The sequence below is a fragment of the Nocardioides coralli genome, assembly GCF_019880385.1.
Lineage (GTDB): Bacteria > Actinomycetota > Actinomycetes > Propionibacteriales > Nocardioidaceae > Nocardioides > Nocardioides coralli.
The window spans coordinates 390,688-445,240 of sequence record NZ_CP082273.1 but is presented as its reverse complement, the minus strand read 5'-3'; the positions used below and the strand labels follow the sequence as shown (position 1 = coordinate 445,240).

General features: G+C 71.3%; 57 protein-coding genes and 4 tRNA genes (2 of these 61 running past the window's edge). 21 read left to right on the top strand and 40 right to left on the bottom strand.

Annotated features, from left to right (window positions below; genetic code table 11):
* The 10 genes from K6T13_RS02235 to K6T13_RS02190 all read right to left on the bottom strand — a co-directional run.
* A protein-coding gene (locus K6T13_RS02235; RefSeq protein ID WP_222896557.1) for an MlaE family ABC transporter permease crosses the window boundary here: on the bottom strand, window positions 1-680 show its 5' portion. 148 nt of this gene lie to the left of the window's left edge; the window shows 680 of its 828 coding nt (coding positions 1-680); it begins with the start codon at window positions 678-680; its stop codon lies beyond the left edge, outside the window.
* Between the two features lie 4 nt (window positions 681-684).
* Window positions 685-1,470: an MlaE family ABC transporter permease gene (locus K6T13_RS02230; protein ID WP_222896556.1), complete on the bottom strand. Its 786-nt coding sequence runs from the start codon at window positions 1,468-1,470 to the stop codon at window positions 685-687.
* Between the two features lie 3 nt (window positions 1,471-1,473).
* Entirely contained in the window at window positions 1,474-2,427 is a 954-nt protein-coding gene (locus K6T13_RS02225) for an ABC transporter ATP-binding protein (protein ID WP_222896555.1), read from the bottom strand.
* Window positions 2,428-2,681: 254 nt separating this feature from the next.
* Complete coding sequence (rplL, locus tag K6T13_RS02220; protein ID WP_222896554.1) at window positions 2,682-3,080, bottom strand: 50S ribosomal protein L7/L12; 399 nt, start codon at window positions 3,078-3,080, stop codon at window positions 2,682-2,684.
* A 55-nt stretch (window positions 3,081-3,135) separates the two neighbouring features.
* Window positions 3,136-3,786 carry a 50S ribosomal protein L10 gene (gene rplJ, locus K6T13_RS02215; protein ID WP_222896553.1) on the bottom strand — a complete coding sequence of 217 codons (651 nt, stop codon included), beginning with the start codon at window positions 3,784-3,786 and terminating at the stop codon, window positions 3,136-3,138.
* Window positions 3,787-4,066: 280 nt separating this feature from the next.
* Window positions 4,067-4,795 carry a 50S ribosomal protein L1 gene (gene rplA / locus K6T13_RS02210; protein WP_222896552.1) on the bottom strand — a complete coding sequence of 243 codons (729 nt, stop codon included), beginning with the start codon at window positions 4,793-4,795 and terminating at the stop codon, window positions 4,067-4,069.
* Between the two features lie 74 nt (window positions 4,796-4,869).
* Complete coding sequence (rplK, locus tag K6T13_RS02205; RefSeq protein WP_222896551.1) at window positions 4,870-5,298, bottom strand: 50S ribosomal protein L11; 429 nt, start codon at window positions 5,296-5,298, stop codon at window positions 4,870-4,872.
* A gap of 140 nt (window positions 5,299-5,438) precedes the next feature.
* On the bottom strand, window positions 5,439-6,314 hold the full coding sequence (nusG, locus tag K6T13_RS02200) for a transcription termination/antitermination protein NusG (RefSeq protein ID WP_222896550.1): 876 nt from the start codon (window positions 6,312-6,314) through the stop codon (window positions 5,439-5,441).
* A 14-nt stretch (window positions 6,315-6,328) separates the two neighbouring features.
* Complete coding sequence (secE, locus tag K6T13_RS02195; RefSeq protein ID WP_222896549.1) at window positions 6,329-6,565, bottom strand: preprotein translocase subunit SecE; 237 nt, start codon at window positions 6,563-6,565, stop codon at window positions 6,329-6,331.
* Window positions 6,566-6,619: 54 nt separating this feature from the next.
* Window positions 6,620-6,692 (bottom strand) — tRNA-Trp (locus tag K6T13_RS02190).
* A gap of 133 nt (window positions 6,693-6,825) precedes the next feature.
* Between K6T13_RS02190 and K6T13_RS02185 the strand changes: the two genes are divergently transcribed.
* Together K6T13_RS02185 and K6T13_RS02180 are read left to right on the top strand one after the other, a co-directional pair.
* A complete protein-coding gene (locus K6T13_RS02185; protein WP_222896548.1) occupies window positions 6,826-8,043 on the top strand; it encodes a pyridoxal phosphate-dependent aminotransferase in 1,218 nt (405 codons plus the stop codon).
* A gap of 27 nt (window positions 8,044-8,070) precedes the next feature.
* Window positions 8,071-9,114, top strand: a complete 1,044-nt coding sequence (locus K6T13_RS02180) for an adenosine deaminase (RefSeq protein ID WP_222896547.1) — start codon at window positions 8,071-8,073, stop codon at window positions 9,112-9,114.
* An 18-nt stretch (window positions 9,115-9,132) separates the two neighbouring features.
* On the opposite strand, the gene K6T13_RS02175 is transcribed toward K6T13_RS02180, so the two are convergent.
* The 6 genes from K6T13_RS02175 to K6T13_RS02150 form a co-directional block, all read right to left on the bottom strand.
* Window positions 9,133-10,173 (bottom strand): UDP-N-acetylmuramate dehydrogenase, encoded by a 1,041-nt coding sequence (locus K6T13_RS02175; RefSeq protein WP_222896546.1) that lies wholly within the window; start codon window positions 10,171-10,173, stop codon window positions 9,133-9,135.
* Window positions 10,166-10,555, bottom strand: coding sequence for a MaoC/PaaZ C-terminal domain-containing protein (locus K6T13_RS02170; protein ID WP_222896545.1), 390 nt, complete (start codon window positions 10,553-10,555; stop codon window positions 10,166-10,168). The genes K6T13_RS02175 and K6T13_RS02170 overlap by 8 nt, the downstream gene beginning before the upstream one ends.
* Window positions 10,552-10,953, bottom strand: coding sequence for an FAS1-like dehydratase domain-containing protein (locus tag K6T13_RS02165; RefSeq protein ID WP_222896544.1), 402 nt, complete (start codon window positions 10,951-10,953; stop codon window positions 10,552-10,554). The genes K6T13_RS02170 and K6T13_RS02165 overlap by 4 nt, the downstream gene beginning before the upstream one ends.
* Before the next feature lie 74 nt (window positions 10,954-11,027).
* Window positions 11,028-11,198, bottom strand: a complete 171-nt coding sequence (gene rpmG, locus K6T13_RS02160; protein ID WP_222896543.1) for a 50S ribosomal protein L33 — start codon at window positions 11,196-11,198, stop codon at window positions 11,028-11,030.
* A gap of 54 nt (window positions 11,199-11,252) precedes the next feature.
* Window positions 11,253-11,326: transfer RNA gene (locus K6T13_RS02155), tRNA-Met, on the bottom strand.
* 49 nt (window positions 11,327-11,375) lie between these two features.
* A tRNA-Thr gene (locus K6T13_RS02150) sits at window positions 11,376-11,448 on the bottom strand.
* 102 nt (window positions 11,449-11,550) lie between these two features.
* Here K6T13_RS02150 and K6T13_RS02145 point away from each other — a divergent pair.
* Window positions 11,551-12,282 carry a thioesterase family protein gene (locus tag K6T13_RS02145; protein WP_222896542.1) on the top strand — a complete coding sequence of 244 codons (732 nt, stop codon included), beginning with the start codon at window positions 11,551-11,553 and terminating at the stop codon, window positions 12,280-12,282.
* Between the two features lie 27 nt (window positions 12,283-12,309).
* Here K6T13_RS02145 and K6T13_RS02140 read toward each other — a convergent pair whose 3' ends face one another.
* Window positions 12,310-13,713 (bottom strand): amidase, encoded by a 1,404-nt coding sequence (locus K6T13_RS02140; RefSeq protein WP_222896541.1) that lies wholly within the window; start codon window positions 13,711-13,713, stop codon window positions 12,310-12,312.
* A gap of 112 nt (window positions 13,714-13,825) precedes the next feature.
* On the opposite strand from K6T13_RS02140, the gene K6T13_RS02135 reads away from it, so the two are divergent.
* Window positions 13,826-14,410 carry a hypothetical protein gene (locus K6T13_RS02135; RefSeq protein ID WP_222896540.1) on the top strand — a complete coding sequence of 195 codons (585 nt, stop codon included), beginning with the start codon at window positions 13,826-13,828 and terminating at the stop codon, window positions 14,408-14,410.
* Here the strand turns inward: K6T13_RS02135 and K6T13_RS02130 are convergent.
* The 5 genes from K6T13_RS02130 to K6T13_RS02110 all read right to left on the bottom strand — a co-directional run bounded on the left by K6T13_RS02130 (window position 14,381) and on the right by K6T13_RS02110 (window position 20,888).
* Window positions 14,381-14,986: a DNA-3-methyladenine glycosylase I gene (locus tag K6T13_RS02130; RefSeq protein ID WP_222896539.1), complete on the bottom strand. Its 606-nt coding sequence runs from the start codon at window positions 14,984-14,986 to the stop codon at window positions 14,381-14,383. The genes K6T13_RS02135 and K6T13_RS02130 overlap by 30 nt on opposite strands.
* A complete protein-coding gene (locus K6T13_RS02125) occupies window positions 14,983-15,978 on the bottom strand; it encodes a pirin family protein (RefSeq protein WP_222896538.1) in 996 nt (331 codons plus the stop codon). The genes K6T13_RS02130 and K6T13_RS02125 overlap by 4 nt, the downstream gene beginning before the upstream one ends.
* Window positions 15,975-18,254, bottom strand: a complete 2,280-nt coding sequence (locus K6T13_RS02120) for an FdhF/YdeP family oxidoreductase (RefSeq protein ID WP_222896537.1) — start codon at window positions 18,252-18,254, stop codon at window positions 15,975-15,977. The genes K6T13_RS02125 and K6T13_RS02120 overlap by 4 nt, the downstream gene beginning before the upstream one ends.
* Before the next feature lie 52 nt (window positions 18,255-18,306).
* Complete coding sequence (locus K6T13_RS02115; protein WP_222898112.1) at window positions 18,307-19,539, bottom strand: homogentisate 1,2-dioxygenase; 1,233 nt, start codon at window positions 19,537-19,539, stop codon at window positions 18,307-18,309.
* A gap of 62 nt (window positions 19,540-19,601) precedes the next feature.
* The gene (locus tag K6T13_RS02110; RefSeq protein WP_222896536.1) at window positions 19,602-20,888 is read right to left on the bottom strand and encodes an HNH endonuclease signature motif containing protein; all 1,287 of its coding nucleotides are present in this window, start codon (window positions 20,886-20,888) and stop codon (window positions 19,602-19,604) included.
* 243 nt (window positions 20,889-21,131) lie between these two features.
* On the opposite strand from K6T13_RS02110, the gene K6T13_RS02105 reads away from it, so the two are divergent.
* The 6 genes from K6T13_RS02105 to fahA all read left to right on the top strand — a co-directional run bounded on the left by K6T13_RS02105 (window position 21,132) and on the right by fahA (window position 27,984).
* Entirely contained in the window at window positions 21,132-23,012 is a 1,881-nt protein-coding gene (locus tag K6T13_RS02105) for an ABC transporter ATP-binding protein (protein ID WP_222896535.1), read from the top strand.
* The gene (locus K6T13_RS02100; RefSeq protein WP_249423895.1) at window positions 23,009-24,931 is read left to right on the top strand and encodes an ABC transporter ATP-binding protein; all 1,923 of its coding nucleotides are present in this window, start codon (window positions 23,009-23,011) and stop codon (window positions 24,929-24,931) included. Before K6T13_RS02105 ends, K6T13_RS02100 begins: the two co-directional genes overlap by 4 nt.
* Window positions 24,932-25,036: 105 nt before the next feature.
* Entirely contained in the window at window positions 25,037-25,387 is a 351-nt protein-coding gene (locus K6T13_RS02095; protein ID WP_222896534.1) for an ArsR/SmtB family transcription factor, read from the top strand.
* A complete protein-coding gene (locus K6T13_RS02090) occupies window positions 25,384-25,875 on the top strand; it encodes an SRPBCC family protein (protein WP_222896533.1) in 492 nt (163 codons plus the stop codon). The genes K6T13_RS02095 and K6T13_RS02090 overlap by 4 nt, the downstream gene beginning before the upstream one ends.
* Before the next feature lie 73 nt (window positions 25,876-25,948).
* The gene (locus tag K6T13_RS02085; RefSeq protein WP_222896532.1) at window positions 25,949-26,788 is read left to right on the top strand and encodes a hypothetical protein; all 840 of its coding nucleotides are present in this window, start codon (window positions 25,949-25,951) and stop codon (window positions 26,786-26,788) included.
* On the top strand, window positions 26,785-27,984 hold the full coding sequence (gene fahA, locus K6T13_RS02080; protein ID WP_222896531.1) for a fumarylacetoacetase: 1,200 nt from the start codon (window positions 26,785-26,787) through the stop codon (window positions 27,982-27,984). The genes K6T13_RS02085 and fahA overlap by 4 nt, the downstream gene beginning before the upstream one ends.
* Window positions 27,985-27,994: 10 nt before the next feature.
* Here fahA and K6T13_RS02075 read toward each other — a convergent pair whose 3' ends face one another.
* Window positions 27,995-29,335 carry an MFS transporter gene (locus K6T13_RS02075; protein WP_249423894.1) on the bottom strand — a complete coding sequence of 447 codons (1,341 nt, stop codon included), beginning with the start codon at window positions 29,333-29,335 and terminating at the stop codon, window positions 27,995-27,997.
* 32 nt (window positions 29,336-29,367) lie between these two features.
* Here K6T13_RS02075 and K6T13_RS02070 point away from each other — a divergent pair, with 32 nt between their 5' ends.
* Both K6T13_RS02070 and K6T13_RS02065 read left to right on the top strand, forming a co-directional pair.
* Window positions 29,368-30,288: a metallophosphoesterase gene (locus K6T13_RS02070; protein ID WP_222896530.1), complete on the top strand. Its 921-nt coding sequence runs from the start codon at window positions 29,368-29,370 to the stop codon at window positions 30,286-30,288.
* A gap of 53 nt (window positions 30,289-30,341) precedes the next feature.
* Window positions 30,342-31,007, top strand: coding sequence for a DUF2470 domain-containing protein (locus K6T13_RS02065; RefSeq protein WP_222896529.1), 666 nt, complete (start codon window positions 30,342-30,344; stop codon window positions 31,005-31,007).
* Window position 31,008: 1 nt separating this feature from the next.
* Here K6T13_RS02065 and K6T13_RS02060 read toward each other — a convergent pair whose 3' ends face one another.
* The 4 genes from K6T13_RS02060 to K6T13_RS02045 form a co-directional block, all read right to left on the bottom strand.
* Complete coding sequence (locus K6T13_RS02060; protein ID WP_222896528.1) at window positions 31,009-31,530, bottom strand: Dps family protein; 522 nt, start codon at window positions 31,528-31,530, stop codon at window positions 31,009-31,011.
* Between the two features lie 212 nt (window positions 31,531-31,742).
* Window positions 31,743-32,186 carry a Rieske (2Fe-2S) protein gene (locus K6T13_RS02055; protein WP_222896527.1) on the bottom strand — a complete coding sequence of 148 codons (444 nt, stop codon included), beginning with the start codon at window positions 32,184-32,186 and terminating at the stop codon, window positions 31,743-31,745.
* A gap of 12 nt (window positions 32,187-32,198) precedes the next feature.
* The gene (locus K6T13_RS02050) at window positions 32,199-32,759 is read right to left on the bottom strand and encodes a DUF6529 family protein (RefSeq protein ID WP_222896526.1); all 561 of its coding nucleotides are present in this window, start codon (window positions 32,757-32,759) and stop codon (window positions 32,199-32,201) included.
* Window positions 32,760-32,844: 85 nt separating this feature from the next.
* Window positions 32,845-32,927: transfer RNA gene (locus tag K6T13_RS02045), tRNA-Tyr, on the bottom strand.
* 85 nt (window positions 32,928-33,012) lie between these two features.
* On the opposite strand from K6T13_RS02045, the gene K6T13_RS02040 reads away from it, so the two are divergent.
* Together K6T13_RS02040 and K6T13_RS02035 are read left to right on the top strand one after the other, a co-directional pair.
* Window positions 33,013-33,504: a YajQ family cyclic di-GMP-binding protein gene (locus tag K6T13_RS02040; protein WP_222896525.1), complete on the top strand. Its 492-nt coding sequence runs from the start codon at window positions 33,013-33,015 to the stop codon at window positions 33,502-33,504.
* 40 nt (window positions 33,505-33,544) lie between these two features.
* On the top strand, window positions 33,545-33,970 hold the full coding sequence (locus K6T13_RS02035) for an SRPBCC family protein (RefSeq protein WP_222896524.1): 426 nt from the start codon (window positions 33,545-33,547) through the stop codon (window positions 33,968-33,970).
* Here K6T13_RS02035 and K6T13_RS02030 read toward each other — a convergent pair.
* Genes K6T13_RS02030 through K6T13_RS02020 form a run of 3 tightly spaced genes read right to left on the bottom strand, consistent with a single transcriptional unit; the run spans window position 33,967 to window position 36,934 of the window.
* Complete coding sequence (locus K6T13_RS02030) at window positions 33,967-34,605, bottom strand: antibiotic biosynthesis monooxygenase (protein ID WP_222896523.1); 639 nt, start codon at window positions 34,603-34,605, stop codon at window positions 33,967-33,969. The two genes, K6T13_RS02035 and K6T13_RS02030, sit on opposite strands and share 4 nt — an antisense overlap.
* A gap of 59 nt (window positions 34,606-34,664) precedes the next feature.
* Window positions 34,665-35,363, bottom strand: coding sequence for a response regulator (locus K6T13_RS17550; protein WP_222896522.1), 699 nt, complete (start codon window positions 35,361-35,363; stop codon window positions 34,665-34,667).
* Window positions 35,360-36,934, bottom strand: coding sequence for a sensor histidine kinase (locus K6T13_RS02020; protein WP_222896521.1), 1,575 nt, complete (start codon window positions 36,932-36,934; stop codon window positions 35,360-35,362). Before K6T13_RS02020 ends, K6T13_RS17550 begins: the two co-directional genes overlap by 4 nt.
* A 160-nt stretch (window positions 36,935-37,094) precedes the next feature.
* Here K6T13_RS02020 and K6T13_RS02015 point away from each other — a divergent pair, with 160 nt between their 5' ends.
* From K6T13_RS02015 to K6T13_RS02000, 4 genes are read left to right on the top strand one after another with little or no spacing between them, the layout of a single operon-like run.
* Entirely contained in the window at window positions 37,095-38,102 is a 1,008-nt protein-coding gene (locus K6T13_RS02015; RefSeq protein ID WP_222896520.1) for a Bug family tripartite tricarboxylate transporter substrate binding protein, read from the top strand.
* A 2-nt stretch (window positions 38,103-38,104) separates the two neighbouring features.
* On the top strand, window positions 38,105-38,650 hold the full coding sequence (locus tag K6T13_RS02010; RefSeq protein ID WP_222896519.1) for a tripartite tricarboxylate transporter TctB family protein: 546 nt from the start codon (window positions 38,105-38,107) through the stop codon (window positions 38,648-38,650).
* A complete protein-coding gene (locus K6T13_RS02005) occupies window positions 38,643-40,187 on the top strand; it encodes a tripartite tricarboxylate transporter permease (protein WP_222896518.1) in 1,545 nt (514 codons plus the stop codon). Before K6T13_RS02010 ends, K6T13_RS02005 begins: the two co-directional genes overlap by 8 nt.
* Window positions 40,184-40,579, top strand: coding sequence for a universal stress protein (locus tag K6T13_RS02000; RefSeq protein ID WP_222896517.1), 396 nt, complete (start codon window positions 40,184-40,186; stop codon window positions 40,577-40,579). The genes K6T13_RS02005 and K6T13_RS02000 overlap by 4 nt, the downstream gene beginning before the upstream one ends.
* Before the next feature lie 22 nt (window positions 40,580-40,601).
* Here K6T13_RS02000 and K6T13_RS01995 read toward each other — a convergent pair whose 3' ends face one another.
* The gene (locus K6T13_RS01995) at window positions 40,602-41,234 is read right to left on the bottom strand and encodes a hemerythrin domain-containing protein (RefSeq protein ID WP_222896516.1); all 633 of its coding nucleotides are present in this window, start codon (window positions 41,232-41,234) and stop codon (window positions 40,602-40,604) included.
* Window positions 41,235-41,417: 183 nt separating this feature from the next.
* Between K6T13_RS01995 and K6T13_RS01990 the strand changes: the two genes are divergently transcribed.
* From K6T13_RS01990 to rarD, 3 genes are read left to right on the top strand one after another with little or no spacing between them, the layout of a single operon-like run.
* Window positions 41,418-43,340: a 2-oxoacid:acceptor oxidoreductase subunit alpha gene (locus K6T13_RS01990; protein WP_222896515.1), complete on the top strand. Its 1,923-nt coding sequence runs from the start codon at window positions 41,418-41,420 to the stop codon at window positions 43,338-43,340.
* Entirely contained in the window at window positions 43,337-44,431 is a 1,095-nt protein-coding gene (locus K6T13_RS01985) for a 2-oxoacid:ferredoxin oxidoreductase subunit beta (RefSeq protein WP_222896514.1), read from the top strand. Before K6T13_RS01990 ends, K6T13_RS01985 begins: the two co-directional genes overlap by 4 nt.
* 54 nt (window positions 44,432-44,485) lie before the next feature.
* Window positions 44,486-45,394, top strand: coding sequence for an EamA family transporter RarD (gene rarD, locus K6T13_RS01980; protein ID WP_222896513.1), 909 nt, complete (start codon window positions 44,486-44,488; stop codon window positions 45,392-45,394).
* A gap of 16 nt (window positions 45,395-45,410) precedes the next feature.
* Here rarD and K6T13_RS01975 read toward each other — a convergent pair whose 3' ends face one another.
* The 9 genes from K6T13_RS01975 to K6T13_RS01935 form a co-directional block, all read right to left on the bottom strand.
* On the bottom strand, window positions 45,411-46,421 hold the full coding sequence (locus tag K6T13_RS01975; protein WP_430227844.1) for a polyprenyl synthetase family protein: 1,011 nt from the start codon (window positions 46,419-46,421) through the stop codon (window positions 45,411-45,413).
* Window positions 46,418-48,010 carry an NADH-quinone oxidoreductase subunit NuoN gene (gene nuoN, locus K6T13_RS01970; RefSeq protein ID WP_222896512.1) on the bottom strand — a complete coding sequence of 531 codons (1,593 nt, stop codon included), beginning with the start codon at window positions 48,008-48,010 and terminating at the stop codon, window positions 46,418-46,420. Before nuoN ends, K6T13_RS01975 begins: the two co-directional genes overlap by 4 nt.
* Window positions 48,007-49,539 (bottom strand): NADH-quinone oxidoreductase subunit M, encoded by a 1,533-nt coding sequence (locus tag K6T13_RS01965; protein ID WP_222896511.1) that lies wholly within the window; start codon window positions 49,537-49,539, stop codon window positions 48,007-48,009. The genes nuoN and K6T13_RS01965 overlap by 4 nt, the downstream gene beginning before the upstream one ends.
* On the bottom strand, window positions 49,536-51,395 hold the full coding sequence (gene nuoL / locus K6T13_RS01960) for an NADH-quinone oxidoreductase subunit L (protein WP_222898108.1): 1,860 nt from the start codon (window positions 51,393-51,395) through the stop codon (window positions 49,536-49,538). The genes K6T13_RS01965 and nuoL overlap by 4 nt, the downstream gene beginning before the upstream one ends.
* A gap of 97 nt (window positions 51,396-51,492) precedes the next feature.
* Window positions 51,493-51,786, bottom strand: a complete 294-nt coding sequence (nuoK, locus tag K6T13_RS01955) for an NADH-quinone oxidoreductase subunit NuoK (RefSeq protein ID WP_222896510.1) — start codon at window positions 51,784-51,786, stop codon at window positions 51,493-51,495.
* Entirely contained in the window at window positions 51,783-52,658 is an 876-nt protein-coding gene (locus tag K6T13_RS01950) for an NADH-quinone oxidoreductase subunit J (protein ID WP_222898107.1), read from the bottom strand. Before K6T13_RS01950 ends, nuoK begins: the two co-directional genes overlap by 4 nt.
* Complete coding sequence (gene nuoI, locus K6T13_RS01945; protein WP_222896509.1) at window positions 52,658-53,206, bottom strand: NADH-quinone oxidoreductase subunit NuoI; 549 nt, start codon at window positions 53,204-53,206, stop codon at window positions 52,658-52,660. Before nuoI ends, K6T13_RS01950 begins: the two co-directional genes overlap by 1 nt.
* Window positions 53,206-54,501 (bottom strand): NADH-quinone oxidoreductase subunit NuoH, encoded by a 1,296-nt coding sequence (gene nuoH, locus K6T13_RS01940; protein ID WP_222898106.1) that lies wholly within the window; start codon window positions 54,499-54,501, stop codon window positions 53,206-53,208. Before nuoH ends, nuoI begins: the two co-directional genes overlap by 1 nt.
* 20 nt (window positions 54,502-54,521) lie before the next feature.
* Window positions 54,522-54,553 carry the end of an NADH-quinone oxidoreductase subunit G gene (locus K6T13_RS01935; protein WP_222896508.1) on the bottom strand. 2,350 nt of this gene lie beyond the right edge of the window, so the window shows 32 of its 2,382 coding nt (coding positions 2,351-2,382); the start codon falls outside the window, past its right edge — the gene reads right to left on this strand; its stop codon occupies window positions 54,522-54,524.

Here is a 54,553-nt window from a genome sequence, read left to right as displayed (position 1 = left end):
TGGTAGCAGTGGATGAGGATCACGGTGACGGCGAAGACCAGAACCTTGCCGAAGGACCACAGCACGTCTCCTGGAGGCAGGAAGGTGTTGAAGTAGTGGTCATAGGTCCCGGCCGACTGACCGTAGAACTGCGTGACCACCACGCGACTGGCGAAGTACGACGAGAGCAGGCCCACGACGTAGAGGGGGATGATCGCGATCAGGCCGCCCACGACCCGGGTCGCGACGAGGAAGGGCATCGACGGGATCGCCATCACCTCGAGCGCGTCGACCTCCTCGGAGATCCGCATCGCACCCAGCTGCGCGGTGAAGCCGCACCCCACCGTGGCGGCCAGGGCGATGCCGGCCACGAGGGGTGCGATCTCGCGGGTGTTGAAGTAGGCGGACACGAAGCCGGAGAAGGCCGCCGTGCCGAGCTGGTTGAGGGCGGCGTACCCGGAGAGCCCGACCTGGGCCCCGGTGAAGAACGTCATCCCGAGGATGACGCCGACGGTGCCGCCGATGACGGCCAGCGCCCCGCGGCCCAGCGTCACCTCGGCGAGGATCCGGAGGATCTCCCGGGGGTAGTGGGACACCGCGCGCGGCGTGGCCGCGACGACGCCGATGTAGAACGACAGCTGCTCGCCGAGGTCGTCGAGCGAGTTCAGCGGCTTCTGGGCCGTGCTCTTGAGGTTCGCCATCGACTCAGCCCGTCTTCGGGGGCACGACCTGCAGGTAGATCGTGCTCAGGACGAAGTTGACGATGAACAGGAGCAGGAACGTGATGACCACGGACTCGTTGACCGCGTCACCCACGCCCTTGGGTCCGCCGGCGGCGTTCATGCCCTTGTAGGAGGCGACGATGGCGGCGATCAGGCCGAAGATCAGCGCCTTGATGAGGCCGATCCAGAGATCGGGCAGCTGCGCGAGCGCGGTGAAGCTGGCGAGGTAGGCACCAGGGGTGCCGTCCTGGAGGACGACGTTGAAGACGTAGCCACCGGCGACTCCGACCACGCTCACCATGCCGTTGAGGAAGAAGGCGACCAGCATGCAGGCCAGCACCCGCGGGACGACGAGGCGCTGGATGGGGTCGATGCCCAGCACCATCATCGCGTCCAGCTCCTCGCGGATCTTGCGGGCACCGAGGTCGGCGGCGATCGCCGATCCGCCGGCGCCGGCGATCAGCAGCGCGGTCCCGATGGGGGCCGCCTGCTGGACCACGGCGAGGACCGACGCGGAGCCCGTGAACGACTGGGCACCGAACTGCTTGATCAGCCCGCCGACCTGCAGCGCGATGACGGCACCGAAGGGGATGGCGACGAGGGCGGTGGGGATGATCGTCACCGAGGCGATGAACCACGCCTGCTGCAGGAACTCCCGGAGCTGGAAGGGCCGGCGGAACAGGTTGCGGCCGACGTCGAGGCCGAAGGCGAAGAGCTTGCCGGCGGTCCCGATGGGCGCCAGCGCCCGCGAGGCGGTCAGGGAGGCCATCGATCAGCCACCCGTGGCCATGGACATGTTCTCCTCGAAGGACCCCGGGGGCGGGGTCACGCCGTTCTCACGGCACCACGAGCCCGGCTCGCGCTGGCTACGTCGCGGGATGCCGTTGGAGGGCTCGAGCTGGTGCGGGATCGGCGGCAGCGGCGGGAGGTCCTGGTCCTTCTCGGCCTCGAGCTCGTCGGCGTCCTTCTCCTCCGACATGCCGATCGGGCCCACCTTCTGGGCGTTGAGGAACTGCCGGACCACCGGCTCCTCGGATGACAGCAGCATCTCGCGCGGACCGAACATCGCCAGGTGGCGGTGGTAGAGGAGGCCGATGTTGTCCGGGACGGTCCGGGCGGTGTTGATGTCGTGGGTGACGATGAGGAACGTCGCGTCGATCTGGGCGTTGAGGTCGACGATCAGCTGGTTGAGGAAGGCCGTGCGGACGGGGTCGAGACCGGAGTCGGGCTCGTCGAAGAGCACGATCTCGGGGTCGAGGACCAGCGCCCTGGCCAGACCCGCTCGCTTCCGCATGCCGCCGGAGATCTCGCCGGGCAGCTTGTCCTCGGCGCCGAGGAGGCCGACGAGGTCCATCTTCTCCATGACGATGTCGCGGATCTCGGACTCGGACTTCTTGGTGTGCTCCCGCAGCGGGAAGGCGACGTTGTCGTAGAGGTTCATCGAGCCGAACATCGCGCCGTCCTGGAACAGCACACCGAACAGCTTGCGGATCTCGTAGAGCTCCTTCTCGGAGCAGGTGGCGATGTCGGTGCCCTCGATGACGATCGAGCCACGGTCGGGCTTGAGCAGACCGATGAGGGTCTTGAGGAAGACCGACTTGCCGGTGCCGGAGGGACCGAGCATGACGCAGATCTCGCCGGCCGGGATGGTGAGGGTGACGTCGCCCCAGATCAGCTGCTTGCCGAAGGACTTCGTCAGGTCGTCGACCTGGATCTCCACGCCCACCTGTCGTCTCCCTCCATCGCCGTCGGGGTCGTGCCGCTGCCAGCACCGGATGTGGTCGCGACATCCCCCCTGCGCGTCCCACTCGTCGGTAACAACGTCGACCGAGACGCGAGGTTACGCATGAATCCCCCGCGCGTCACGTGTGGCCTGCGGCGAATGCTTCCCCGCGGGAAGAGGGTTCAAACACACGGTTCACACACAGGGGCGGACATCCCCGGAGGGATGCCCGCCCCTGGCGTGCGATCAGCAGGTCGTCACTTGAGGGTGACGGTGGCGCCGGCGCCCTCGAGGGCCTCCTTCGCCTTCTCGGCCGCCTCCTTGGTGGCGTTCTCGAGAACCGTCTTGGGGGCGGACTCGACGAGGTCCTTGGCCTCCTTCAGGCCGAGGGACGTGAGCGCGCGCACCTCCTTGATGACGTTGATCTTCTTGTCGCCGGCGGACTCCAGGACGACCTCGAACTCGTCCTTGTCCTCACCGGCGGCGGCACCGGCGTCGCCGCCGGCAGCAGCGGCGCCCGGGGCAGCCGCGACGGCGACCGGGGCGGCGGCGGTGACGCCGAAGGTGTCCTCGAACTGCTTCACGAACTCGCTCAGCTCAATGAGGGTCATCTCCTTGAACGCGTCGAGCAGCTCGTCGGTGGTGAGCTTCGCCATGATGGCTGTTCCTTCCAGTAGTGCTGTGAATCAGGTGGTGTACGTCGGCCTGGGCTCAGGCCTCGGTGGTGTCGGCCTCGGCCTCGGCGGTCGCCTCGGAGTCGTCCTCCGTGGCGGCCTCCTCGGTGGCCGGGGCCTCCTCGGCAGCGTCAGCGACGGGCGTGCCCGCACCACCTGCGAGGATCGAGGGGTCCTGCTCCGCCGCGCTCTGCAGGGCGCCGGCGAGCCGGGCAGCCTGCGAGATCGGGGCGTTGAGCAGCTGCACGGCCTGGGTCAGCGAGGCCAGCATCGCGCCGGCCAGCTTGCCCATGAGCACCTCGCGCGACTCGAGGTCCGCCAGCTTGGCGATCTCGGCCGGGTCGAGGGGCTTGCCGTCCAGGACGCCACCCTTGATGACCAGGGTGGGGTTCGCCTTGGCAAAGTCACGCAGACCCTTCGCCGCCTCGACGATGTCGCCGTTGATGAAGGCGATGGCCGTCGGGCCGGTCAGCAGGTCGTCGAAGCCGTCGATGCCGGCCTCGGTGGCGGCGATCTTGGCGAGCGTGTTCTTGACCACGGCGTAGTTGGCGTTCGCACCGAGAGAGCGCCGCAGGTCCTGCAGCTCCTTCACGGTGAGACCGCGGTACTCGGTCAGCACGGCGCCGGTCGCCTCGTTGAAGGACTCAACGATCTCAGCGACGGCCGCTTGCTTGTCTGCCCGCGCCATGGGTCTCCTTCCGGACTGGTGAGACCACCTGACCCCGGAGACGACGAACGCCCTGAGCACAGGCTCAGGGCGTCACGATCCCCAGGGGGATCCGGCTCTGTCACCTGCGCTGGCCGTCCGCGTCCGCGGAACCTTCGATCCCTGGAGGGATCACCGGCGGTCTCTGGTTACGGGCGGCACTCTACGGGCGGCCGGGAGGCCGGACCAAATCCGCGGGGCCGGGACGACGACGGCCCGGCACCGCACAGGGCGGGCCGGGCCGTCGTGGAGGACGTCGGGGTCACTCGGCGGCGGTGTCCCCGCCGTCGTCCGAGGCGACGTTCTTGGTGCGGTTCGGGTCGACCTGGACGCCGGGGCCCATGGTCGTCGAGACGGTCACCTTCTTGATGTAGCGGCCCTTGGAGCTGGCAGGCTTGAGCCTCAGCACCTCCTCGAGGGCGGCCGCGTAGTTCTCGGCCAGCTGGACCTCGGAGAAGGAGGCCTTGCCGATGATGAAGTGCAGGTTGGCGTGCCGGTCCACCCGGAACTCGATCTTGCCGCCCTTGATGTCGGAGACGGCCTTGGCCGGGTCGGGGGTCACCGTCCCGGTCTTCGGGTTGGGCATGAGGCCGCGCGGGCCGAGCACCCGACCGAGGCGACCGACCTTGCCCATCATGTCGGGCGTGGCGACGACGGCGTCGAAGTCGAGCCAGCCACCGGCCACCTTCTCGATCAGCTCGTCGCCACCGACGACGTCGGCACCGGCCTCACGGGCGGCGTCGGCCTTGTCGGCGTTCGCGAACACGAGCACCCGGGCGGTCTTGCCGGTGCCGTGGGGCAGGTTGACGGTGCCACGGACCATCTGGTCGGCCTTGCGGGGGTCGACCCCGAGGCGCATCACGACGTCGACGGTCTCGTCGAACTTCTTCCGGGAGCCGTTCTTGGCGATCTTGATCGCGGCCAGCGGCGCGTGCAGCTCGTCCTTGTCGAAGAGGTCGGCCGCGGCGCGGTAGGTCTTGCTGCGCTGCATGTCAGTTCTCGTTTCTCGAAGAGGGTGTGGTCAGTCGGGCCAGCGCGGCCCTGCCACGGTGCAGGAGGGTGCGATCAGTCGGTGGTGACGCCCATGGAGCGGGCAGTGCCCTCGACGATCTTCATGGCGGCCTCGACGTCGTTGGCGTTGAGGTCCGGCATCTTGGTCTCGGCGATCTCGCGCACCTGGTCCTTGGTCAGCTTGCCGACCTTCTCCTTGTGCGGGACGCCCGAGCCCTTCTGCAGACCGGCAGCCTTCTTGATCAGCTCGGCGGCCGGCGGGGTCTTGGTGATGAAGTCGAACGAGCGGTCCTCGTAGATCGTGATCTCGACGGGGATCACGTTGCCGCGCATCGACTCGGTCTGGGCGTTGTAGGCCTTGCAGAAGTCCATGATGTTCACGCCGTGGGGACCGAGTGCGGTACCCACCGGCGGAGCCGGAGTCGCTGCGCCAGCCTGGAGCTGCACCTTGACGAGCGCAGCCACCTTCTTCTTGGGAGGCATCCTTCTTCTCTCTCTCGTGGTCACGACGGGGGGACTCCCCTGCCACTGGTGTTGCCGTGTTGCTGTGGCCCATTGTGGGCCGGGTCCTGCTCCATCCCGAAATCCAGCCGTCTGAGCGGGCCGGAGCAGGCTCCGTCCGCTCAGACCTTCTGGATCTGGCTGAAGCTGAGCTCGACGGGCGTCTCGCGGCCGAAGATCTCGACCAGCGCCTTGACCCGCTGGGACTCGGCGTTGATCTCGGTGATCGTCGCGTGGAGGGTGGCGAACGGGCCGTCGACCACCATGACGGAGTCGGACACGTCGAAGTCGGCGACCTCGACGGTGCGCTTCTGCGTCGCCACCGCGCCCTCGGCTGCCTGACCGCCGGCAGCGGCAGGCTCGGCCTCGGGGGCCGCGAACGTCGGCGCCAGCCAGTTCTCGACCTCGGCCATGCTCAGCGGGACCGGCTGGTGGGCGTGGCCCACGAAGCCGGTGACCGACGGGGTGTGCCGGACCGCTGCCCAGGACTCGTCGGTGAGGTCCATGCGGACCAGCACGTAGCCGGCGAAGCGGGTCCGGTTGACCATCTTGCGCTGGCCGTTCTTGATCTCCGCGACGTCCTCGGTGGGGACCACGACCTCGTGGATGTAGTCCTCCATGTTGAGCGAGTGGATCCGGTTCTCGAGGTTGGACTTCACCCGCTTCTCCATGCCGGAGTAGGTGTGGACCACGAACCAGTCACCCGGCTTGGCCCACAGCTCGCGACGGAAGGCCTCCAGCGGGTCGTCGTCGGTGTCGGCGTCGGCCTCGGTCTCGCCCGACTCGGCGGCCGGCTCCTCGTCCGCGACCTCGGCGGCCTCGCTCTGCGCGGCCGGCTCGTCCTCGACGACCGGCTCCTCGGCGGTGGCCTCGTCGACCTCGGGGGTCTCCTCAGCGGTCTCCGGGGCCGTCTCCTCGGCGGCCTCGTCCGCGGCCGGCTCGGCCTGGTCTACGTCGTCGTGCTGCTCGGGCACCTGCTGCTCCGTCATGTCGTCCATCGGGTTCGCCTCGGTCACTGGCCACCGCCGGTGAACACCTCGAACACGAGCCGGTTGAAGCCCAGGTCGAGGGCCGAGACCAGCAGCATGAAGAAGGTGACGAAGACCAGGGTCACGATGAAGTAGGTGACCAGCTGCTCCTGCGTCGGCCAGACGACCTTGCGCAGCTCCGCGACCACCTGTCGGTAGAACGTGACCGGGCTGGTCCGCTCCTCGGTGGTCTCGCGGCGATCTGCTCGGCTGTCCGTCATCTCGCCACCTTCCTGTGTCGTGTCGTCTCGTTCACGGTGACCGTCAGGTCCTTGCAGGGCACGAGGGACTTGAACCCCCAACCTTCGGTTTTGGAGACCGATGCTCTGCCAGTTGAGCTAGTGCCCTCCACGGTGTCCACTCCCGGCCCGGGGCCACCCGGGTCAGGGCATGCCGAAGCATGGGGAGAAACCACCGATGGTTGAGTCTACGGGGTGATCCTCACCCGCGTCCAAACGCCTCCCGTGCCTACGATGGCCCCATGACGACCGGATCCTCCTCGCCCCGCGACCGTCGCGTCTCGCAGCGGCTCGGCAGCATCGCCGAGTCGGCGACCTTGAAGGTGGACGCCAAGGCCAAGGCGCTGAAGGCAGAGGGCCGGCCGGTGATCGGGTTCGGCGCAGGCGAGCCCGACTTCCCCACCCCCGACTACGTCGTCGAGGCCGCGGTTGAGGCGTGCCGCGACCCCCGCAACCACCGCTACTCCCCCGCCGGGGGGCTTCCCGAGCTGAAGCAGGCGATCGTCGAGAAGACCCGGCGTGACAGCGGCTACGAGGTCGAGACCAACCAGGTCCTGGTCACCAACGGCGGCAAGCACGCGATCTACGACGCCTTCGCCGCGATGCTCGACCCGGGCGACGAGGTCATCGTCCCCGCGCCGTACTGGACCACCTACCCGGAGGCGATCCGGTTGGCCGGCGGCGTGCCGGTGGAGGTGCTGGCCGACGACACCCAGGACTACAAGGTCACCGTCGACCAGCTCGAGGCCGCGCGCACCGAGCGGACCAAGGTGCTGCTCTTCGTCTCGCCCTCGAACCCGACCGGCGCCGTCTACACCAGCGACGAGATCCGCGAGATCGGCCGCTGGGTCGAGGACCACCAGCTGTGGGTGCTCACGGACGAGATCTACGAGCACCTCGTCTACGACGACGTCGACACGGGCTCGCTGCCGGTGCTGTGCCCGGACCTGGCCGACCACTGCGTCGTCGTCAACGGGGTGGCCAAGACCTACGCGATGACCGGCTGGCGCGTCGGCTGGATGATCGGCCCGGCCGACCTCGTGAAGGCCGCCACCAACCTGCAGTCGCACGCCACCTCCAACGTCGCCAACGTCGCCCAGCGGGCGGCGATCGCGGCCGTGTCCGGCGACCTGTCGGCCGTCAACGAGATGAAGGATGCCTTCGACCGGCGCCGTCGGACCATCGTCTCGATGCTCAACGAGATCGAGGGGGTCGTCTGCCCGACGCCGCAGGGCGCGTTCTACGCCTACCCGTCGGTCAAGGACCTGCTGGGGCGTGAGCACGACGGCGTCCGCCTCTCGACCTCCGCCGAGCTGGCCGAGTTCGTCCTGGACCGCGTCGAGGTGGCCGTGGTGCCCGGCGAGGCGTTCGGCTCCCCCGGCTACCTCCGCCTCTCCTACGCCCTGGGGGACGACGACCTCGTCGAGGGGATCACCCGCCTGCAGAAGCTCTTCGCCTGAGGTGACCGACTGCGCGCGGTGGTCGTCATGAGGACTCGTCGGCCGCTCGCGGCGCTGCCGAAGGCGCACCTGCACCTCCACTTCACCGGCTCGATGCGTCACGGCACCTTGCTGGAGCTGGCCGAGCGCGACGCGATCCACCTGCCCGACGCCCTGGTGTCGGAGTGGCCGCCCCGGCTCTCGGCGGCCGACGAGAAGGGCTGGTTCCGCTTCCAGCGGCTCTATGACGTCGCACGGTCGGTGCTCCGGACCCCCGAGGACGTGCGCCGCCTGGTCCGGGAGGCGGCCGAGGACGACGTGCGCGACGGCGGGCGCTGGCTGGAGATCCAGGTCGACCCCTCCGGTTACGCAGCCCGGTTCGGCGGCATCACCGCCTTCACGGACCTGGTGCTCGACGCCGTCGACGACGCGTCACGCGAGACCGGCCTCGGCATCGCGCTGGTGATCGCCGCCAACCGGACCCGGCACCCGCTCGACGCCCGCACCCTGGCGCGGCTGGCCGCGCAGTACGCCGGCCGCGGGGTCGTCGGGTTCGGGCTCTCCAACGACGAGCGTCGCGGCTCCACCGCGGACTTCGGGCCCGCCTTCGCGATCGCCGAGCGCGCTGACCTGCTGCTCGTCCCGCACGGCGGCGAGCTCCGTGGACCCGAGCACGTGCGGCTCTGCCTCGACACGCTGCACCCAGGCCGGCTCGGCCACGGCGTCCGGTCGGTGGAGGACCCGGAGCTGCTGGACCGGATCGTGGCGGCCGGCATCGCCCTGGAGGTGTGCCCGGTCTCCAACGTCGCCCTCGGCGTCTACTCCGACCTCACCTCGGTCCCGCTGCCGGAGCTGCTCGACGCGGGCGCCACCGTCGCGCTCGGCGCCGACGACCCGCTGCTCTTCGGCTCGCGGCTGGCCGGGCAGTACGCCACGATGCGGGCCGCCCACGAGCTGACCGACGAGCAGCTCGCCGAGCTGGCGAGGATGTCCTTCCGGGCCTCGCGGGCGCCCACCGACCTGGTCAAGCAGGCACTGGCCGACATCGACGAGTGGCTGGCGGGCTCGCCAGGGGCAGGAGCCGCCACCTAGGGCGGCCGACCCCGTCGCTCACAGCTCGCAGCCGACCAGCACCGGTTCGTTCACCAGCCGGATGCCGTACGCCGCCTCCACCCCGTCGCGCAGCTCACGGGCGAGCCGCAGCAGGTCGGCGGTGGTGGCCGAGCCGCGGTTGGTCAGCGCCAGGGTGTGCTTGGACGAGAGGGATGCCGGCGCGCCCGGCTCGAGCTCGTAGCCCTTCTCGAAGCCCGCGTGCTCGATCAGCCACGCGGCGCTGGTCTTCACCCGACCGTCGGCCACCGGCCACGTGGGCGCCCCCGCGGGCACCCGGGACGGCTCGACCACGGGGTTGGTGAAGAACGAGCCGGCGCTCCACGTGTCGTGGTCACCGGCGTCGAGCACCATGCCCTTGCCGCGACGGAGCCCGAGCACCGCCTCCCGGACGTCGACCAGCGGGGCCCGCTCCCCCAGCTCCACGCCGAGGGCGCGCGCCAGCTCGGCGTACCGCACCGGCGCACCCAGCGTCCCCTCCCGGAACTGGAAGGTGACGTCGAGGACCACGTGGCGACCGGGGTCGGCCTTGAACCGGCTGTGCCGGTAGCCGAAGTCGCAGTCGGCGGCGGCGAAGCTGCGGACGCCCTGCAGCACCCGGTCCCAGACCCGGACCCGGGCGATGGTCTGCGACACTTCCTGGCCGTAGGCGCCGACGTTCTGGATGGGGGTCGCCCCGACGGAGCCCGGGATCCCCGAGAGCGCCTCGATGCCGGTCCAGCCGCGCTCGACCGCGAGCGCCACGAAGGCGTCCCAGTCCTCCCCCGCGGCGACGGTCACCGTCACCCCCGAGCACGACGGGTCGTCGCCAGGATCGCGGTCGGCCACGACCCCGCGCGTGGCCACCAGCACGACGGTGCCGGGGAACCCGTCGTCGGCCACGACGACGTTGCTGCCCCCGGCGAGCACCAGCACGGGCTCGTCGGCCTCGTCGGCCTGGCGCACGGCGTCGACCAGCTGGTCCTCGGTGGTGGCCTCGACCCAGTGGCGCGCCGGACCGCCCAGCCGCAACGTCGTGTGGTCGCGGAGCTGCTCAGCCACGGACCACGGCCCTCGGCATCCCGAGCACCTTCTGTCCCTCGCAGGTCACCTCGAGGGCGATGGTCACCAGCCCGTCCTCGACCGACTTCACCGTGCCGCCGACGCTGACGTGGGCGCCGTGCTCACCCGGGACCACCACGGGGTTGGTGAACTTGCAGCCGAGGTCTACGACCTCCGCCCCGTCGGTCCACTCAGCCACGGCGCGCGCGGCGAGGGCCAGGGTGTACATCCCGTGGGCGATCACGCCGGGCAGGCCGACGGAGTGCGCCACCGACTCGTCCTGATGGATCGGGTTGTGGTCGCCGCTGGTCTCGGCGTACCGGACCAGGTCGGTGCGCGTGACGACGAACTCGCGCGGCTCGAGGCTCTCCCCCGGGTTCACGACTGCTCACCCCGGTGGACCAGCGTGGCGTGGGCGGTGCAGACCAGCTCGCCGTCGGCGTCGGTGATCTCGCTGCTGGTGCCGACGATGTCGGCACCGCCGATCTGGCGCAGGCTGGCGACGGTCAGGGTCGCGGTGAGCTCGTCGCCGGGGACCACCGGTCGGCGGTAGGAGAACTTCTGCTCGCCGTGGACGATCCGGAACAGGTCGATGCCCTCGGCGGCGAGGAAGGCGTTCATGGCGTCGAAGGCCAGCACGATCGGGTACGTCGCCGGGGCCGGCCCGCCGTCGTAGCTGCCGCCGGTGGCCTCGGCGAAGGCACGCACGTGGTCCTCGGTGACCTCGCGCGGGGCGGTCGGCGGGAAGCTGCGGCCGACGAGGGACTGGTCCACTGGCATGTTCTCCACCCTAGTGCGCGACGGGCGGCCACCCCGCTGGGGTGACCGCCCGTCGGCGTGAGTCTGGGTCCGCGTCAGCGGGTCTCCTTGTGGACCGTGTGCGTGCGGCAGCGCGGGCAGAACTTCGACAGCTCGATCCGGTCGGGATCGTTGCGCCGGTTCTTCTTGGTGATGTAGTTGCGCTCCTTGCACTCCTGGCAGGCGAGCGTGATCTTGGGGCGAACGTCGGAGCTCTTGCTGGCCACGGGAAGTCCTTCGGGTCTGGTGCTGCTGTGTTCTGCGGCGTACTGCTGTCTGAGTAGCGGGGGCGGGACTCGAACCCGCGACACCACGATTATGAGCCGTGTGCTCTAACCACCTGAGCTACCCCGCCACCGGGACGGAGTGGTCCGGCACCTGTGGGCGCCGGTACCCCAACCCAGAGCCCCTTTACGGAATCGAACCGTAGACCTTCTCCTTACCATGGAGACGCTCTGCCGACTGAGCTAAAGGGGCAACGACGGAGAACTGTACACACGGAGGGACATGTTCGAAAAATCGGCTCCGGACACCACTTTCTACCGCCTGATCGACGCTTTCGGAGAGGGTCGCGCGCGCGTGGAACCGCTGCCGTCGACGGCCTCCCCCTGGGGTTCGCAGACCCAGCACGGTGGGCCTCCCGCGGCCCTGCTCGCGTGGGCGGTGGAGGGGGTCGCGGACGGCGTCGTGGGGCGGTTCACGATGGAGCTGCTGGGACCGGTGCCGGTCGCCCCCCTGTCGGTCAGCGCGCGCATCGAGCGCAAGGGCCGCCGGGTGCAGCTGGTGGCGGCCGAGCTCTACGACGAGCAGGCGGCCCGGTCTGTCGCGCACGCCCGGGCGTGGCTCTTCCCCCGGGTGCCGACCGACGGCCCGGCCACCCCGGGCAGACCACCGGCCACCGCACCCGCGGATGGTCGGCACCACCCCCGCCCGGAGGGCTGGTCGGGCGGCTACCTCGACGCCGTGGAGTGGCGCTGGGTCGAGGGCGCGGTGGAGGAACCAGGACCGGGAGTGGTGTGGATGCGGGCGCCGGATCTGTTCGCCGACCAACCGACCTCCCCCGTGCAGCGGCTGCTCGCGTGTGCCGACTCGGCCTCCGGCGCGAGTGCGGTCCTCGACCCGCGCACCTGGGGATTCCTCAACACCGAGCTCACGGTCCACGTGGTCCGCGAACCGGAGGACGAGTGGCTGCTGCTCGACGCGGAGACCGTCCTCGCCGGCGGCAGCCTGGGTCTGGCGTCCGCGACGGTGCACGACCCGCGGGGGCTCGTGGCCCGGTCCAACCAGGCGCTGCTCGTGTCACGGCGCTGACGCCGTGAGCGGGCGGGCCGGCGAGACTCAGCCGTCGGTGATCCTCGCCCAGGGCGCGGCCTGCTCCAGCTGGTAGGCCAGCTCGAGGAGCGTCGCCTCGCGGCCGGCGCCGGCGCTCAGCATCATCCCCTGGGGCAGCCCGGCCGAGGTGGTGGCGAGCGGCAGGCTGATGGCAGGGTCGCCGGTGACGTTCTGCAGCGGCGTGAACGCCACCCAGTCGAGCAGCCGGTCGAGGATCGTGTCGTAGTCGCGCGTCGGCGACAGGTGCCCGATCTCCGGCGTCTGGGTCGCCAGCGTCGGGGTCAGCACCACGTCGTGGTCGCGGTAGAAGCGCCGTGACCAGTGCGGCGCCCGCTTGAGCCGGGCGATCGCGATCGGCAGCCGGTGCAGGTTGCGGGCGGTGTGCTCGGCCAGGCCCTGGGTCAGGTTGTCCAGCTGCCCGGGGTCCCAGGTCCGCCCGAAGGTCCGGCGGCCCGAGCGCACCATCGCCCAGGCGAGCATCGACCAGTAGAGGAGGAAGTCGTCGCGCAGCGTCGAGGGCACCGGGGTCTCGATGCCGCGGACGTCGTGGCCGAGCTGCTCGAGCAGCTTGGCGGTCTGCCAGGTGAGGTCGGTGACCTCCGACGACGCGGCCTTGCCGATGCCCTCCGTCACCACGGCGATCCGCAGCCGCGCCGAGCTGGGGCGGCGTACGTCGCCGACCGGGGGGAGCCGCAGGTTGTGCCAGATCCGCTCGGCCTCACGCAGAAAGGCCGCCGTGTCCCGCACACTGCGGGTCAGGACGCCGTCGCTGATGATCCGCACGGGCATCTCGCGCATGATCCGGTCCTGCGGGAGGCGGCCCCGGGTGGGCTTGAGGCCCACCAGGCCGTTGACCGAGGCGGGGATCCGGATCGAGCCACCGCCGTCGTTGGCGTGGGCGATCGGGACCGCACCGGCCGCGACGAGTGCCGCGGACCCGGAGGAGGAGGCGCCCGCCGTGTGCTCCAGGTCCCAGGGGCACCGGACCGGACCCAGCCGCGCGTGCTCGGCGCTGGCGCTGAACCCGAACTCGGAGAGCTGCGTCTTGCCGAGCGGCAGCAGACCCGTCGCGAGGTACATCCGGGCGAAGTCGCCGTCGCGCGGGCGCGGACGCGGCTGCCAGGCGTCGGTGCCGTGCTGGCTGGGCATGCCCGCCACGTCGACGTTGTCCTTCACGAACGTCGGCACGCCGGCGAAGAAGCCGCCGTGGGGGTCGGCCGCGCGGCGCCGGGCGCCGTCGAAGTCGGCGTACGCCACCGCGTTGAGCTGGTCGTTGACCGCCTCGACCCGGGCGATCGCCGCCTCGACCACCTCGGGGATCCCCACCCGCCCCCGGCGCAGCTCGTGGGTCAGTCCCACCGCGTCGTGCTCGCCCAGGGCGTCGTCGGTGAAGGCATGGACGCGAGTCATGGCGCGAGGTTACCGACCGGTCATGACCCGAATGGGCCTTGCCCCAGGGCCCTCGATCGTCTTGTCTGGTTCCGCCACAGGCGTCGGGCCCTGCGGGCAGACAGGAGACGTCATGAACAGACCGTGGATCGCTTCTGCCAGCGTCATGTCACTGCTCACTGCCGTGGTGGTGACCGTCACCGGATCCTCGCCGGCGCACGGTGCGGGCATCACCTACATCAGCTTCGAGGACGTGCCGCGAGAGTGCTCCTTCTCGGCCACCAAGCCACTACGCGACCGCTATGCCGCAGCCAAGTTCCGCGGCCCTGCTGCCCGGGACGGCGGCGCAGTACTCGATGAGTGCGGCAGCTTCGGCGTGGATGCCCGCACGGGTGACCGGTTCCTGGCCTTCAACGACGAGGCGCGGACGGCGAACGACGGTCGCCCCGTGGGGCCGGAGACGATCACGTTGCCGCGGCGACAGAAGAGCGTCACGGTCTGGGTGTCGCAGGGTGGCGGCGCCCTCGGTGACGCCGCCTTCCGACTGGTGGGGAAGCGCAACGGCCGAACCGTCCGAACGGCGACCGTCGCGACGAGCACCGCTGCATGGGTCCAGCTCCAGGTGAAGAGCTCCCGAGGCTTCGACACGGTCCGCATCGCTGCGACGAGCGAGCCCGATGGAGTGTGGCTACTGGACGACCTGACGATGAGGAGCTGAACCCCCGCCACGTCGGTGGCAGCCCAGGAGGTGGTCGTCGACCAGGCCCGTGGCCTGCATCAGTGCGTACATCGTGGTGGGGCCGACGAAGACGAAGCCCTGCTTCTTGAGGGCCTTGGACAGCGCCACCGACTCCGGTGAGGTGCTCGCGACCTCGTCGGCCGTGGTGGGACGCGGCTGCTCAGCGGGACGGAACCCGTGGATGAACGATTCCAGCCCGCCGGCGTCGCGCAGGACCACCACCGCCCGGGCGTTGCTGATGGTGGCGTCCACCTTGAGCCGGTTGCGGACGATCCCGGCATCGGCGAGCAGCCGCTGGCGGTCGGCGTCGTCGTACGCCGCCACGGCGTCGGCGTCGAAGCCCGCGAACGCCGCCCGGAAGTTGTCACGCTTGTTGAGGATGGTCAGCCACGACAGCCCCGACTGGAACGCCTCGAGACTGAGTCGCTCGAACCAGGCGGCCTCGCCGCTGATGGGCCGGCCCCACTCGGTGTCGTGGTAGGCCCGGTTGACGGGGTCGCCGGCGGCCCAGGGACAGCGGGCGAGGCCGTCCTCGCCGACGACGGGTCCCGTCATCGACGCTGCTTGAGGCGCGCGTTGGGCAGCTCGGGAGCCGGGATCGGCGCGAGCTCGTCGTCGACGACGCCGAACCGGCCGTCGGCCACCGTGCGGCTGTCATCGACCACGTGGCCGTCGCGGGTGATCTGCTCCTGCCACTCACGTCGGTAGCCGACGATCTCCTCGTGGCTGCGGCCGACGAAGTTCCACCACATGACGATCGACTCGCCGAACGGGATGCCGCCGAGCAGCAGCAGCCGCGCCGGCTCCGCTCCGACCGACAGCCGCACCGACCGCTCACCGGGAGCGAGGTAGGCGAGCTCGTTCTGCTTGGTCTCCTGACCGGCCACGACCACCACGCCGGCGTCGACGAGCACGCCGTGCTCGAAGTCCGGGTCGAGGTCGACCTCGAGGGTGGTGCCGGCCTCCAGGAGCAGCTCGGCCCCCAGCAGCGCGCTGTGGGTGGTGACCGGCGAGGTGTCGCCGAGCAGTGAGCCGAGGAAGACCCGCGCCTGCCAGCCCTCCCCCGACACCGCCTCGGGGGCGTGGTGCTCGAAGCCGGGGTCCACGAACCGGGCGCTGTCGGGCAGGGCGACCCAGAGCTGGACGCCGTGGAGCACCTCGGTGGCCCCGGTGGAGACCTCGGAGTGGCTGATGCCGCGGCCGGCGGTCATCAGGTTGAGCTCGCCGGGCCGCACCATGGCGTGGTGTCCGGCGCTGTCGGTGTGCTCGACCTCCCCGGTGAACAGCCAGCTCACGGTCTGCAGGCCGGTGTGGGGGTGGGGGGCGACCTTCATGCCGCCGGTCTCGCTGACGTGGTCGGGCCCGTAGTGGTCGACGAAGCACCAGGCCCCGATCAGGGAGCGGTGCCGCTGCGGCAGCGTCCGGCGTACGCGCATGGCACGCGGCCCCCCGAGCGGCACCTCGCGCGGCGGCAGCACCTCGACCTGCCGGGTCACCTCGCACGGGTCGAGGACCATCTCGTCCGGGTCGCGCTCGGGGTTGGTCATGAGGTTGCCTCCAGTCGCACGACGACCGACTTCGAGGCGGGGCACTGGCTGCCCTCCGCCACGTGGTCGAGCGGGACGATCGGGTTGGTCTCCGGGTAGTACGCCGCCGCACAGCCGCGCGGCTGCTCGTAGGGGACGACGCGGAACGCCGGCGCCCGGCGTACCGAGCCGTCGGTCCACTCGCTGACCAGGTCGACCGTCGCGCCCGCCGACAGCCCCAGCGCCTCGATGTCGTCGGGGTGGACGAACACCACCCGCCTCCCACCCGACACCCCGCGGTAGCGGTCGTCGAGGCCGTAGATGGTGGTGTTGAACTGGTCGTGGGACCGCAGCGTCTGCAGCAGCAGCCGCCCCTCGGGTACGTGGAGCACCTCGATCGGGCTGACGCTGAACTTCGCCCGCTCCACGTCGGTGGGGAAGGTCCGCGAGTCGCGCGGCGGGTGGGGCAGCACGAAACCGCCGGGCTGGTCGATCCTCGCCTGGTAGTCCTCGCAGCCCGGGACCACCCGGGCGATCCGGTGGCGGATCTCGTCGTAGTCGGCACGCATGGTCGCCCACGGCACGACGTGCCGGGGGCCCAGGGTGGCCAGCGCCAGGGTGCAGACGATGTCGACCTCCGAGCGCAGCCACCGCGCGGCCGGCTCGAGCGGGCCCTGGGAGGCGTGGACCGCCGAGACCGAGTCCTCGACGGTGACCCGCTGCGCCTTGCCACCGGTGAGGTCCTTCTCGCTCCGCCCGAGGGCGGGCAGGATCAGCGCCTCGCGACCGGTCACGACGTGGGACCGGTTGAGCTTGGTCGAGACGTGCACGGTCAGGTCCGCGTTGCGCATCGCGGCCTCGGTCGCCGCCGTGTCCGACACGGCCGAGACGAAGTTGCCGCCCATGCCCAGGAAGACACGTGCGCGACCGTCGCGGAGCGCCCGAACGGAGTCGACGGTGTCGAAACCGTCCTCGCGAGGCGGCTCGAAGCCGAACTCGTCGCGCAGGGCGTCACCGAACGCGGGCCGCAGCTTCTCCCAGATCCCCATGGTGCGGTCGCCCTGCACGTTGGAGTGGCCGCGTACGGGGCACAGCCCCGCCCCGGGCTTGCCGATGTTGCCCTGGGCGAGCGCGACGTTGGCGATCTCCTTGATGGTGGCCACCGCGTTGCGGTGCTGGGTGATGCCCATGGCCCAGCAGGTCACGGTCGCGCCGGAGTCGCGGAACATCTCCGCCGCCTGCCGGATCAGCTCGGGCTCGAGGCCGGTCGAGCGGCGTACGACGTCCCAGTCGAGGTCGCGGACGTGGGCGGCCCACGCGTCGAACCCGTGGGTATGGTGCTTGAGGAAGTCGTGGTCGAGGGCGTCCCACTCGACGAGGAAGTGGCCGATGGCCTGGAACAGCGCGAGGTCGCCGTTCACCCGGACCGGCAGGTGGAGGTCGGCCAGGGCGGTGCCGATGCCGGACAGGCCGCGCGGGGTCTGCGGGTTCTTGAAGCGGACCAGCCCCGCCTCCTTGAGCGGGTTGATGGCCAGGATCTTCGCGCCGTTCTGCTTCGCCTTCTCCAGCGCCGACAGCATCCGCGGGTGGTTGGTGCCGGGGTTCTGGCCCATCACGACGACGAGCTCGGCGGTCTCGATGTCGTGGAGGCTGACCGACCCCTTGCCGATGCCGATGACCTCCGCGAGCGCGACGCTGGTCGACTCGTGGCACATGTTGGAGCAGTCAGGCAGGTTGTTGGTGCCGAAGGCGCGCGCGAACAGCTGGTAGCAGAACGCTGCCTCGTTGGAGGTCTTGCCGGAGGTGTAGAAGATCGCCTCGTCGGGTGAATCCAGCCCGTTGAGGCGGTCGGCCAGGAGGGCGAACGCGTTGTCCCACGTGATCGGCTCGTAGTGGGTCGCGCCGGCCCGCAGCACCACCGGCTCGATGATGCGGCCCTGCTGCCCCAGCCAGTAGTCGGTCTTCTCCCGCAGCTCCGCGATCGGGTGGGCGGCGAAGAACCGGCGGTCCACGCGCCGCTTCGTGGCCTCCTCGGTGACCGCCTTGGCGCCGTTCTCGCAGAACTCGGCCGTGTGACGGTGCCCGGCGTCGGGGTCCGGCCACGCGCAGCCCTGGCAGTCGAAGCCGTCGACCTGGTTGAGCTTGAGCAGGGTCCGCGCGGTCCGGGCCACGCCCATCTGCTCGATCGCCCGCTTCATCGTCACGGCCACCGCCGTCACGCCCGCCGCCGACTGCTCGGGCTCGTCGACCTCGAGGTCCCGCTCGTCGATGTCGTTCACCGGCGGCTTCCGACTCATGCCTCCATCCTCACGCCCGCGTCAAGGATCCGCCCTCGCGGCGCTGCCGTCGTCAGGAGTTGGAGTAGACGGCGGGGCCGCCGTCCTCGCCGTCGGCGTCGGGCCCGCGTCCGGCCCAGGTCCAGGCGTACGCCGGGTCCTCGGCCGCGACGCCACCCTCGCCCAGCTCGAGCGGCCGGAAGGTGTCGACCATGACGGCCGACTCCTCGAAGTACTCGACGCCGAGCGAGGCCTCGATCGCGCTCGGCTGTGGCCCGTGGGCGTGGCCGCCGGGGTGCAGCGAGATCGACCCGATGTTGATGCCCGAGCCCTTGCGTGCCTCGTAGTCGCCGCCGACGTAGAACATGACCTCGTCGGAGTCGACGTTGGAGTGGTAGTAGGGCACCGGGATCGCGAGCTCGTGGTAGTCGACCTTGCGGGGCAGGAAGTTGCACACCACGAAGTTCCAGCCCTCGAAGACCTGGTGGACCGGGGGCGGCTGGTGCACCTTGCCGGTGATCGGCATGTAGTTCTCGACGTTGAACGTGTAGGGGTAGAGGCAGCCGTCCCAGCCGACGACGTCGAAGGGGTGGGTCGCGTAGGTTAGCCGGCTCCCCACGATCCCGGCGGAGGTGCGGTGCTTGACCAGCACCTCGACGTCGGCGCCCTCGGCCTGCAGCGGCTCGTCGGGGCCGTGCAGGTCGCGCTCGCAGTAGGGGGCGTGCTCGAGGAACTGCCCGTACCGGGAGAGGTAGCGCTTGGGCGCGTGGATGTGGCTGTTGGCCTCGATGGCGTAGAGCCGGCTCGGCTCGGCGGGGACCCACCGGTGGTCGGTGGACCGGGGCACGAGCACGTAGTCGCCGGTGCGGTAGGGCAGCACCCCGAAGACCGTCTCGACGGTGCCCGAGCCGCTCTCGACGTAGACGCACTCGTCGCCGATGGCGTTGCGGTAGAGCGGGCTGGGGTCGGTGCCGGTGACGACGTAGGCGATGCGGACGTCGCCGTTGCCGAGGACCAGCCGCCGTCCCTCGACGGGGCAGGCGCCCTCCCCCTCGCCCTCGAAGAGGCTGTGGAGCTTGAGGTGGCGCGGCTTCAGCGGGTGGTTGGGCTGGAGGCGCTGGTCGCCGAGCTCCCAGACCTGGCTGTCGACGATCGCCGAGGGCACACCCCGGTGGTAGAGCAGCGAGGAGTCGGAGGAGAAGCCCTCCTCGCCCATCAGCTCCTCGCGGTAGAGGTTGCCGTCGGAGTCCCGCATCTGGGTGTGCCGCTGGCGAGGAACCTCGCCGACGCGCCGGTAGTAGACCACCATGAACGTCTACCACCAGCGCCCCGGGCACGACCACCCGGATTGCCGAATCCGGAGGTCGGTCACGTCCGCCTCGTGAACCTGATCGAGCCGTCGGGTAGTCGACGGTGGCGGTGGCCGGGGTCGTGGACGGCTCGGTGGTGGAAGCCGCAGAGCGGAACCATGTCGGCCAGGTCGGTCCTGCCCTGCTGGCTCCACGGCTGCCGGTGGTGGAGCTCGCACCAGGCGTAGGGGACCTCGCACCCCTCGGCCGTGCAGCTGGTGTGGCTCAGGGCGCCGGCGGTGCGTTGCGCCTCGGAGAAGAACCGGTTGGCCCGCCCGAGGTCGAGGGGCTGGGACTTGCCTCCGAGGACGGCGGGCACGAGGCCGGCCCCGCACGCCAGGCGGCGGGCCTCGGATGCGGAGATCACGTCGCCGGTGTCGAGCCCCGCGGCCTCGAGCCGTCCCTGGAGGGTCTCGAGGTCGAGAGTGACCACGACCGTGGCCGCGGTCTTGCCGTGCAGCCGATCCGTGGGGAGGTGCTCGAGAAGCTGGGAGAACGCGAGGCCGCGCTCGTGGGCCCAGTCGCGGTCGGCCACGCTCGTCGAGCCTGACGCCGTGTCCGCCGAGCCAGACGCCACGCCGGTCGAGCTTGTCGAGATCCTCCGAGGCGACGTCAGGGCGTCCAGCACCTTCTTCAGGACCGACCCGGCGACCAGCGGCACCGTGAAGTGACCGGACAGCGTGCCGTCGCCGTTGTCGTGGAGGGTGAGCCGGGTCTTCGCCAACGCCCGGGTCTCCTCGTCGACGAGCTGCGCGTTCTCGTGGGCGTCGACGCGGGTGGTGTCGCGCTCCACGGCCTGGAGTGCGCGACGCGCGAGCCTGCGGAGCTGGCCGGGGTCGACGCGCCGCGCCTGCTCGACCAGCCGCTGCTCGACCGTGGCGACCTGGTCGGCGGAGAGCCCGCCGGGGAGGCGCTGGGTGGCATGGGCGATCACTGCAGCGTGCTCCGTCGAGACCTCACCAGCGCCCAGGGCTGCCTGGGTGGCGGGCAGCTTGGCGTTCAGGTCGGCGGCGAGCTTCACCTCGCGGGACGCGGCCGCCGTGCCGGACCGCGTCTGGCGTGACAGCCACGCCCCGGTCGACGCACACCCAGCGTCCCGAGCCACCGAGGACCTCTCGGCGGCAGCGACCAGCCTCAGCTCCAGCGCATGCAGTCGTGACCGCGCGCGGGAGAGCTCGGCGATCGTCCCCGCGAGCTCCTCCGGCCCCAACCCGTCCACCCGGACGTCGTCCAGCGCCTCGTGCACCGCCGCCACCAGCGCGGCCGGGTGGCCGGGCGCGGGGTGGAGGTCGAGAACTGCCGTCATGCATCCATTCTCCCCGAACACATGTTCGAAGAAACCAGACGACCCGGAACTGTGCAGAAAGCCGGCAGGCCCACGTTTGTGGACATTGTGTGGTCGGGGCAGACGCCGTACGCCCCTGGTCGCTTGACCTGAAGTCCGCTTCAACACCTAGCGTCCGAACACGTGACGCTGACCACGCGCCGGGCGGACGGCGACGAAAACGAGTCGCCGGGCAGAGACGGGCGGACCTACGCTCGACGGGCCATGCGCGACTTCCCGCCCCTTGTCTCGACGTACTGGTCACCGGACGGCGACCAGCGTTCCGGGGTACCCGACACCAGCACACCCGGGCGGTTCCTGCGGTGGATCATCCGTCAGCAGGGTGCGGTCGTGGGGGTGGGCGTCGTCTTCGGCGTCCTCTGGCAGCTGCCGCTGATCATGGGTCCCTGGATCTTCGGCCGGGCCATCGACCACGGCATCGTCCCGGGCGACGCGTACGCCGTCGCGCTCGGCGCGGGGGCGCTGCTGCTCGTGACCCTCATCGGCGCCGTGTTCGGCATCTCGCTCCACACGTTGGTGGTCCGCAGCTGGCTGATCGCGCTCTACGGCACGACGATGATGGTGACCCGCAAGGCCGCCCAGATGGGGCACGTCCTCCCGCGCCGCTCGCCCACCGGCGAGATCCTCAGCGTCGCCTCGAGCGACTCCGACGAGTTCGGGGCGATGAACGAGATCATCGCCCGCGCCGGCGCCCAGCTCATCTCGTTCCTCGCGGTCGCCGCGATCGTGCTGGCCACCTCGCCACGACTCGGGCTGGTCGTCCTCGTCGCCGCGCCGATCCTCTTCGCGGTGGCACTGCCGTTCCTGCGCCCGCTGCACCGGCGCCAGGAGGTCGAGCGCACCCGCAACTCCGAGCTGACCTCGATGGCCACCGACATCGTGGCCGGACTGCGGATCCTGCGCGGTATCGGGGGCGAGCGGACCTTCGGGCGCAACTACACCCAGCAGTCCCAGAGCGCCCGCGCGGCCGGTGTCTCCGCCGGCATCTGGCAGGCGGTCATCGAGGCGCTCGGCGTGCTCTTCTCCGGCGTCTTCCTCGTGCTCCTGCTCTGGCTCGGGACCCGCGAGGTCCTCGCCGACCGGCTGACGATCGGCGAGCTGGTGAGCTTCCTCGGTTACGGCCTCTACCTGATCGGCCCGATCCGGACCTTCTTCGAGTTCGCGCAGAAGATCACCCGGTCGCTGGTCTCCGCCCGCAAGGCGATCGCCATCTTCGAGCCCGAGCCGCCCTGGCGCGACGCCGCCGAGCCGGTCGCCCTCGACCCGCGCGGGGAGCTGGTCGACGCGGCCAGCGGGTTCGTCGCGAGCGCGGGCGAGCTGACCGTCGTCGTGAGCGCGGTCCCCGAGGAGTCGGCGGCCCTCGCCGACCGGCTGGGCCGCTACCTCCCGGCCGACACCGATCCGGTGAGCGAGGAGGACGAGGAGGGCCTCAAGGGGCGGGCCGCCCGCCGGGCCCGCTCGGAGCGCGCCCGCCGGCGTGCCGAGCTCGCGGCCCGTGACGCCGCCCGCACGAGCGGGACCTGGGGCGTCCGCCTGGCCGGGGTCGACCTCGCCGACGCCGCCCTGGCCGACGTCCGCGCCACGATCCTGGTCAGCGACACCGGCAGCCAGCTCTTCGCCGGAACCTTGCAGGACGCCGTCGACCCGCACCGGCGGCTGACCCGCGAGCAGGCCGAGACGGCGCTGCGCGCCGCCAACGCCGAGGACGTGTACGACGCCATGCCCGGCGGCTGGCAGGGCGTGCTCGACGAGCGGGGTCGCGGCCTCTCGGGCGGCCAGCGGCAGCGTGTCGTGCTCGCCCGGGCGCTCGCGTCCGAGCCGCCGGTGCTGGTGCTCGTCGACCCCACCTCGGCCGTCGACGCCCACACCGAGGCCCGCATCGCCGAGCGGGTGGCCGAGCTCCGCGCCGGCCGCACCACGGTCGTCTGCACCGTCTCGCCGCTGTGGCTCCATCACGCCGACCGCGTGGTGCTGCTCGTCGACGGCGGCGTCGCGGCGAGCGGCCGCCACGACGACCTCATCGCCCACCACCCGGCCTACCGCGCCGTGGTCGCCCGCGCCATCGACGAGGAGGTGACCCCGTGAGCACGGACCTGCTCGCCGATTCGGCCGCCACCTGGTCCGACCACGCCTCCGACCGGCCGCCCGTCGACCCGCGCCTGACGCCACCCGCCGAGGCGACGCCGGTGGAGCGGCTCGCCGCCTGGCGGATGCGCCACCACCTGCGCCGGCAGGAGGCGGAGCAGGTCTACGAGGACTCGCGGAACCCCGAGCGGGGCTGGCCGGTCGCCGACGACCGCGCAGTGCTGGCCTTCGCCCGACAGCTGATCTCCGAGCGCCGACGTACCTTCGTGGCCCTGGTGGCTCTCAACGCCCTCGCCGCGGGTGCGGCCCTCGTCGTGCCCCGGCTGCTCGGGAACCTCGTCGACCGGACCGTCGAAGGCGCCGGTTCCGGCCTCGGCACCCTCGCCCTGGTCGTCGTGGCCGTGGTGTGCGCGCAGGCGCTGTTCACCTTCTTCGCCCAATGGGTCTCGACGCTCTTCGGGCAGGACCTGCTCGCCTCGGCGCGCGAGTACGTCGTGCGCGTGATCCTGCGGCTGCCGCTGGGCCAGGTCGAGAGCGCCAGCACGGGCGACCTGGTCACCCGCGTCACGCGCGACGTCGGCACGATGAGCCGCTCGGTGCAGTTCGGCCTGCCGATGGCGATCATCTCGCTGCTCACGGTCGCCCTCTCCGTGGTGGCGATGCTGCTCAACTCGGTGATCCTCGCCGTCCCGTCCCTGCTGGTGATCGCCACCAGCTACGTCGCGGTGCGCAGCTACCTGCGAACGGCCCCGAAGGGCTACATCACCGAGGGCGCGACGTACTCGCGCATCAACACCACCCTCACCGAGACGGTGGAGGGTGCCCGCACGGTCGAGGCGCTGGGCCTGGCCGGACGCCGGGTCGGCCAGGGTGACGACGACATCGACGTCTCGGCCCAGGCGGAGCGCTACACGATGTCGCTGCGCAACCTGCTGTTCGCCGTCATCGACATCGCCTTCAACACTCCCCGCGTGGTGACGCTGGTCGTCGGGGCGTGGGGCTACGCCTACGGCTACCTGACCCTGGGCCAGATCACCGCGGCCGTGCTCTACGTCGAGGCGCTCAGCGGCCCGCTGGACCGGCTGGTCGGCGAGCTCGACCGGCTGCAGGTGGGCGCGACGTCGACGGCCCGGTTGCTCGGCATCGCCCAGGTGCCGCCCGACCGGACGCCGGGCGAGGCGCTGCCCACCGGGCCGGAGCTGGTGGGTGAGGACCTGCGGTTCGCCTACCGCCCGGGGCACGACGTCCTCCACGGCGTCGACCTCGACCTGCGCACCGGTGAGCGACTGGCCGTCGTGGGCCCGTCCGGCTCCGGGAAGTCGACGCTGGGCCGGCTGTTGTCGGGCATCAACCGGCCCCGCACCGGCTCGGCCCGGGTGGGTGGCGTGGAGCTGGTCGACCTGCCGCTGGAGGTGCTGCGCACCGAGGTGGCGCTGGTGACCCAGGAGCACCACGTCTTCATCGGATCCGTGCGCGACAACATCGTGCTGGCACGCGAGGACTCCGACGACACCGCGGTGTGGGCGGCGCTGGCGGCGGTCGGCGCCCATGAGTGGGTGCAGCGGCTGCCCCGCGGCCTCGACACCCGGATCGGCTCGGGCCAGCAGGCGCTGACGCCGGCCCAGGCCCAGCAGGTCGCGCTGGCGCGGCTGATCATCGCCGACCCGCACACCCTCGTGCTCGACGAGGCGACCTCGCTCATCGACCCGCGGACCGCCCGGACGCTCGAGGGCTCGATGCACGCGCTGCTGGAGGGCCGCACGGTGATCGCGATCGCCCACCGCCTCCACACCGCCCACGACGCCGACCGGATCGCCGTGGTGATCGACGGGCAGATCGCCGAGCTCGGCTCGCACGCCGAGCTGGTCGACCGCGAGGACGGCGAGTACGCCGCGCTCTGGCGCGCCTGGACCAGCTGAGTCCCCCGCACACCCTTGCGCCACCGCGCATGTCGGCGTATTTTACTAATCGGCTAATTAGCCGATGATCAAAGTAGGGCTCCACCAGACCCGAAGGGCAGCACGATGACGCTGACGGCAGACCCGACGGCGGAGCAGCGGCTCGACATCGTCTTCGCCGCGCTCGCCAACGCGACGCGGCGGGCGATGCTCGCCCGGCTGGCCGAGGGCGAGGCGAGCGTCAACGAGCTGGCGGCGCCGTTCGCCCTGAGCCTGCCCGCGGTCTCCAAGCACCTGAAGGTGCTCGAGCACGCGGGCCTCATCACCCGCGGGCGCAACGCGCAGTTCCGCCCCTGTGCACTGCGGCCGGACGCGCTCGGCGAGGTGTCGTCGTGGGCCGACCGGCAGCGCGCGACGTGGGAGCGGCGACTGGACCGGATGGAGACCCGGCTCGAGCGACAGAGGGAGGAAGCATGACCGGCAACGCATCCACGGAGAGCGCATCGGTGGTCCTCGACCGCACGATCGGCGCCCCCATCGAGCAGGTCTGGCAGATGTGGGCGGACCCCGACCGGTTCGCCGGGTGGTACGGCCCACCGGGGGCGGAGGTCCGGATCGTCGAGATGGACGTCGCGGTCGGTGGCCGGCGCCACTTCAGCATGGCGATGGAGCAGCCGTCCGGGCCGGCGCAGATGTGGTTCGTCGGGGAGTTCCTCGACGTGGAGCAGCCCACGCTGCTGCGCTACACCGAGTCGATGAGCGACCCCGACGGCCGTGTGCTGGAGCCGGGCGAGGCGGGCCTGCCGCCCGGGCACCCCGCGACCACGCAGGTCACGGTGGCCCTCGCCGACGCCAGTGGCGCGACGCACCTCCGGCTGACCCACGAGGGCGTGCCGGCCGGTTCGCCGGGCGAGATGGGCTGGCGGATGGCCCTGGACAAGCTGGACGCCGCGCTCGCCGGCTGACCGCTGGCCACTCTCCCGGCAGGGTGCCCGCGGGCGGTGGGGCGGCCGCTGTGGCCGTCGTTACAGTGGCGGCGTGAGCCTCCCCGACGCCTGGACCGGACTGGTCGACGACGCGGCGGTGTTCCCGCCCGGCGACGTACCGCTGCCCGACGCGGTCAACGCCCACGTGGCCCGTCGGAGCGACTGGTACGCCGACCTGGTCGGGTCGTTCGTCGTCACCGACGAGCGGATCCCTGACATCGACCAGCCGCTGCGGCTCTCGGTGGTGGTGACCGGCGGCGCCGGCGCGATCGCCGGGGCGCTCCGACTCGCCGCACGCGGGGGCCACGAGCTCGCCGGCGTCGAGATAGCGCTCCGCGACCTCGACGACCTGGCCGGCAACGCGCGCCGGGTCACCACGGCCCTCGACACCGCCCTGGCCGAGGGGCTGCTGGCCGAGGACGTGCCGGCGTACGTCGAGCTGCCGGCGGTCCCCCAGGAGTCGGCCTGGCTCGCGGCCGCCGACGCCGTGGCCGAGGGCGGGCACCGGCTGAAGTTCCGCACCGGCGGCCTCGACGCCCACCTGTTCCCGGGCTCCGCCACGCTCGCCGCCTGGATCGACGCGGCGCTCGACCGCGAGACGCCGTTCAAGTGCACGGCCGGGCTGCACAACGCCGTGGCCCACACCGCGGACGACGGGTTCGACCACCACGGCTTCCTCAACGTGCTCCTCGCGACGCTGCGCGCCTTCGACGGTGCGACGACCGAGCAGGTCGTCGCGATCCTCGACGACCGCGACCCCCGGTCCCTCACCGACGCGGCAGCCGGTGAGGAGCTCGCGCGCGGCCGCCGCTGGTTCACCTCCTTCGGCTCCTGCTCGGTCAGCGAGCCCCTCGACGACCTGCTCGCCCTCGGACTCCTGGAGAAGCCGTGACCACCAGCTGGGTGGAGGGGGCCGCCGGCTCCCTCTTCGACGTCGACAACCTGCCCTTCGGTGTCTTCTCGCGCGGCGGCGAGGAGCCGCGCGTCGGCGTCCGGATCGGTGAGCACGTCCTCGACGTCGCCCCCGTCGCCGCGGCCGAGATGCTCGACGTCCACCACGTCTTCGAGGAGCGCTCCCTCAACCCGCTGATGGCCGAGGGGCCGCAGGTGTGGCAGTCGCTGCGCACCTGGCTGACCGGGCTGCTCACCGAGGAGGCCGAGCGCGACCTGGTCGAGCCGCACCTGGTGCCCCTGGCAGAGGTGACCCTCCACCTCCCGGTCGAGGTCGCCGACTACGTCGACTTCTACGCGTCCCTCGACCACGCCTCCAACGTCGGGAAGATGTTCCGCCCCGACGCCGAGCCGCTGCTGCCGAACTGGCGCCACCTGCCGGTCGGCTACCACGGTCGTGCGGGCACGGTCGTCGCCAGCGGCGCCGACGTCGTCCGCCCGCAGGGGCAGCGCAAGCCGCCGTCCGAGGACGTGCCGACGTTCGGCCCCTCGGTGCGGCTGGACATCGAGGCCGAGCTGGGCTTCGTGGTCGGTACGCCGAGCACGCTGGGCGAGCGGGTCCCCGTCCCGGGGTTCGCCGACCACGTCTTCGGGCTGGTGGGCCTCAACGACTGGTCGGCGCGCGACATCCAGGCGTGGGAGTACGTGCCGCTCGGGCCGTTCCTCGGCAAGTCCTTCGCCACCTCGATCTCCCACTGGGTGACGCCGCTGGCCGCTCTCGATGCGGCGTGGGTGGACCTGCCCGGCCAGGACCCCGAGCCGCTCCCCTACCTGACCGAGGGCTCGCCGCGGGGGCTCGACATCGAGGTGGAGGTCGAGCTCAACGGCGACGTCGTCGCCCGGCCGCCCTACCGCACCATGTACTGGTCGCCGGCGCAGATGCTGGCCCACCTCACCGTCAACGGCGCCTCCCTGCGCACCGGCGACCTGTTCGCCTCCGGCACCATCTCCGGGCCGGAGCCCGACCAGCGTGGCTCCTTCCTCGAGCTCAGCTGGGGCGGCCAGGAGCCCTTCGGGGAGGGCCGCACCTTCCTCGAGGACGGCGACACGGTCACCCTGCGCTACACCGCCCCCGGCACCGCCGGCGGTCGGATCTCGCTGGGCGACGTGACCGGGACGATTCTCCCCGCCCGCTGAGGATCACCCGTCAGACGCCTTCACGGTCGCTGAACCCGGGGTGCACGAAGGGTTCGCCCCGGCGCAGGGTCTCGATGGCGCCGGGGTGCTGACGACGCAGGTGGTCGAGGCCGCGGTAGCGGTAGCGCAGCACCTGCACCAGGCCCAGCCCCCAGAACGCGTACTGCACCGCGAAGGCGACCCGGAAGTCGTCGAGGTCGTAGGCGCCGACGCCACCGGGTTCGCGCAGGTCGAGCACCAGCCCGATCAGCAGCGTGACCAGCAGCGAGGCGGAGAAGCCGCCGACGTTGACCAGTCCGTTGGCCCGTCCGGTCTCGTCGAGCGGGGTGAAGGAGCGGGCGAGGTCGAAGCCGACCATGGAGGCCGGCCCGCCCGTCCCCATCGCACACAGCAGCACCACGAGCAGCCACATCGGGGCCGGCCCGTCCTGCAGGAGCACCGCCCCCCAAGCGGCCGCCATCGCCAGCACGATGCCGACCACGATCCAGGACCGGTAGTAGGGGAAGCGACCGACCGCCCAGCTGAGCGTCAGGCCCCCGACGATCACCCAGAGGGTCATCACCATCAGCAGCGAGCTCGCCAGCGTCGGCGAGAGGCCCTGCCCGCGCACCAGGAACGGGAAGCCCCACAACATCGCGAAGACCGTCATCGAGAACTGGGTGGTGAAGTGCGACCACATGCCCAACCGGGTGCCCGGGTTGCCCCAGACCGCCTGCAGCGAGCGGGTCAGGGCCCGCAGCTTGACGCGGGTCGGGCCACCACGCGCGTACGGCGAGTCCTTGACCAGCAGCGCGACGGCGACCATCAGCACCACGCCCACCGTCGAGGCCAACCCGAAGGAGCTGGTCCAGCCGAGCTCGCGCAGGGCGGAGGAGAGCGGGGCAGCGGCCACGATCGCGCCGAGCTGCCCGATCTGTCCGGTCAGCTGGGTCACCAGGGGCGCCTGCCGCACGAGGAACCACACCGACACCAGGCGGATCACGCTGACGAACACCATCGCGTCACCCGCCCCGAGCAGGGCGCGGGCGAGCACCGCGGCCGGGAACGACTCGACGAACGCGAAGGCCAGCTGGGCGCCGGACATGATGACCAGGCCCCACAGCAGCAGCGCGCGGGAGCCGAAGCGGTCGAGCAGCACCCCGACCGGGACCTGCATGCCGGCGTACACCAGCAGCTGCAGCACGGTGAAGAACGCGAGCTGGGTGGCGTCGACCCCGAAGCGGTCGGCTGCCAGCAGACCCGCGACACCGAGCGAGCTGCGGTGGAAGACCGCGAGCAGGTAGACCGACAGCCCGACCACCCAGATGACCCACGCCCGGCGCCGGCCGATGTCGTGGATCTGTTCGGTCACGCCGGGATCATCGCAGGCCCTACCGTGGAACCGTGGTCCAGTTCGGTCAGCACCCGCAGCCACGCCACGTCGTCGCGCACCTGAGCGACCCCCACCTGCTCGCCGACGGCGCGCTGCAGTACGGCGCGATCGACCCCGAGCCGGGACTGGTGCAGGCCCTCGAACGGCTGTCGCGGATCGACCCCGCCCCGCAGGCCCTGGTGTTCACCGGCGACCTCGCCGACCGCGCCGAGCCGGCGGCGTACCGCCGACTGCGGGAGCTCGTGGAGCCGTTCGCACGCGGGATCGGGGCCGAGGTGGTCTGGGTCATGGGCAACCACGACGAGCGGGCACCCTATGCGCGGGCGCTCTTCGGCACCGACGACACCGGGCCGCAGGATCGCGTGCACGAGGTCGACGGCCTGCGGATCGTGGCACTCGACACCACGGTGCCCGGCTACCACCACGGTGAGCTCTCCGCCGACCAGCTCGCCTGGCTCGCCGACGTGCTGGCCACCCCGGCACCACACGGGACGCTGCTGGCGCTGCACCACCCGCCGATCCCGGTCCCGACGGTGCCGGTGGCCGCCATCATCGAGCTCGCCGACCAGCAGCGCCTCGCGGACGTCGTGCGTGGCACCGACGTCCGCGGGATCCTCGGCGGTCACTACCACTACACGTCGTGGTCCCAGTTCGCCGGCATCCCCGTGTCGGTGGCCTCGGCGAGCTGCTACACCCTCGACCCCGCACCAGCGGCGCGACTGGTCTCGGGCGTGGCGGGACACCAGGCCTGCACGGTGCTGCACCTGTACGACGACCAGGTGGTCCACACCGTGGTGCCGCTCGCCGACGTCGCGGAGCTGAGCGGGCAGCCCGCGGAGGCGCTGGCGCTGGTCGAGGCACTCTCACCGGAGGAGCGCCGGGAGGTCATCTCCCGCAAGGACTCGGAGTTCAACCGCGACCTGCCGACCTAGGAACGGGCTGGGGGCAGCCTTGCGTACGTCCAAAGTAAGGGTAGCCTTACCTCATGACTGGCACCTCGGAGCCCACCTGGGCGGAGCGCGCACGCACCGCGCTCGCGCAGGCCACCACCGGATCGCTGCTCACGCGTGAGTGCCGGTCGACCGCCAACCTGACCGCGGTCACGGTCCACGACCAGGTCGCCGGTACGCCGGCTGTGTGGCTCTCCCCCGACTCCCCGGTCGTCGCCCGGCTCGCCGCGTGCCCGGTGGCGACGCTGGTCGTGCCGGCCCCGCTCGGCTGGGTGCTGCACCTGACCGGCACGTTCGCTCCGCTTCGCGACACCACGGGCGAGCACTGCGGATGCCGTGGCTACCGGCCCACCCTGCTCGGGGTGCGGCTGGTCGGTCCGGCCCGGGTGTCGATCCCCGTGGCGGAGTTCCTGGCTGCCCAGCCCGACCCGCTGCGCGACGACGCCGCCACGATGCTGCACCACCTCGAGGAGGCGCACGCCGCCGACTTGCTGGCCTGCGTGCGGGCCCACGGCCACGACGCACTGGCTGTCGTGCCGCGCGCGATCGACCGCTACGGGATCGAGCTCGCGGCGATCGCCGCCGACGGGGTGGACCGGCTGCGCCTGGCGTTCCCCGGCGGGCCGCTCGAGGGGCTCGACCGGCTCAACAGCGGCTGGCGGCTGCCGATGAGCTGTCGATGCGCCTCCAGACCAGCGTGAGTCACTCCTGGATGGAGCGCGGCTCGCTGCGGTTGGCGACGCGGTTCTCGGCGTCGATCATCCAGGCGAGCTGCTCGAGCCGCTCGAGCACGGTGTGGATGATGTCGGCGGTCGTGGGGTCCTCGGCGTCCACCTCGTCGTGGATCCGGCGGGCGGTGCCTGCGACGCCGTAGATCGCCGCGACGATCAGGTCGACGGTCTCGTCGGTCTGCACCTCCTCCGCGGGGAACGCCGGCAGGCTGGTCCGCGCCGCGACGGTGGCCGCGCGGGCGTCCGGGGTCACGTAGACCGCCCGCATCCGCTCGGCGATGTCGTCGGAGAACTCGCGGGCCGCGTCGACCACCTCGTCGAGCACGAGGTGCATGTCACGGAAGTTCTTGCCGACCACGTTCCAGTGGGCCTGCTTGCCCTGCAGGTGGAGGTCGGTCAGGTCCACGAGCAGCTGCTCCAAGTGGTCGGCCAGCTGCTGCGAGGCCTGGAAGGCGGGGCGGGTGGCCAGGGACTTCTCGACGGTCTGGGTCACGGGGTCGTCCTTTCCAGTTGACGTCTCCCCACCTAACACCCTTTTCTTGAACGATTCCAGTAAGGCAAGGCTTGCCGAGCCGCCCGGAAGCACGGCAACCGGTCACCCGACCGCCAGCAGCACGCCCACGGCGACCCCGACCGCGAGCAGCCAGACGAGCGTCGGCAGCAGCGCCACCCAGCGGCGACCGTCCGCGCTCCTGCGTCGCCCCGTCACGCGGTCACGACCTCGTCGTCCCGCACCTCGACCTCGACGGGCTCGAGCGGAGTGGGCGCGGGCCCGGCGACGACCTCCCCCGTCAGGGCGTCGAAGGCGCTGCCGTGGCACGGGCACAGGATCCGTCCGCCGGTCACCTCCGAGACTGGGCAGCCCTGGTGGGTGCAGATGGCCGAGAAGCCCCACACCTCCTCACCGGATCCCCGGACCAGCACCACGCCCTCGTCGACGAGCACCAGCCCGCCGTCGGCCGGGACCTCGTCCAGCGCCGCCAGCCGCCGCCCGTCCGACGGCGCGGTGCCGTAGGCGTTGGCCGCCCCGGGCTCCTCGGTGGTGCCCAGCCCTCCCAACCGCGCGACGGTGAACCCCGCCACCGCACCCACCGCCACCACCAGCCCGCCGCGGAGGGCCGAGGCTCGGGTGAGGGGTGGCAGCGACACGTCAGCTCCTCCTCACGTCAGCGGGAGGCCGCTGCGGCTGAAGAACCACAGCGCCGAGGTCAGCCAGATCAGGGTGAGCAGCGTCAGGACCAGGCCGCCCAGCAGCGGGACGGCCCACCCCGGAAGACCCCGCAGGCGCAGGCCGAGCATCTTGGCGGCGTACGCCCCGTAGAACAGGCATCCCACCACGGAGTGGAGGAGGACCCGCGGGCTGTCGGCGGCGAAGCCCAGGGCCCAGAGACAGTGCAACGCGGGCGGCAGGGTGAGGACGAACGCCGACGCGCCGCTCCACCGGTGCAGCGGTGCGGTCCAGTCGGGCGCCGGGTTCGAGGTCGGGAGCCGGCCCCACATCCAGAGCGCGGTGACGAGCTGTACGACGAGCAGCGCGGCTGCAGCCGTGGTGAACCACGCCTTCATCTGCAGCATCCCGGAGAAGCCGAAGGTCAGCAGCGGCCGGCCGGCCGGCTCGTGGAGGCCGGCGTAGGCACCCAGGACCACGGCGACCCCGCTACCGGTGGCGAGGACCGCCAGGGCCCCCACGCGGGAGGCGTCCGACTCGACGGTCAGGCTCACGGCACCATTGTGCGCCGCTCGGGTGTGGCGGGGCAGCGATGAGGCCCCGGAAATGCAGGAACCCCCGCACGGGGCGGGGGTCCGGTGGCAGGTCCAGGATTCGAACCTGGGTAGGCATAAGCCGACGGATTTACAGTCCGCTCCCATTGGCCGCTCGGGCAACCTGCCGTGTCTGAGCCCCGGCGATGACCGCGGCACGACGAGAAGGAAGGATAGCGTCCGTACGCCGCAGAGCCGAAACCGGAGGGCAGCCATGGCCGACTCGTCGTTCGACATCGTCAGCAAGATCGACCGCCAGGAGGTCGACAACGCCCTCGGGCAGACGGCGCGGGAGGTGGCGACCCGGTTCGACTTCAAGGGCACCGGCGCCTCGATCGAGTGGAAGGGCGAGGACGCCATCGAGATCACGGCCTCGGCAGACGACCGCGCCAACGCCGTGCTCGACGTCTTCAAGCAGAAGCTGGTCAAGCGCAACCAGAGCCTGAAGATCCTCGACGCCTCCGAGCCCCGCCAGTCAGGGCAGGAGTCAAAGATCGGCATCGCCCTCAAGGAGGGCATCAGCTCCGAGAACGCCAAGAAGATCAGCAAGCTGATCCGCGACGAGGGTCCCAAGGGCGTCAAGGCGCAGATCCAGGGCGACGAGCTCCGGGTGTCGAGCAAGAAGCGTGACGACCTGCAGGCCGTGCAGCGGCTCGTCAAGGAGCAGGACTACGACTTCGCGGTGCAGTTCACCAACTACCGCTGAGCGACGCCGGTCGGCCGCCGCCCCGCCTTACACTCGGCGCATGCCGGGCCTCCAGCACAGCGTCGTCATCGCGGCCCCGCCGGAGCGGGTCTGGGCTGTGCTGGTCGACGTCGAGCGCTGGCCCTCGCTCATCCCGACCGTCGACTCGGTCGAACGTCTCGACGCCGGCCCGCTGGCCGTCGGGGCCAGGACCCGGTTGCGACAGCCCCGGCTCCCCGAAGCCGTGTGGACGGTCACCGAGCTCACCGAGGGTTCGTCGTTCACGTGGGAGTCCCACTCACCCGGGGCCACCGTCGTCGCCAGTCACGTCGTCGAGCCGCACGCCGACGGCAGCCGGCTGAGGCTGAGCGTGACCATGACCGGTCCGCTCTCGCGGATCGGGTGGGCGATGACCCGCTCGCTGACGCACCGGTACGTCGACCTGGAGGCCGACGCGATCGCGGGCGCCGCCCGGTCTGCGGACTAGCGGGTCGGGGGAGCCTCGGACCGCCCCGTCGCCTCGTCGTCGCCGCCTCGCCACGGTGCCGGCTGGCCCTGGAGCCACCACTCCAGCCGTGAGGTCAGGAAGGGCAGCACCAGGTAGGTCATGATCGGGGTCATCACCAGCGTGCTCACCAGCACCCGCAGCACGGTCGGCAGCTCCGGCGCCGACGACGACACCAGCACGGTCGTCAGCAGGCTCAGCGGGAAGAACGCGAACCAGATCATCACCGCCTGCTTCCACCTGGGCGGTCGGCCGGGGCCCGCGAGCTGCTCCACGACGTACTCCTGCGGCGGGTCGAACCACCCCTCGATGCCCGTCAGCCGCTCCTTCCGGTAGTCCTCCACCAGTCCCTGCGCGGCGCCCAACCACCAGCGCCGCTCGTCGGAGGCCTCCCACGTGGCGAGCGAGTCGGGCCCGTCGAAGCGGTAGAGCATGTGCCACTCGTCCGAGGACTCGGCCGGTCGGACCCAGCCGGTGCCGAGGAATCCCGGGAAGCGCTCGGCGAGCGCGGACCCGGCACGCACCCACGCGGTCATCTGGTCGGCGTGCTCGGGACGGACCCTCCGGGTGATCGAGACCGTGACGGGCGCGGAGGTGGTGGGGTGCTCGGTGCTCACCGCACGAGGCTAGGGCGCTGAGAGGGGCTGGCGAGAACTGAGGTGTCGCCGCGGACGAGCTAACGCTGACCGGCCGGCTGCACCATCCGGTACTCGATCTCGGGCCGTCCGGCGGTGCCGTAGCGCGGTCGGCGTACGGCGCGGCCGACGTCCACGAGGTGCTCGAGGTAGCGGCGCACGCTGACCCGGGACAGCCCGATGGCCTCTCCGACCTCCACGGCCGAGCCCTCGCCCACGCGGGTCAGCTCCGCCACGACCTGGTCGAGGGTCTCCTGCGCCAGCCCCTTGGGCAGCCGGGCCGGCGGCTGCGACTCCGGGGCACGCATCAGCCGGTCGATCTGACGTTGGTCGAGCCGCTCCCCCGAGGAGGCGACCGCCCGCTGCCGGAGGTACTGGTCGAGGCGCTCGTGCAGTGCCGCCATGGTGAACGGCTTGACGAGGTACGCCGTGACACCGCCCGCCATCGCGGCGCGCACGGTCTCGGCCTCCTGGGCGGCGGTGACGGCGATGACGTCGACCGGTCGACCCGGCAGCTGCCGCACCCGCCGCAGCACCTCGACGCCGTCCAGGTCGGGCAGGTGGATGTCGAGGAGCACCAGGTCGGGGGCGAGGTCCTGCACCGCGAGGACGGCGTCCTCACCGGTGTGGGCGAGGCCGACCACGTCGAAGCCGCCGTGGGCCAGCAGGAACCCCTGGTGGATCCCGGCCACGGCCACCTCGTCCTCGACGACGAGGACGCGGGCACGACGGGTCGTCACGCCGGCACCACCGGCTCGTGGATCGCCTGCAGCCGCACCTCGAACCGTGCTCCGCCCGTGTCCGGGGACGACGCCGCGGCCCAGCCTCCTCGCCGGCGCGCGATCCGTGACACCAGCGCGAGGCCGATTCCCCGGGCGGGACGGTCACCGGTCGCCTTCGTCGTCACCCCGGGCTCGAAGACCCGGTCGAGCCGGTCGGCCCGGATGCCGGGCCCGTCGTCCTCGACCACGATCCGGACCTCGTCGTCCTCGGTGCGGAGCAGGACCCGAACGGTCCCGTCGTGCCCCACCGCCTCCATCGCGTTGTCGAGGAGGTTGCCGAGCACCGTCAGGACGTCGGAGGTGCCGTCGAAGCGGTGGGTGCTGGTGGGGTCGACCTCGATGACGATGCCGCGCTCGGCCCCGATCTGCGCCTTCCGCCCGAGCAGCGCCTCGACCTCCGGGTCGGCCACGCCCGGCAGCTCCACCGCCCGGGCCGACCCCGAGCCCGTCTCCCGGTCGATGAACCGGATGGCCTCCTCGGTCCGGCCGAGCTCGAGCAGCCCGGAGATCACGTGGAGCCGGTTGGAGAACTCGTGGCGCTGCACGCGCAGCGCCTGCGCCTGGTCGCGGACGCCCTCGAGGTGGCGCAGCGTCTCGCGCAGCTCGGTGCGGTCGCGGAGGATCACCACGGTGCCCACCTCGCGGCCGTCGACCACGGCCGGACGGCGCAGCGCCAAGAGGACCCGCTCGCCCGCGAGCACGAGGCCGTCGTCGGTGGAGCCGCTCTCGACGTGCTGCAGCAGGGTCCGGTCGAGCACCTCGGCGGCCGGCGACCCCACCACCCCGGCGTCCACGCCCAGCAGCCGCTGCGCCTCGTCGTTGACGAGGGCGACCCGGCCCCGCAGGTCGAGGGCGACGATGCCCTCGCCGATCCCGTGGAGCATCGCGTCCCGGGTCTCCAGCAGCGCCGCGATCTCCTCCGGCTCGACCCGGTGGATCCGTCGCCACACCACCCGCGAGACGAGCGCCGCGAGCAGGGTGCCGAGCAGGGCGGCGCCGAGCAGGAACACCGCGAGCAGCCAGAGGTCGTCGAGCAGGTCCGCCCGGAGCTGGGACTCGAGGATCCCGACCGACGCCATGCCGATGACCTCACCCTGCTCGTCGACGATCGGCAGCTTGACGCGCCAGCTCTCGCCCAGCGAGCCGGTCTGGGTGCCCGTGTACATCTCGCCGCTCTCCAGCGGCGTCGGGTCGGTGGTGACCATCTCGCCGAGCTGGTCGGGGTTGGGGTGCGAGTAGCGGATGCCGCGGTCGTCGGTGACCACGACGTAGGTGACGCCCGACGCTTCGCGGATCAGCTCGGCGATCGGCTGGATCGTCGCGGACGGGTCGTCGGACCCGAACGCCTCCACCACCGTCGGCAGCGTCGCCACGCTCTGCGCCACGCCGATCATCTGCTGCTGGTAGGACTCGCGGATCTGCGCGGCCTGCATGCGGGCCGCGACCACGCCCACGACGACGACCGTCGTCAGCACGATGAGGAGCTGCAGCCCCAGCAGCTGGGTGCGCAGCGGGACGCTCCGGAGCACCCGTTCATTGTGCCGCACCTCGCAGCCCCGTCCCGAGTCTCGGGAGCGTGACCACAAGTTCCAGTACGACGCTTACCTCCGCAACGTTCCGCCCGCCACGAGCCCGCTCCTACGGTTCCGGCACTTGTGACGCCCGTCACGACCGAAGGAGTGGAACCCCATGATCAGCACACGGACCCGCCGCGGCTCCCTCGCCGCCCTCGCCGTCGCCGGCACGCTCGCCCTCGCCGGCTGTGGCTCCCTGACCGAGAGCGCCGACAGCGACAGCGGTGCTGACGCCGGGATCGACCAGCTCAAGATCATCGTGCCGGCCGACCCGGGTGGTGGCTGGGACGCCACCGGCCGCGCCATGCAGGGCGTGCTCCAGGACAACGACCTCGTCGGCAACGCCCAGGTGGTCAACGTCGGCGGCGCCGGCGGCACGATCGGCCTGGCGCAGCTGGCCAACGAGCGCGAGGAGAACACCCTCATGGTGATGGGCCTCGTGATGGTCGGCGCGGTCGAGACCAACGACGCCGAGGCCACCCTCGAGGACGTGACCCCGGTCGCCGAGCTCACCGAGGAGCCGCTGATCGTCGTGGCTCCAGCGGACTCCCCCTACGAGTCCGTGAGCGACCTCGTCGCCGACCAGGCCGACCGCGGTCAGGGCGTCTCGGTCGCCGGTGGCTCAGCAGGCGGCGCCGACCACATCCTCGCCGGCCTGCTGTTGCAGGACGCCGGCGTGGACCCGGGCGGCCTCAACTACATCCCCTACTCCGGCGGCGGCGAGTCCCTCGCCGCCCTGCTGGGCAGCAAGGTGGACGCAGGCATCTCCGGTGTCGCCGAGTACGCGCCGCAGGTGGAGTCCGGTGAGCTCAAGGCCCTCGGGGTCTCCGGTGCCGAGCGGTCCGAGCTGCTGCCCGACGTCCCGACCCTCGCCGAGCAGGGCATCGACGTGGAGCTGACCAACTGGCGCGGCGTCGTCGCCCCCGGCTCGATCGACGACAGCAAGGCCGACGAGCTGACCCAGCTGGTGACCGACATGCACGGCACCGAGGACTGGACCACCGCCCTCGAGGAGAACGCCTGGGCCGATGCCTTCGTCACCGGCGACGAGTTCGGGACCTTCCTCGACTCCGAGGTGACCCGGGTCCAGCAGGTCCTGCGCGACATCGGTCTGGTCGAGTGACGATGTCCACCACGCACTCATCGGGGTCCCCCGCCGGGGTCCGCGCTGGGCGCACCACCCCCGCCGGCGAGCTCCTGTTCGCCGGCGGGGTGGCCGCCCTCGGCGTCTTCGCGCTGGTGCGCGCCGGCGCGATCAACGAACCGATCACCGCCGGCTCGATGGGGCCGCGGACGCTGCCCTACCTGGTCGGCGGCGCCCTCGTCGTCGCCGGCCTCGCCGTCGCCGTCGCGGTCCTCCGGGGCCACCGCGGCGAGGCCGAGGAGGGCGAGGACGTCGCCGATGTGGACCACACCGACTGGGCCACTGTCGGGATGCTGGTGGGCCTGCTCGTGCTCCACATCTTCCTGATCGTCCCCGCCGGCTGGCCGGTGGCCGCGACCTTCCTCTTCGCCGGCTCCGCGGTCGTGCTCGGCGCCCGGCCCTGGTGGCGCACGGCGCTGGTGGGCCTGGCGCTGTCGCTGGTCCTCCAGGTCGCGTTCGCCGGCGGACTCGGGGTCTCGCTCCCCGCCGGCCCGCTGCTCGAGGGGGTGCCGTTCCTCGATGGATAGCCTCGCCGCCCTCATGGAGGGCTTCGGAACGGCTCTCCAGCCGTCGTACCTGCTGATCGCGCTGATCGGCGTCTTCGTCGGCACCGCGGTCGGCGTGCTGCCCGGCATCGGCCCGGCGATGACCGTCGCCCTGCTGCTGCCGCTGACCTACAGCCTCGACCCGACCGCGGCGTTCATCCTGTTCGCCGGCATCTACTACGGCGGGATGTACGGCGGCTCGACCACCTCGATCCTGCTCAACACCCCCGGTGAGTCGGCGTCGATCATCACGGCGCTCGAGGGCAACAAGATGGCCAAGGCCGGTCGCGGCACCGCCGCGCTGGCGACGGCCGCCATCGGCTCCTGGGTCGCCGGCACCGTCGCGACCGTGGCGCTGACGTTCGTCGCGCCGATCGCGGCCGACCTCGCCGTGCAGCTCGGCCCGGTCGACTACGTGGCCCTGATGGTCCTCGCCTTCCTCACCGTCGGCGCGCTGCTCGGCAGCTCGGTGAGCCGCGGCCTCGCCTCGCTCTCGCTCGGGCTGTTCGTCGGGCTGGTCGGGGTCGACCTGATCTCGGGCCAGCAGCGGTTCACCTTCGGGTTCGCCGTGCTCGGCGACGGCATCGACGTCGTCCTCGTCGCGGTCGGCCTGTTCGCGGTCGGCGAGGCGCTCTACGTCGGGTCCCGACTGCGGCGCGGCCCCGTCGCCGTCGTCCCGATCAGCAGGGGCTGGCGCACCTGGCTCACCCGCGAGGAGCTGCGGCTCTCGTGGAAGCCGTGGCTGCGCGGCACCGCCATCGGCTTCCCGATCGGCACCATCCCCGCCGGCGGAGCGGACGTCTCCACCTTCCTCTCCTACGCAGCGGAGAAGAAGGTCGCCCCCGAGGAGCGCAAGGAGCAGTTCGGCCACGGCGCGATCGAGGGCGTGGCCGGGCCCGAGGCGGCCAACAACGCGGCCGCGGCCGGCGTGCTCGTGCCCCTGCTGACGCTGGGCCTGCCGACCACCGCGACCGCGGCGATCATGCTGGCGGCGTTCCAGCGCTACAACATCCAGCCGGGCTCGCAGCTGTTCAGCGGCGACGCCACCCTCGTCTGGGCGTTGATCGCCAGCCTCTACATCGGCAACCTGATGCTGCTGGTCCTGAACCTGCCGCTGGTCGGGCTGTGGGTCCGCGTCCTGCAGGTCCCGCGTCCCTACCTCTACGCCGGGATCCTGACGTTCGCCGCCATGGGGGCCTTCGCCGTGAACTTCATCCCGGCCGACGTGGTCATCCTGCTCGTGATCGGCGTGCTGGGGTTCTTCATGCGTCGCTACGGCTACCCGATCGCGCCGATGGTGGTCGCGATGATCCTGGGCCCGATGTTCGAGGCGCAGCTGCGGCGGTCGCTCTCGATCTCCCAGGGCGACCCGCTGACCCTGGTCCAGTCACCGTTCGCGCTGTCCGTCTACGTCGCGCTGGCGCTGCTCACCGTGGGTTCGATGTGGCTCAAGCGACGGGAGAAGGCGGCCTCGACGGTGGCGCCCGCGCCGGCCGAGAAGCAGGAGGTGGGCTCGTGACCGTCGTCCTCGGCTACATCCCCGGCGACCTGGGCGAGGCGGCGCTCGCCACCGCCGTCGACGAGGCCCGCCGCCGCGACACCGACCTGGTGGTCGTCAACACCACCCGCGGGGACCGGCTCGTCGACCGCCGCTACGCGCACGACGACCAGGCGATCGCACTCGGGTCGCGGCTGGCGGCCTCCGGCGTGCCGCACGAGGTACGCCGGTTCACCTCCGACGGCCTCGCGGCCGACGCGCTTCTCGAGGTGGCCGGCGAGGTCGGCGCCGAGGTGGTCGTGATCGGGCTGCGGCACCGGACGCCGGTGGGCAAGCTGATCATGGGCTCCACCGCGCAACGGGTCCTGCTCGAGGCGGCGTGCCCGGTGCTGACGGTGAAGCTGCCCCGGTGAAAGGGCTGCCCGCGCCTCCCGGTCACCGCCAGACCGGCGCGACCTCGCGGTGGTAGGCGCGCCCGAAGCCCTTGCTGAGCACCAGCAGCACCGGCGGCGGGACCGCCGCGCGCAGGTCGGCCAGGGTCTGGGCGTCCGCACCGTCCTGCACCCAGGCGAGGAAGCGCCCTGAGTAGGACAGCGGGTCCTTCTGCAGCTGCTTCTCGACCGCCTTGCCCGCCGGCGTGCCGAGCAGGGGCAGCAGCAGGGGGACGACGTCCCGCTCCTCGTGCCGCAGGTGGGCCTCGGTGACCTCGCGGGCCGCCGCCACCCGATCTGCGGCCGAGGCCGCCGCCGCACCGGTCGGCTCGGCGACCAGCGCCGCCACGGCGCTCGTGGCCGCCTCCATCGCTGCCGACATCGCCTGGTGCTCGGACTCCATGGCGTCGATCACCCACGCGTCGACGGCGCCGGTCGTGCGCGCCCAGGGCCAGACGATCTCGTCCTCCCCTTGGTGGTGGTGGTGCAGGTGCTCCCACAGCTCGGCCCAGGCGCGGTGGAGCTGGCGCGCCCGGTCGGCATCACCCTCCGGGAACGAGCGCAGGGCCGCCTCCATGCGGGCCAGGTCGCGTCGTACGGCGTTGTGGACGATGATGTTCATGTCGGGCTGCGCCATCGCAGACACCCCTTCCCAGGTGCCCTTCGAGGTTACGACCGCAGCGCGTGCCCGGGGAAGGGCCCGGCCGGCGTCCCGGTGGGGGAGATCACGTTCGGCTCCACCGGCCCGCGACTATCGTGGAGGGGTGCCCGGGAGCCGCGGCACACCCCCCTAACATGCTCTGGAGGAGGAGCGCCCGTCGTGTCCAAGCAGGTCAAGCAGCTCGACCGCGTCATCATCAGGTTCGCGGGCGACTCCGGCGACGGCATGCAGCTCACCGGTGACCGCTTCACGCAGGAGTCGGCCGCCTTCGGCAACGACCTGTCGACGCTGCCCAACTTCCCCGCCGAGATCCGGGCGCCCCAGGGCACGCTGCCGGGTGTCTCGTCCTTCCAGGTCCACTTCGCCGACCACGACATCCTCACCCCCGGCGACGCCCCCGACGTGCTGGTGGCGATGAACCCCGCCGCCCTCCGAGCCAACCTCGGCGACCTCCCCAAGGGCGCCACGATCATCGTGGACACCGCCGACTTCAGCGCCCGCAACCTCAGCAAGGCCGGCTACGCCGACAACCCGCTGGAGGACGGCTCGCTCGACGAGTACGCCGTCCACCCGGTCGACCTGACCGGGATGACGGTCGAGGCCGTCAAGGAGTTCGGCCTGTCCCGCAAGGACGCGTCGCGCGCCAAGAACATGTTCGCGCTCGGTCTGCTCTCGTGGCTCTACGGCCGGCCGACCGACTCGACCATCAGCTTCCTCGAGCGACGCTTCGCCAAGGTGCCCGACATTCGCGACGCCAACGTCACGGCCTTCCGGTCGGGGTGGAACTTCGGCGAGACCACGGAGACCTTCGCCGTCACCTACGAGATCAAGCCGGCACCGATGACGACCGGCACCTACCGCAACATCACCGGCAACCTCGCCCTGGCCTACGGCCTGGTGGCCTCCAGCGTGCAGTCCGGGCTGCCGCTGTTCCTCGGGTCCTACCCGATCACCCCGGCCTCCGACATCCTCCACGAGCTGAGCAAGCACAAGGCGTTCGGCGTCTCCACGTTCCAGGCCGAGGACGAGATCGCCGGTGTGGGTGCTGCGATCGGCGCGGCCTTCGCGGGGCGACTGGGTGTGACCACCACCAGCGGACCCGGCATCGCCCTGAAGTCCGAGGCGATCGGGCTCGCCGTGATGACCGAGCTGCCGCTGCTGGTGATCGACGTCCAGCGCGGCGGTCCCTCGACCGGCCTGCCGACCAAGACCGAGCAGGCCGACCTGCTGCAGGCGATGTTCGGACGCAACGGCGAGGCACCGGTGCCGATCGTGGCGCCGCGGTCCCCGGGCGACTGCTTCGACGCGGCTCTCGAGGCGGCCCGGATCGCGATCACCTACCGCACGCCGGTGATGCTGCTCTCCGACGGCTACCTCGCCAACGGGTCCGAGCCGTGGCGGATCCCGGAGCTGGCCGACCTCCCCGCCATCGACCCGGCCTTCGCCATCGCACCCAACCACCACGTGGAGGGTGGTGACGACGACTTCTGGCCCTACCAGCGTGACGAGGCCACGCTGGCCCGCCCGTGGGCGGTGCCCGGGACGCCCGGGCTCGAGCACCGGATCGGCGGCCTGGAGAAGGGCGACGGCCACGGCAACATCTCCTACGACCCGGCCAACCACGACTTCATGGTCCGGACCCGACAGGCCAAGGTCGACCGGATCGCCGACTCGCTGCCGCCCACCGAGGTCGACGACCCCACCGGCGACGCGAAGGTGCTGGTGCTGGGGTGGGGGTCGACCTACGGCCCCATCGGCGCCGGCGTACGCCGGGTGCGGACGGCCGGCTACAAGGTCGCCCAGGCCCACCTGCGCCACCTGAACCCGTTCCCGAACGACCTCGGCGACATCCTCGCCCGCTACGACAAGGTGCTGGTCCCCGAGATGAACCTCGGCCAGCTGGCGCTGCTGCTGCGGGCGCGCTACCTGGTCGACGCGATCGGCTACAACCGCGTCCGCGGACTGCCGCTGAAGGCGGCCGAGCTGGCCGAGGCCATCGGCGAGCTCGTGGCCCAGGCGGAGGGGATTGAGGTCGACCTGGTCCCGGCAACCACCACCGACGATGCGGAGGTCTCCCCGTGAGCACCACCGAGCTGCCCTTCCCCGGGTTGCGCTCCGGCGTCGAGGGCGTGCCCACCGTGCCCGACGACGCGCCCGCCCAGACTGGCAAGGACTTCACCAGCGACCAGGAGGTCCGCTGGTGCCCCGGGTGCGGCGACTACGCAGTTCTCAAGGCCGTGCAGGGCTTCCTGCCCGACCTCGGGCTGCGGCGCGAGAACATCGTCTTCGTGTCGGGCATCGGCTGCTCCAGCCGCTTCCCCTACTACCTCGACACCTACGGGATGCACTCGATCCACGGCCGCGCACCCTCGATCGCCACCGGGATCGCGACGACCCGCGAGGACCTGTCGGTCTGGGTCGTGACCGGTGACGGCGACGCGCTGTCGATCGGCGGCAACCACCTCATCCACGCGCTGCGGCGCAACGTCAACATGACGGTGCTGCTCTTCAACAACAGGATCTACGGACTCACCAAGGGGCAGTACTCCCCCACCTCCGAGCCCGGCAAGATCACCAAGTCGACTCCGATGGGGTCGCTGGACCACCCCTTCAACCCGGTCTCGCTCGCGCTCGGGGCCGAGGGCACGTTCGTGGCCCGCACGATCGACTCCGACCGCAAGCACCTCACGGGCGTGCTGGCGGCGGCTGCCGCCCACCGCGGCACGTCGTTCGTCGAGATCTACCAGAACTGCCCGATCTTCAACGACGGCGCCTTCGACGCGATCAAGGACCGCGACACCAAGGAGGACGCGATCATCCCGCTGGTCCACGGCGAGCCGATCCGGTTCGGCGTCGAGGGGCGAAAGGGCCTGATCCGCGACAGCGCGACCGGCGGGGTCAAGGTGGTCGAGGTCGCCGACGTCGGCGAGGGGGCGCTGCTGGTCCACGACGCGCACGCCGATGACCCGACGACGGCCTTCGCCATCTCCCGCCTGACCGACGCGGGCTACCTCCACCAGGCGCCGATCGGCATCTTCCGCCAGGTGGAACGCGCCACCTACGACGACGAGGCCCGCGCCCAGATCACCACCGCGCAGGGGGGTGTCGAGGGCGACCCCACCAGCCGGCTGCAAAGCCTGCTCCACGGCGGGGACACCTGGACGGTCGCCTGACCACCCCCCGGAATCCGGTCGCCGTCATGACCGACGACAACGTACGGTGATGACGTGCAGGACAGCCCCCGCGGACTCGCCTACGGCGCCGCCGCCTACGCGATGTGGGGCCTGTTCCCCCTCTACTGGCCCTTGCTGCAACCGGCGGGGGCGGTGGAGATCCTGGCCCACCGGGTTCTCTGGTCGCTGGTCACCGTCGTCCGGGTGGTGGTGGCGCTGCGCCGCGGTGCCGCCGTGCTCGCCGTGCTGCGGGACCCGCGGGCGCGGCTGCTGCTGCTCGGCGCCGCCGCGGTGATCAGCGTCAACTGGGGCGCCTACATCTGGGGGGTCAACAACGGCCGGGTCGTGGAGACGTCGCTGGGCTACTTCATCAACCCGCTGGTGACGGTGCTGATGGGTGTCCTCGTGCTCCAGGAGCGGCTGCGCCGGTTGCAGTGGCTGGCAGTCGGGCTCGCCGCCGTCGCGGTGCTCGTGCTGACCATCGACTACGGCCGCCCGCCGTGGGTGGCGCTGGTCCTCGCCTTCTCCTTCGCGACCTACGGGCTGGCCAAGAAGCAGGCGGGCGTCGACGCCGTCGAGAGCCTCACGGTCGAGACCGTCTACGTCGGACCGGTGGCCGCGACCTACATCGCCTGGCTGCTCATGACGGGCAGCACCGAGTTCGGCGCCAACGGGGTGGGGCACGCCTCCCTGTTCCTCACCACCGGGATCGTCACCGTGATCCCGCTGCTGTGCTTCGGCGCCGCAGCGATCCGGGTGTCGATGGTCTCCATCGGGCTGCTGCAGTACATCGCCCCGGTCCTGCAGTTCGCGCTGGGGGTCTTCTGGTTCGGCGAGGCGATGCCCGCCAGCCGATGGATCGGCTTCGTGCTGGTGTGGATCGCCCTGGTGGTCTTCACCTACGAGGCCGCGACCCACCGACGCCGTCAGCTGCGGCTCGCGGCCGAGGCCGCCGCGGTCTGAGGACCGGCCGGCGAGGTCAGGTCGTGCGCGTGGCGACGACGTCGGCGAAGGACTCGAGAGCCGTCCGCACCGGTCCCTCGGGCAGCACCGTCAGCAGTCGCTTGGCCTCACGGGCCCGGCCGACCACGTAGTCCCGCGCCTGGGTCATGGCGGGGTGCGAGCGGAGCAGCGCCAGCGCCTCGGCGTGCCGCTCGTCGTCGGTGAGGTCGGAGTCGAGCAGCTCGCGCAGCCGGGCGTCGGCGGGGTCGGTGGAGGCACGGGCCATCAGCACCGGCAGCGTCGGGACACCCTCGCGCAGGTCGGTGCCGGGGGTCTTCCCCGACTCATCGGTGTCGGAGGCGATGTCGAGGATGTCGTCGCTGAGCTGGAACGCCGTGCCGACGATCTCGCCGTACGCCGTCAGCGCCTCCTCCACCTCGCGGCTCGCCCCGCCGAACCGGGCGCCGTAGCGCGCGGAGGTGGCGATCAGCGACCCCGTCTTGCCGGCCACGACGTCGAGGTGGTGGGCCAGCGGGTCCTCGCCCTCGGCGGGCGGGACTGTCTCGAGGATCTGCCCCTCGACCAGCCGGGCGAAGGTCTCGGCCTGGATCCGGACAGCCTCCGGACCGAGCTGTGCGGTGAGCTCGGAGGACTTCGCGAAGAGGAAGTCGCCGGTGAGGATCGCGACGTGGTTGTCCCAGCGCGCGTTGGCGGAGTCGGCCCCGCGTCGCAGCTCGGCCTCGTCCATGACGTCGTCGTGGTAGAGCGACCCGACGTGGGTGAGCTCCACGACGCAGGCGGCGTCGATCACCTCGGGGTCGTCCGGGTGCGGACCAACCTCGGCTGCCAGCAGGACCAGCAGGGGGCGGAAGCGCTTGCCGCCCGCCGCGAGCAGGTGCGAGGCGGCCTCGGTGACGTAGCGGGTGCGGCTGACGACGTGCCCGGCCAGCGCCTCCTCGACCCGCTGCATCCGCCGCTCGAGACGGTCGGCGAGCGCTGCGTCCGGGACGGGCAGCGCGAGCCCGCCCGCGGCGGGAGTGTCGGTCACCTGATGAACTCTCCCGCACGGCCGGCGAGGTCGAGCACCGGGCCCGGCACGATGCCGAGCACCAGCGTCACCGCCGCACCCACACCGATCGTCGAGGCCGTCAGCACCGACGGGCGGGTGACGCTCACGGTCCGCGCGTCGGGCTCCTGGAAGTACATGAGGCGGATGACGCGCACGTAGAAGAACGCCGCCACCACGCTGCTCAGCACCGCCACGACCACCACCGGGTAGGCGCCCGCGGACAGGGCGGAGGAGAACACAGCCCACTTGCCGATGAAGCCGGAGGTGAGCGGGATCCCGGCCATCGCCAGCAGGAAGAACGCGAAGACACCGGCCACGAGCGGCGACTCCTTGCCGAGTCCGACCCACCGCGAGAGGTGGGTCTGCTCGCCGCCGGAGTCGCGGACCAGCGTGACGATCGCGAACGCGCCGATCGTCGCGAAGCCGTAGGTGACCAGGTAGAAGAGCACCGCCTGCAACGAGGTCAGCTGGCCGATCGCCAGGTCCGTGGTCGCCTGCACGCCGAGCACGCCGGTCAGCAGGAACCCGGTGTGGGCGACCGCCGAGTAGGCCAGCAGCCGCTTCACGTCGCTCTGGGCGATGGCGAGCACGGACCCCACGACCATGGTGAGGATCGCGACCACCCACATCATCGGCTGCCAGGTCCAGCGGTCGGAGCCGAAGGCGACGTAGAAGAGCCGCAGCATCGCGCCGAACGCCGCCACCTTGGTGGCGGCGGCCATGAACGCCGTCACCGCGGTGGGCGCACCCTGGTAGACGTCGGGGGTCCAAGCCTGGAACGGCGCCGCGCCGACCTTGAAGAACAGGCCGACCGCGAGCAGCCCCATGCCGATCAGCAGCAGGTTGCGGTTGCCGATGTCGTTGCGGATCGCCTCGTTGATCGCAGCGAACTGCATCGACCCGGCGAAGCCGTAGACCAGCGCCACGCCGTACAGGAAGAAGCCGGAGGAGAAGGCGCCCAGGAGGAAGTACTTGAGCGCGGCCTCCTGGCTCAGCAGCCGACGACGGCGGGCGAGGCCGCAGAGCAGGTAGAGCGGGAGCGAGAGGACCTCGAGCGCCACGAACATCGTCAGCAGGTCGTTGGACGCGGGGAACATCATCATGCCGCCCACCGCGAAGAGCAGCAGCGGGTAGACCTCGGTGTGGTCGAGGCCGGAGGTCGAGGCCTTGCGCTCCGCGTCGGTGCCCGGCAGCGCGGCCGCCTGGCCGGCGAAGGCAGAGACGCCACCCTCGAGCTGCCGCTCGGCGAAGAGCAGCACACCGGCGATGGCGAAGAGCAGCAGCAGGCCCCAGATGAACACGGTCGGCCCGTCGAGGGCGAAGGAGCCCTCCATCGCCAGGTTGCCGTACGCCGCGCCGTCGCCGAGCTCGGGCAGGGCACGGGCCACCAGCACCGTGCCGACCAGCGCCGTGCCGAGGCCGACGACGGCCAGGAGGGCCTGCACGAGGAGGCGCATCGAACGCGGCACGAACGCCTCGACGAGCACGCCGAGGCAGGCCACGCCGAAGACGACGAGCAGCGGCCAGAGCTGGGAGTACTCGATGGTGGGCTTGGCGAACTCGGTCACTGGTGGGCCTCCTCACCCGCGTGGCCGGCGGTGGGGACGACAGGTTCCTCCGGCGTCACTCCCACCTGCTCGAGCGTGGTGTCGACGGTGGGGTTGATGACCTCGAGCAGCGGCATCGGGTAGAAGCCGAAGACCACCAGGGCCACGAGCAACGGGGCCACGGCACCCAGCTCGCGGCGGTCGAGGTCGCGGAACCCGGCCACCTCCGGGTGGGTCGGACCGGTCATCGCACGCTGGTACATCCACAGGATGTAGATCGCGGCCAGCACGATGGCGCTCACGGCCACGGCGCCGGCCCACCAGGCGTAGTCGAAGGCGGAGATCAACACCAGGATCTCGGACACGAAGGGCGACAGGCCCGGGAGCCCGCAGGCGGCGAGCCCTGCGACGAGGAAGGTGCCGGCCATCACCGGGGCGACCTTCTCGACGCCGCCCATCTGGCTGATGAGGGCGGAGCCGCGCCGGCGGACCAGGTAGCCGGCGATCAGGAACAGCGCCGCCGTCGCGATGCCGTGGTTGACCATGTAGAGGATGGCGCCCGCGCCGCCCTCGCTGGTGAAGACGAAGATGCCCAGCACGATCAGGCCGAAGTGGCTCAGGGAGGTCAGGCCGATCAGCCGCAGCATGTCGTCCTGGCCGATGGCGACGAGGGCGCCGTAGACGATCGAGATCAGCGCCAGCACCACGACGACCGGGGTGGCCCACTCGGACGCCCCGGGCAGCAGGCCGAGGCAGAACCGCAGCATGCCGAAGGTGCCGATCTTGTCCAGGATGCAGACCAGGAGCACCGAGGTCCCGGTGGTCGCACGCTCGGTGGTGTCGGCCAGCCAGGTGTGCACCGGGAACATCGGCGCCTTGATGGCGAAGGCAATGAAGAAGCCGACGAAGATCCAGCGCTCGGCGACGGGGTCGATGTCGAGCGTCGCCAGCTCGGAGATCAGGAACGAGGGGTTGCCCGCGCGGGCGGACACGACGTAGAAGCCGATCACCGACGCGAGCATGATCAGGCCGCCCGCCAGCTGGTAGATCAGGAACTTCACCGCGGCCCGGCTGCGGCCCTCACGACCGAAGCCGCCGATGAGGAAGTAGGCCGGGATCAGCGTGGCCTCGAAGACGATGTAGAAGAGGAAGACGTCGGTGGCCGCGAACACCGCGATCGAGAGGGCCTCGAGCATCAGCGTCCACGCGAAGAAGACGTCGGCCCGCGGGGAGACCTCGTGCCACGACGCGACCATGACGATCGGGACGAGGACCACGGTCAGCAGGATCATCAGCAGGCCGAGCCCGTCGACCCCGAGCGCGTAGTGGGCGCCGAACACGTTGATCCAGTCGTGCTCCTCGGTGAGCTGCATGCCCGCGCCGGCGTCGTACTGCAGCGCCATCAGACCGGCGACCGCGAGGGTCACCAGCGCGAAGCCGAGGCCGACCTGCCGGGCGATGACGCCGCCGGAGGGGAGGTAGGCGGTCACCGCCGCTCCCACCAGGGGGAGCACGATCAGGGTGGTGAGCCAGGGGAAGGCGTCGGTCATGCGAAGTTCACCGCCAGGAGGGTCAGCAGGACCAGCACGACGCCGGCCGTGAGGGTCAGGGCGTAGGAGCGGACGAAGCCGGTCTGGACGCGGCGGAAGGTCGCCGCCATCCCGGCCACGGCGGCCGAGCCGCCCTCGACCGCGCCGTCGACCAGCGTGCGGTCCGCCGTGGTGAGGCCGGAGACGACGTGGCGTCCGGGGGTCACCACGAGCCCGTCGTTGATGGCGTCGCCGTAGAGGTCGGCACGCGCGGCGCGGGTCACGAAGGACACGTCCTGCGGCGCCTCGCGCGGGATGTCGCGCCGACCGAAGAGCACGAAGGCGACGGCGACACCCACGGCGACGACGGCGGTCACCAGCAGGGTGATCACGATCGGGGGCAGCGGTGCCTCGTGGTGCTCCTCGGCGCCCACGACGGGAGCCAGGAACTCGACGATCCAGTCACCGAGGAGGAGGACGCCGCCGAGCACCGAGAGTGCCGCCAGCACGATCAGCGGCACCGTCATGACGCGGGGCGACTCGTGGGGGTGCACGCCCTTCTCCCACCGGTTGCGGCCGAAGAAGGTCATGAGCATGAGCCGGGTCATGTAGAAGCCGGTGATGCCGGCGCCGATCAGGGCGAGGACGCCGACCACCCAGTTCTCGGCGAGCGCGGTCTCGATGATCTTGTCCTTGGACCAGAAGCCCGAGAAGCCGGGGAACCCGATGATCGCGAGGTAGCCCATCGCGAAGGTCAGGTAGGTGACCGGCATCGCCTTGGTCAGCGCACCGTAGTGACGCATGTCGACGTCGTCGTTCATGCCGTGCATGACCGACCCGGCACCCAGGAACATGTTGGCCTTGAAGAAGCCGTGGGTGAGCAGGTGGAAGATCGCGAACGCGTAGCCGGCGACGCCGAGGCCGGCGCCGAGCATCATGTAGCCGATCTGGCTCATGGTCGAACCCGCCAGGGCCTTCTTGATGTCGTCCTTGGCGCAGCCGAGGACCGCACCCCAGAGCAGCGTCACCACGGCGACGACCACGACAGCGGTCTGCGCCACCGGGGCGAGCTCGAAGATGAAGTTGGCGCGGACGATCAGGTAGACACCGGCGGTCACCATCGTGGCGGCGTGGATGAGGGCCGACACGGGCGTCGGGCCCTCCATCGCGTCGAGCAGCCACGCCTGGAGCGGCACCTGGGCCGACTTGCCGCAGGCACCGAGCAGGAGCAGCAGGCCCAGGGCGGTCATCGTCGCCTCCGAGGCCTCCTCGGACACCGCGCTGATGGCACCGAAGTCGGTGGTGCCGAACGTGACGAACATGAGGGCGATCGCCAGCGAGAGCCCGACGTCGCCGACACGGTTGAGGACGAACGCCTTCTTGGCGGCCGCGGCGGCCGACGGCTTGTGCTGCCAGAACCCGATCAGCAGGTAGGACGCCAGGCCGACGCCCTCCCAGCCCAGGAAGAGGCCCAGGAAGTTGGCCGAGAGGACCAGCAGCAGCATCGCTGCGACGAACAGGTTGAGGTAGCCGAAGAACCGGCGGCGTCGCTCGTCGTGCTCCATGTAGCCGATGGAGTAGACGTGGATGAGCGAGCCGACACCGGTGATCAGCAGCAGGAACAGCGCCGAGAGGGGGTCGTAGAGCAGGTCCATCCCGACCGTCAGCCGGTCGGTCTCGAACCAGGTGAAGAGGCTCTGACCCACCTGACGGTCGTCCTCGGGCCGCCCCAGCAGCGCGAAGAACATCAGCAGGCTGATGAGGAAGGAGCCGATCGGCAGCGCCGTGCCGAGCAGGTGGCCCCACCGGTCGGTGGCACGGCCGCCCAGCAGCAGGATCGCGGCGCCGGCGAGCGGCAGCGCGACCACCAGCCACATCAGGCTGAGGACGCCGTCGGCGGCGCCGGCCTCGACCACGGGTGCGTGGTGGCCGCTCTCGGCCGTCTGGAGGAGGGTCTGGATCACGGAGGGAACCTCAGTACTTCAGCAGGCTCGCGTCGTCGACGGAGGCCGAGCGACGGGTACGGAAGATGGTCATGATGATCGCCAGCCCCACCACGACCTCGGCAGCCGCGACGACCATCACGAAGAAGGCGGCGATCTGGCCGTCGAGGTTGCCGTGCTGCCGGGCGAAGGTCACCAGCGCGAGGTTGCAGGCGTTGAGCATCAGCTCGACGCACATGAACACCACGATCGCGTTGCGGCGCACGAGCACGCCGACGCACCCGATGGTGAAGAGGATCGCGGAGAGGACGATGTACTCGGTCATGCGGGATCACCTGGCCGCTCGTCGGCGCGGTCACGCGGCGGGGTCGAGGAGGCGCCGGTCGTGCCGCCGATGTCCTCCTCGGTCGTCGCCGCGGCCCCGCCCTTGCCGGTGACGTCCGGACGGCGGGTGGCGTCGCCCACCTGGCGCTCCATCTCCTCGATGTCCTCGGCCAGCGCCGGAGCCGACCGGACGGTGCCGCGGGCCGCGAGCACCCGCGAGACCGAGGCTTCCGCGGCGGTGCCGTCGGGCAGCAGGGCCGCGGTGTCGACCGCGTTGCTGCGCGCGAACACGCCCGGCGGGGGCAGCGGCCCCAGGTGGGTCCCGCGCTCGGCGTAGTCGCGGACGCGGCGCGCGGCGAGCACGGCCTGCGTGGGCTTGGGGCCGAGCCGCTCGCGGTGGGCGAGCACCATCGCGCCGAGCGCCGCGGTGATGAGCAGCGCGGCGGTGACCTCGAAGACGAACACCCAGCGGGAGAACAGCACGGCCGCCAGCGCCTGGACGTTGCCCTCGCTGTTGGCCTCCTCGAGGCCGACCACGGTCCCGAAGGCCACCTGCGAGACACCCACGACCAGCAGCGAGCCGAGGAGCAGCCCGGCGAGGGCGGCCAGCAGCCGCTGCCCACGGATCGTCTCGACGACCGAGTCGCTGGCGTCGACGCCCACGAGCATCAGCACGAAAAGGAAGAGCATGAGGATCGCGCCGGTGTAGACGATGATCTGCACGGCGAAGAGGAACGGAGCCTCGAGGGAGGCGTAGAGCACCGCGAGCGAGATCATCACCACGGCCAGCAGCAGCGCGGCGTGCACGGCCTTGCGGACGAACAGCAGCGCCAGCGCTGCCGCCACCATGATCGGAGCCAGGACCCAGAACATCACGAGGCCGTCTCCTTGTCGCCGAAGCTGCCGCGGTAGTAGTCACCCTCGTCGTCGCCGAGGCGCATCGGGTGGGGAGGCTGCTCCATGCCCGGGAGCAGCGGCGCGAGCAGGTCGGACTTCTCGTAGATCAGGTCGGTCCGGTTGTCGTCCGCGAGCTCGTACTCGTTGGTCATCGTCAGCGCCCGCGTCGGGCACGCCTCGATGCAGAGCCCACACAGGATGCAGCGCAGGTAGTTGATCTGGTAGACCGCGCCGTACCGCTCACCGGGGCTGAAGCGCTCCTCGTCGGTGTTGGACGCACCCTCCACGTAGATGGCGTCGGCGGGGCAGGCCCACGCGCAGAGCTCGCAGCCGATGCACTTCTCGAGGCCGTCGGGCCAGCGGTTGAGCTGGTGCCGGCCGTGGAACCGGGGTGCGGTCGGCATCTTCTCGAAGGGGTACTGCTCGGTGACGACCTTCTTGAACATCGTCCGGAACGTGACGCCGAAGCCGGCGACGGGGTCCCAGAAGTGCTCCTTGAGCGACTTGGACTCCGGGGTTGCCATCAGATCTCCTCCCCCTGCACCGGGGTGGTGTCGTGCGAGCGGAACGTGAGGGGCTCGGCCGCTCCGCGGCGCGCCCCCCCGGCTGGCATCGGCGGCACCGGGAACCCGCCGGCGAAGCTGTCCGTGGCGGCGTGGGCGAGGTCGTCGTCCTCGCGACCACCCTCCGGCAGCAGGAAGAGCGCGAGGGTCAGCACACCCACGACGACTGCCCCGATGACCAGGTAGCGCTGGTCGATGCCGCCCTCCAGCGTGGCCGCCCGGATGACGGCGACGAGGACGGTCCAGGCCAGGCCGACCGGGATCAGGACCTTCCAGCCGAAGTCCATGAACTGGTCGTAGCGCAGCCGCGGGAGCGACCCGCGCAGCCAGATGAACAGGAAGATGAAGCCCAGGACCTTGCCGAAGAACCACAGCAGCGGCCAGTAGCCCTCGTTGGCACCGGGCCAGATGTGGACGATGCCCCACGGTGCCTGCCAGCCGCCCAGGAACAGCGTGGTCGCCATGGCGGACACGGTGGCCATGCTGACGTACTCGGCGAGGAAGAACAGGGCGAACTTCAGGCTGGAGTACTCGGTGTGGAAGCCACCGACCAGCTCTCCCTCGGCCTCGGGGAGGTCGAAGGGGGCCCGGTTGACCTCGCCCACCATCGAGATCACGAAGATCACGAAGGACGGCAGCAGGATCAGGCCGTACCAGAGCGACTCCTGCGCGGAGACGATCTGGGACGTCGACAGCGAGCCGGCGTAGAGGAAGACCGCCACCAGGGCGAGGCCCATCGCGATCTCGTAGGAGATCATCTGGGCGCTCGACCGCAGGCCGCCGAGCAGCGAGTACGTCGACCCGCTGGACCAGCCGCCGAGGACGATGCCGTAGATGCCGATCGAGGCGACGGCCAGGACGAACAGCACGGCCACCGGCATGTCCGTCAGCTGCAGCGGGGTGGTGAGGTCGGAGAACGGGACGTCGACGACCGGCCCGAACGGGATCACCGAGAAGGTCACGAAGGCCGGGATGACGATCAGCACCGGTGCGAGCACGTAGACCACGCGATCGGCGGCCTTGGGGATGATGTCCTCCTTCAGCGCCAGCTTCACGCCGTCGGCAAGCGACTGCAGCAGCCCGAAGGGACCGTGAACGTTGGGGCCGATCCGGTGCTGCATCCGGGCCACGACCCGGCGCTCCCACCAGATGTTGAACAGCGTGAGCAGCACCAGGACCAGGAAGATCAGCACGGCCTTGACGATGATCAGCCACCAGGGGTCCTGGCCGAAGGCCGACAGGTCGTCGGCGGCCATCGGGACGGGCAGCGAGGTGCTCACTGGGGTCCTCCTGTCACGGTAACGGCAG

What these genes read in the sequence shown, in the direction of transcription:
- K6T13_RS02230 (WP_222896556.1), bottom strand. Translation starts at nt 1,470, where the DNA reads ATGGCCTCCCTGACCGCCTCGCGGGCGCTGGCGCCCATCGGGACCGCC.
- rplL (WP_222896554.1), bottom strand. Translation starts at nt 3,080, where the DNA reads ATGGCGAAGCTCACCACCGACGAGCTGCTCGACGCGTTCAAGGAGATG.
- rplJ (WP_222896553.1), bottom strand. Translation starts at nt 3,786, where the DNA reads ATGGCGCGGGCAGACAAGCAAGCGGCCGTCGCTGAGATCGTTGAGTCC.
- rplA (WP_222896552.1), bottom strand. Translation starts at nt 4,795, where the DNA reads ATGCAGCGCAGCAAGACCTACCGCGCCGCGGCCGACCTCTTCGACAAG.
- rplK (WP_222896551.1), bottom strand. Translation starts at nt 5,298, where the DNA reads ATGCCTCCCAAGAAGAAGGTGGCTGCGCTCGTCAAGGTGCAGCTCCAG.
- nusG (WP_222896550.1), bottom strand. Translation starts at nt 6,314, where the DNA reads ATGGACGACATGACGGAGCAGCAGGTGCCCGAGCAGCACGACGACGTA.
- secE (WP_222896549.1), bottom strand. Translation starts at nt 6,565, where the DNA reads ATGACGGACAGCCGAGCAGATCGCCGCGAGACCACCGAGGAGCGGACC.
- K6T13_RS02185 (WP_222896548.1), top strand. Translation starts at nt 6,826, where the DNA reads ATGACGACCGGATCCTCCTCGCCCCGCGACCGTCGCGTCTCGCAGCGG.
- K6T13_RS02180 (WP_222896547.1), top strand. Translation starts at nt 8,071, where the DNA reads ATGAGGACTCGTCGGCCGCTCGCGGCGCTGCCGAAGGCGCACCTGCAC.
- K6T13_RS02165 (WP_222896544.1), bottom strand. Translation starts at nt 10,953, where the DNA reads ATGCCAGTGGACCAGTCCCTCGTCGGCCGCAGCTTCCCGCCGACCGCC.
- K6T13_RS02140 (WP_222896541.1), bottom strand. Translation starts at nt 13,713, where the DNA reads ATGACTCGCGTCCATGCCTTCACCGACGACGCCCTGGGCGAGCACGAC.
- K6T13_RS02135 (WP_222896540.1), top strand. Translation starts at nt 13,826, where the DNA reads ATGAACAGACCGTGGATCGCTTCTGCCAGCGTCATGTCACTGCTCACT.
- K6T13_RS02130 (WP_222896539.1), bottom strand. Translation starts at nt 14,986, where the DNA reads ATGACGGGACCCGTCGTCGGCGAGGACGGCCTCGCCCGCTGTCCCTGG.
- K6T13_RS02125 (WP_222896538.1), bottom strand. Translation starts at nt 15,978, where the DNA reads ATGACCAACCCCGAGCGCGACCCGGACGAGATGGTCCTCGACCCGTGC.
- K6T13_RS02120 (WP_222896537.1), bottom strand. Translation starts at nt 18,254, where the DNA reads ATGAGTCGGAAGCCGCCGGTGAACGACATCGACGAGCGGGACCTCGAG.
- K6T13_RS02110 (WP_222896536.1), bottom strand. Translation starts at nt 20,888, where the DNA reads ATGACGGCAGTTCTCGACCTCCACCCCGCGCCCGGCCACCCGGCCGCG.
- K6T13_RS02105 (WP_222896535.1), top strand. Translation starts at nt 21,132, where the DNA reads ATGCGCGACTTCCCGCCCCTTGTCTCGACGTACTGGTCACCGGACGGC.
- K6T13_RS02095 (WP_222896534.1), top strand. Translation starts at nt 25,037, where the DNA reads ATGACGCTGACGGCAGACCCGACGGCGGAGCAGCGGCTCGACATCGTC.
- K6T13_RS02090 (WP_222896533.1), top strand. Translation starts at nt 25,384, where the DNA reads ATGACCGGCAACGCATCCACGGAGAGCGCATCGGTGGTCCTCGACCGC.
- K6T13_RS02065 (WP_222896529.1), top strand. Translation starts at nt 30,342, where the DNA reads ATGACTGGCACCTCGGAGCCCACCTGGGCGGAGCGCGCACGCACCGCG.
- K6T13_RS02040 (WP_222896525.1), top strand. Translation starts at nt 33,013, where the DNA reads ATGGCCGACTCGTCGTTCGACATCGTCAGCAAGATCGACCGCCAGGAG.
- K6T13_RS02035 (WP_222896524.1), top strand. Translation starts at nt 33,545, where the DNA reads ATGCCGGGCCTCCAGCACAGCGTCGTCATCGCGGCCCCGCCGGAGCGG.
- K6T13_RS02015 (WP_222896520.1), top strand. Translation starts at nt 37,095, where the DNA reads ATGATCAGCACACGGACCCGCCGCGGCTCCCTCGCCGCCCTCGCCGTC.
- K6T13_RS02010 (WP_222896519.1), top strand. Translation starts at nt 38,105, where the DNA reads ATGTCCACCACGCACTCATCGGGGTCCCCCGCCGGGGTCCGCGCTGGG.
- K6T13_RS02005 (WP_222896518.1), top strand. Translation starts at nt 38,643, where the DNA reads ATGGATAGCCTCGCCGCCCTCATGGAGGGCTTCGGAACGGCTCTCCAG.
- K6T13_RS01995 (WP_222896516.1), bottom strand. Translation starts at nt 41,234, where the DNA reads ATGGCGCAGCCCGACATGAACATCATCGTCCACAACGCCGTACGACGC.
- K6T13_RS01965 (WP_222896511.1), bottom strand. Translation starts at nt 49,539, where the DNA reads ATGACCGACGCCTTCCCCTGGCTCACCACCCTGATCGTGCTCCCCCTG.
- nuoL (WP_222898108.1), bottom strand. Translation starts at nt 51,395, where the DNA reads ATGTGGCTGGTGGTCGCGCTGCCGCTCGCCGGCGCCGCGATCCTGCTG.
- nuoK (WP_222896510.1), bottom strand. Translation starts at nt 51,786, where the DNA reads ATGACCGAGTACATCGTCCTCTCCGCGATCCTCTTCACCATCGGGTGC.
- K6T13_RS01950 (WP_222898107.1), bottom strand. Translation starts at nt 52,658, where the DNA reads ATGTTCTGGGTCCTGGCTCCGATCATGGTGGCGGCAGCGCTGGCGCTG.
- nuoI (WP_222896509.1), bottom strand. Translation starts at nt 53,206, where the DNA reads ATGGCAACCCCGGAGTCCAAGTCGCTCAAGGAGCACTTCTGGGACCCC.
- nuoH (WP_222898106.1), bottom strand. Translation starts at nt 54,501, where the DNA reads ATGGCCGCCGACGACCTGTCGGCCTTCGGCCAGGACCCCTGGTGGCTG.